This window comes from Cedecea davisae, assembly GCF_044095835.1.
In the GTDB taxonomy this organism is placed as follows: Bacteria; Pseudomonadota; Gammaproteobacteria; order Enterobacterales; family Enterobacteriaceae; genus Cedecea; species Cedecea davisae.
In genome coordinates this window covers 1-54,523 of the sequence record NZ_CP172053.1, presented here as the reverse complement: position 1 = coordinate 54,523, position 54,523 = coordinate 1, and the positions used below count along the sequence as shown (strand labels likewise).

At 52.8% G+C, this 54,523-nt stretch carries 67 protein-coding genes and 1 pseudogene (1 of these 68 cut by a window edge); 19 read left to right on the top strand and 49 right to left on the bottom strand.

Features of this window, described 5'->3' with window-relative positions; genetic code table 11:
- The 16 genes from traW to traM form a co-directional block, all read right to left on the bottom strand.
- Positions 1–70, bottom strand: partial view of a type-F conjugative transfer system protein TraW gene (traW, locus tag ACG1VR_RS00340; protein WP_008324132.1) — the 5' end (the start) only. Its footprint begins 578 nt before the window's first position; 70 of the gene's 648 nt are visible here — the first part of the coding sequence; it begins with the start codon at positions 68–70; its stop codon lies off the left edge, out of view.
- Positions 70–417, bottom strand: a complete 348-nt coding sequence (gene trbI, locus ACG1VR_RS00335; protein ID WP_395488823.1) for a type-F conjugative transfer system protein TrbI — start codon at positions 415–417, stop codon at positions 70–72. The genes traW and trbI overlap by 1 nt, the downstream gene beginning before the upstream one ends.
- A complete protein-coding gene (gene traC / locus ACG1VR_RS00330; protein ID WP_395488822.1) occupies positions 417–3,044 on the bottom strand; it encodes a type IV secretion system protein TraC in 2,628 nt (875 codons plus the stop codon). The genes trbI and traC overlap by 1 nt, the downstream gene beginning before the upstream one ends.
- Positions 3,037–3,603 (bottom strand): conjugal transfer pilus-stabilizing protein TraP, encoded by a 567-nt coding sequence (traP, locus tag ACG1VR_RS00325; protein WP_395488821.1) that lies wholly within the window; start codon positions 3,601–3,603, stop codon positions 3,037–3,039. Before traP ends, traC begins: the two co-directional genes overlap by 8 nt.
- On the bottom strand, positions 3,593–3,997 hold the full coding sequence (locus ACG1VR_RS00320; protein ID WP_395488820.1) for a hypothetical protein: 405 nt from the start codon (positions 3,995–3,997) through the stop codon (positions 3,593–3,595). Before ACG1VR_RS00320 ends, traP begins: the two co-directional genes overlap by 11 nt.
- Positions 3,981–4,166 carry a hypothetical protein gene (locus ACG1VR_RS00315; protein WP_016674194.1) on the bottom strand — a complete coding sequence of 62 codons (186 nt, stop codon included), beginning with the start codon at positions 4,164–4,166 and terminating at the stop codon, positions 3,981–3,983. The genes ACG1VR_RS00320 and ACG1VR_RS00315 overlap by 17 nt, the downstream gene beginning before the upstream one ends.
- 3 nt (positions 4,167–4,169) lie before the next feature.
- On the bottom strand, positions 4,170–4,394 hold the full coding sequence (locus ACG1VR_RS00310) for a TraR/DksA C4-type zinc finger protein (protein WP_016674195.1): 225 nt from the start codon (positions 4,392–4,394) through the stop codon (positions 4,170–4,172).
- 119 nt (positions 4,395–4,513) lie between these two features.
- Positions 4,514–5,053, bottom strand: a complete 540-nt coding sequence (gene traV, locus ACG1VR_RS00305) for a type IV conjugative transfer system lipoprotein TraV (protein WP_395488819.1) — start codon at positions 5,051–5,053, stop codon at positions 4,514–4,516.
- Positions 5,054–5,074: 21 nt separating this feature from the next.
- Positions 5,075–6,469, bottom strand: a complete 1,395-nt coding sequence (gene traB / locus ACG1VR_RS00300; RefSeq protein WP_395488818.1) for an F-type conjugal transfer pilus assembly protein TraB — start codon at positions 6,467–6,469, stop codon at positions 5,075–5,077.
- The gene (gene traK / locus ACG1VR_RS00295; RefSeq protein ID WP_011201807.1) at positions 6,456–7,199 is read right to left on the bottom strand and encodes a type-F conjugative transfer system secretin TraK; all 744 of its coding nucleotides are present in this window, start codon (positions 7,197–7,199) and stop codon (positions 6,456–6,458) included. Before traK ends, traB begins: the two co-directional genes overlap by 14 nt.
- Entirely contained in the window at positions 7,186–7,752 is a 567-nt protein-coding gene (gene traE / locus ACG1VR_RS00290; RefSeq protein WP_025759824.1) for a type IV conjugative transfer system protein TraE, read from the bottom strand. The genes traK and traE overlap by 14 nt, the downstream gene beginning before the upstream one ends.
- Before the next feature lie 14 nt (positions 7,753–7,766).
- Positions 7,767–8,072 (bottom strand): type IV conjugative transfer system protein TraL, encoded by a 306-nt coding sequence (gene traL / locus ACG1VR_RS00285; RefSeq protein WP_395488817.1) that lies wholly within the window; start codon positions 8,070–8,072, stop codon positions 7,767–7,769.
- 150 nt (positions 8,073–8,222) lie between these two features.
- The gene (gene traA / locus ACG1VR_RS00280; RefSeq protein WP_058610053.1) at positions 8,223–8,573 is read right to left on the bottom strand and encodes a type IV conjugative transfer system pilin TraA; all 351 of its coding nucleotides are present in this window, start codon (positions 8,571–8,573) and stop codon (positions 8,223–8,225) included.
- 57 nt (positions 8,574–8,630) lie between these two features.
- On the bottom strand, positions 8,631–8,855 hold the full coding sequence (locus tag ACG1VR_RS00275; RefSeq protein ID WP_008324165.1) for a TraY domain-containing protein: 225 nt from the start codon (positions 8,853–8,855) through the stop codon (positions 8,631–8,633).
- Between the two features lie 77 nt (positions 8,856–8,932).
- A complete protein-coding gene (locus ACG1VR_RS00270) occupies positions 8,933–9,631 on the bottom strand; it encodes a PAS fold family protein (RefSeq protein WP_395488816.1) in 699 nt (232 codons plus the stop codon).
- A 188-nt stretch (positions 9,632–9,819) separates the two neighbouring features.
- On the bottom strand, positions 9,820–10,212 hold the full coding sequence (gene traM / locus ACG1VR_RS00265; RefSeq protein ID WP_395488815.1) for a conjugal transfer relaxosome DNA-binding protein TraM: 393 nt from the start codon (positions 10,210–10,212) through the stop codon (positions 9,820–9,822).
- A 431-nt stretch (positions 10,213–10,643) separates the two neighbouring features.
- On the opposite strand from traM, the gene ACG1VR_RS00260 reads away from it, so the two are divergent.
- Positions 10,644–11,120, top strand: coding sequence for a transglycosylase SLT domain-containing protein (locus tag ACG1VR_RS00260; RefSeq protein ID WP_395488814.1), 477 nt, complete (start codon positions 10,644–10,646; stop codon positions 11,118–11,120).
- Between the two features lie 46 nt (positions 11,121–11,166).
- On the opposite strand, the gene ACG1VR_RS00255 is transcribed toward ACG1VR_RS00260, so the two are convergent.
- From ACG1VR_RS00255 to ACG1VR_RS00200, 12 genes are all read right to left on the bottom strand, one after another.
- Positions 11,167–11,697: an antirestriction protein gene (locus tag ACG1VR_RS00255; RefSeq protein ID WP_395488813.1), complete on the bottom strand. Its 531-nt coding sequence runs from the start codon at positions 11,695–11,697 to the stop codon at positions 11,167–11,169.
- 626 nt (positions 11,698–12,323) lie between these two features.
- Positions 12,324–13,154: an N-6 DNA methylase gene (locus tag ACG1VR_RS00250; RefSeq protein ID WP_395488812.1), complete on the bottom strand. Its 831-nt coding sequence runs from the start codon at positions 13,152–13,154 to the stop codon at positions 12,324–12,326.
- 42 nt (positions 13,155–13,196) lie between these two features.
- Positions 13,197–13,463, bottom strand: coding sequence for a hypothetical protein (locus ACG1VR_RS00245; RefSeq protein WP_395488811.1), 267 nt, complete (start codon positions 13,461–13,463; stop codon positions 13,197–13,199).
- Positions 13,464–13,547: 84 nt separating this feature from the next.
- Positions 13,548–13,892, bottom strand: coding sequence for a hypothetical protein (locus tag ACG1VR_RS00240; RefSeq protein ID WP_395488810.1), 345 nt, complete (start codon positions 13,890–13,892; stop codon positions 13,548–13,550).
- Positions 13,893–13,938: 46 nt separating this feature from the next.
- On the bottom strand, positions 13,939–14,220 hold the full coding sequence (locus ACG1VR_RS00235) for a hypothetical protein (RefSeq protein ID WP_395488809.1): 282 nt from the start codon (positions 14,218–14,220) through the stop codon (positions 13,939–13,941).
- 97 nt (positions 14,221–14,317) lie between these two features.
- The gene (locus tag ACG1VR_RS00230) at positions 14,318–14,674 is read right to left on the bottom strand and encodes a hypothetical protein (protein WP_395488808.1); all 357 of its coding nucleotides are present in this window, start codon (positions 14,672–14,674) and stop codon (positions 14,318–14,320) included.
- Between the two features lie 645 nt (positions 14,675–15,319).
- Complete coding sequence (locus ACG1VR_RS00225) at positions 15,320–15,694, bottom strand: hypothetical protein (RefSeq protein ID WP_395488807.1); 375 nt, start codon at positions 15,692–15,694, stop codon at positions 15,320–15,322.
- A 61-nt stretch (positions 15,695–15,755) separates the two neighbouring features.
- Complete coding sequence (locus tag ACG1VR_RS00220; RefSeq protein ID WP_395488861.1) at positions 15,756–16,079, bottom strand: theronine dehydrogenase; 324 nt, start codon at positions 16,077–16,079, stop codon at positions 15,756–15,758.
- Positions 16,076–16,804 carry a plasmid SOS inhibition protein A gene (locus ACG1VR_RS00215; protein WP_395488860.1) on the bottom strand — a complete coding sequence of 243 codons (729 nt, stop codon included), beginning with the start codon at positions 16,802–16,804 and terminating at the stop codon, positions 16,076–16,078. Before ACG1VR_RS00215 ends, ACG1VR_RS00220 begins: the two co-directional genes overlap by 4 nt.
- Positions 16,801–17,232 carry a conjugation system SOS inhibitor PsiB gene (gene psiB / locus ACG1VR_RS00210; RefSeq protein ID WP_395488859.1) on the bottom strand — a complete coding sequence of 144 codons (432 nt, stop codon included), beginning with the start codon at positions 17,230–17,232 and terminating at the stop codon, positions 16,801–16,803. The genes ACG1VR_RS00215 and psiB overlap by 4 nt, the downstream gene beginning before the upstream one ends.
- A 42-nt stretch (positions 17,233–17,274) precedes the next feature.
- Complete coding sequence (locus tag ACG1VR_RS00205) at positions 17,275–19,284, bottom strand: ParB/RepB/Spo0J family partition protein (RefSeq protein ID WP_395488858.1); 2,010 nt, start codon at positions 19,282–19,284, stop codon at positions 17,275–17,277.
- 66 nt (positions 19,285–19,350) lie between these two features.
- Positions 19,351–19,581, bottom strand: coding sequence for a DUF905 domain-containing protein (locus ACG1VR_RS00200; protein ID WP_336239728.1), 231 nt, complete (start codon positions 19,579–19,581; stop codon positions 19,351–19,353).
- A gap of 70 nt (positions 19,582–19,651) precedes the next feature.
- Between ACG1VR_RS00200 and ACG1VR_RS00195 the strand changes: the two genes are divergently transcribed.
- Both ACG1VR_RS00195 and ACG1VR_RS00190 read left to right on the top strand, forming a co-directional pair.
- Positions 19,652–19,801 (top strand): hypothetical protein, encoded by a 150-nt coding sequence (locus ACG1VR_RS00195; RefSeq protein ID WP_165764090.1) that lies wholly within the window; start codon positions 19,652–19,654, stop codon positions 19,799–19,801.
- 212 nt (positions 19,802–20,013) lie between these two features.
- A complete protein-coding gene (locus ACG1VR_RS00190; protein WP_336239729.1) occupies positions 20,014–20,241 on the top strand; it encodes a hypothetical protein in 228 nt (75 codons plus the stop codon).
- Positions 20,242–20,370: 129 nt separating this feature from the next.
- On the opposite strand, the gene ACG1VR_RS00185 is transcribed toward ACG1VR_RS00190, so the two are convergent.
- From ACG1VR_RS00185 to ACG1VR_RS00170, 4 genes are all read right to left on the bottom strand, one after another.
- On the bottom strand, positions 20,371–20,877 hold the full coding sequence (locus ACG1VR_RS00185; RefSeq protein ID WP_336239730.1) for an antirestriction protein ArdA: 507 nt from the start codon (positions 20,875–20,877) through the stop codon (positions 20,371–20,373).
- Between the two features lie 399 nt (positions 20,878–21,276).
- On the bottom strand, positions 21,277–21,693 hold the full coding sequence (locus tag ACG1VR_RS00180; protein ID WP_395488857.1) for a DUF1380 family protein: 417 nt from the start codon (positions 21,691–21,693) through the stop codon (positions 21,277–21,279).
- A 56-nt stretch (positions 21,694–21,749) separates the two neighbouring features.
- Positions 21,750–21,971: a hypothetical protein gene (locus ACG1VR_RS00175; RefSeq protein WP_102750562.1), complete on the bottom strand. Its 222-nt coding sequence runs from the start codon at positions 21,969–21,971 to the stop codon at positions 21,750–21,752.
- Entirely contained in the window at positions 21,971–22,648 is a 678-nt protein-coding gene (locus ACG1VR_RS00170) for a DNA methylase (RefSeq protein WP_261905633.1), read from the bottom strand. Before ACG1VR_RS00170 ends, ACG1VR_RS00175 begins: the two co-directional genes overlap by 1 nt.
- A 498-nt stretch (positions 22,649–23,146) precedes the next feature.
- Between ACG1VR_RS00170 and ACG1VR_RS00165 the strand changes: the two genes are divergently transcribed.
- Positions 23,147–23,347 (top strand): hypothetical protein, encoded by a 201-nt coding sequence (locus ACG1VR_RS00165; protein ID WP_395488856.1) that lies wholly within the window; start codon positions 23,147–23,149, stop codon positions 23,345–23,347.
- A 161-nt stretch (positions 23,348–23,508) separates the two neighbouring features.
- Here the strand turns inward: ACG1VR_RS00165 and ACG1VR_RS00160 are convergent, their stop codons facing one another.
- Complete coding sequence (locus ACG1VR_RS00160; protein ID WP_395488855.1) at positions 23,509–24,906, bottom strand: ATP-binding protein; 1,398 nt, start codon at positions 24,904–24,906, stop codon at positions 23,509–23,511.
- Positions 24,907–25,019: 113 nt separating this feature from the next.
- On the opposite strand from ACG1VR_RS00160, the gene ACG1VR_RS00155 reads away from it, so the two are divergent.
- A complete protein-coding gene (locus tag ACG1VR_RS00155) occupies positions 25,020–25,172 on the top strand; it encodes a hypothetical protein (RefSeq protein ID WP_395488854.1) in 153 nt (50 codons plus the stop codon).
- Here ACG1VR_RS00155 and ACG1VR_RS00150 read toward each other — a convergent pair.
- Positions 25,161–26,132: a ParB family protein gene (locus ACG1VR_RS00150; RefSeq protein ID WP_125366812.1), complete on the bottom strand. Its 972-nt coding sequence runs from the start codon at positions 26,130–26,132 to the stop codon at positions 25,161–25,163. The genes ACG1VR_RS00155 and ACG1VR_RS00150 overlap by 12 nt on opposite strands.
- Positions 26,129–27,334 (bottom strand): AAA family ATPase, encoded by a 1,206-nt coding sequence (locus tag ACG1VR_RS00145; RefSeq protein ID WP_125366813.1) that lies wholly within the window; start codon positions 27,332–27,334, stop codon positions 26,129–26,131. Before ACG1VR_RS00145 ends, ACG1VR_RS00150 begins: the two co-directional genes overlap by 4 nt.
- Before the next feature lie 360 nt (positions 27,335–27,694).
- On the opposite strand from ACG1VR_RS00145, the gene ACG1VR_RS00140 reads away from it, so the two are divergent.
- Both ACG1VR_RS00140 and ACG1VR_RS00135 read left to right on the top strand, forming a co-directional pair.
- Positions 27,695–28,315 carry a recombinase family protein gene (locus ACG1VR_RS00140; protein ID WP_395488853.1) on the top strand — a complete coding sequence of 207 codons (621 nt, stop codon included), beginning with the start codon at positions 27,695–27,697 and terminating at the stop codon, positions 28,313–28,315.
- A 120-nt stretch (positions 28,316–28,435) separates the two neighbouring features.
- Positions 28,436–29,377 carry an Rpn family recombination-promoting nuclease/putative transposase gene (locus ACG1VR_RS00135; RefSeq protein ID WP_395488852.1) on the top strand — a complete coding sequence of 314 codons (942 nt, stop codon included), beginning with the start codon at positions 28,436–28,438 and terminating at the stop codon, positions 29,375–29,377.
- Here the strand turns inward: ACG1VR_RS00135 and ACG1VR_RS00130 are convergent.
- Positions 29,374–29,747: pseudogene (locus ACG1VR_RS00130) on the bottom strand (hypothetical protein); the annotation flags it as partial. The gene ACG1VR_RS00135 and the pseudogene ACG1VR_RS00130 sit on opposite strands and share 4 nt — an antisense overlap.
- 538 nt (positions 29,748–30,285) lie before the next feature.
- On the opposite strand from ACG1VR_RS00130, the gene ACG1VR_RS00125 reads away from it, so the two are divergent.
- The 4 genes from ACG1VR_RS00125 to ACG1VR_RS00110 are packed head-to-tail and all read left to right on the top strand — an operon-like array spanning position 30,286 to position 33,079.
- Entirely contained in the window at positions 30,286–31,581 is a 1,296-nt protein-coding gene (locus tag ACG1VR_RS00125; protein WP_395488851.1) for a serine dehydratase subunit alpha family protein, read from the top strand.
- 34 nt (positions 31,582–31,615) lie between these two features.
- Positions 31,616–32,365: an AzlC family ABC transporter permease gene (locus tag ACG1VR_RS00120; RefSeq protein WP_395488850.1), complete on the top strand. Its 750-nt coding sequence runs from the start codon at positions 31,616–31,618 to the stop codon at positions 32,363–32,365.
- Complete coding sequence (locus ACG1VR_RS00115) at positions 32,358–32,678, top strand: AzlD domain-containing protein (RefSeq protein ID WP_395488849.1); 321 nt, start codon at positions 32,358–32,360, stop codon at positions 32,676–32,678. The genes ACG1VR_RS00120 and ACG1VR_RS00115 overlap by 8 nt, the downstream gene beginning before the upstream one ends.
- 20 nt (positions 32,679–32,698) lie before the next feature.
- A complete protein-coding gene (locus ACG1VR_RS00110; protein ID WP_395488848.1) occupies positions 32,699–33,079 on the top strand; it encodes a RidA family protein in 381 nt (126 codons plus the stop codon).
- A gap of 189 nt (positions 33,080–33,268) precedes the next feature.
- On the opposite strand, the gene ACG1VR_RS00105 is transcribed toward ACG1VR_RS00110, so the two are convergent.
- Both ACG1VR_RS00105 and ACG1VR_RS00100 read right to left on the bottom strand, forming a co-directional pair.
- Positions 33,269–33,769, bottom strand: a complete 501-nt coding sequence (locus ACG1VR_RS00105; RefSeq protein WP_395488847.1) for a DUF6622 family protein — start codon at positions 33,767–33,769, stop codon at positions 33,269–33,271.
- A 56-nt stretch (positions 33,770–33,825) separates the two neighbouring features.
- A complete protein-coding gene (locus tag ACG1VR_RS00100) occupies positions 33,826–34,329 on the bottom strand; it encodes a helix-turn-helix domain-containing protein (protein ID WP_395488864.1) in 504 nt (167 codons plus the stop codon).
- Positions 34,330–34,654: 325 nt separating this feature from the next.
- Between ACG1VR_RS00100 and ACG1VR_RS00095 the strand changes: the two genes are divergently transcribed.
- From ACG1VR_RS00095 to ACG1VR_RS00085, 3 genes are all read left to right on the top strand, one after another.
- A protein-coding gene (locus ACG1VR_RS00095; protein WP_395488846.1) for an IS3 family transposase occupies positions 34,655–35,883 on the top strand; the annotation gives its coding sequence in 2 pieces (ribosomal slippage) (positions 34,655–34,970 and positions 34,970–35,883; 1,230 coding nt in all).
- Positions 35,884–36,725: 842 nt separating this feature from the next.
- Positions 36,726–38,042, top strand: a complete 1,317-nt coding sequence (locus ACG1VR_RS00090; RefSeq protein ID WP_395488845.1) for an aconitase X — start codon at positions 36,726–36,728, stop codon at positions 38,040–38,042.
- Positions 38,039–38,437 carry an aconitase X swivel domain-containing protein gene (locus ACG1VR_RS00085; protein WP_395488844.1) on the top strand — a complete coding sequence of 133 codons (399 nt, stop codon included), beginning with the start codon at positions 38,039–38,041 and terminating at the stop codon, positions 38,435–38,437. Before ACG1VR_RS00090 ends, ACG1VR_RS00085 begins: the two co-directional genes overlap by 4 nt.
- Before the next feature lie 79 nt (positions 38,438–38,516).
- On the opposite strand, the gene ACG1VR_RS00080 is transcribed toward ACG1VR_RS00085, so the two are convergent.
- Together ACG1VR_RS00080 and ACG1VR_RS00075 are read right to left on the bottom strand one after the other, a co-directional pair.
- Positions 38,517–39,221 carry an IS6 family transposase gene (locus tag ACG1VR_RS00080; RefSeq protein WP_395488843.1) on the bottom strand — a complete coding sequence of 235 codons (705 nt, stop codon included), beginning with the start codon at positions 39,219–39,221 and terminating at the stop codon, positions 38,517–38,519.
- Positions 39,222–39,415: 194 nt separating this feature from the next.
- Positions 39,416–39,859, bottom strand: a complete 444-nt coding sequence (locus tag ACG1VR_RS00075; protein ID WP_395488842.1) for a hypothetical protein — start codon at positions 39,857–39,859, stop codon at positions 39,416–39,418.
- A gap of 83 nt (positions 39,860–39,942) precedes the next feature.
- On the opposite strand from ACG1VR_RS00075, the gene ACG1VR_RS00070 reads away from it, so the two are divergent.
- From ACG1VR_RS00070 to ACG1VR_RS00055, 4 genes are all read left to right on the top strand, one after another.
- A complete protein-coding gene (locus tag ACG1VR_RS00070; RefSeq protein WP_395488841.1) occupies positions 39,943–41,640 on the top strand; it encodes a hypothetical protein in 1,698 nt (565 codons plus the stop codon).
- 2 nt (positions 41,641–41,642) lie between these two features.
- Positions 41,643–42,896, top strand: coding sequence for a phosphopyruvate hydratase (gene eno, locus ACG1VR_RS00065; protein ID WP_395488840.1), 1,254 nt, complete (start codon positions 41,643–41,645; stop codon positions 42,894–42,896).
- 65 nt (positions 42,897–42,961) lie between these two features.
- Positions 42,962–43,672 carry an AzlC family ABC transporter permease gene (locus tag ACG1VR_RS00060; RefSeq protein ID WP_395488839.1) on the top strand — a complete coding sequence of 237 codons (711 nt, stop codon included), beginning with the start codon at positions 42,962–42,964 and terminating at the stop codon, positions 43,670–43,672.
- Entirely contained in the window at positions 43,669–43,989 is a 321-nt protein-coding gene (locus tag ACG1VR_RS00055) for an AzlD domain-containing protein (protein WP_395488838.1), read from the top strand. Before ACG1VR_RS00060 ends, ACG1VR_RS00055 begins: the two co-directional genes overlap by 4 nt.
- Here the strand turns inward: ACG1VR_RS00055 and ACG1VR_RS00050 are convergent, their stop codons facing one another.
- The 5 genes from ACG1VR_RS00050 to ACG1VR_RS00030 all read right to left on the bottom strand — a co-directional run bounded on the left by ACG1VR_RS00050 (position 43,990) and on the right by ACG1VR_RS00030 (position 48,679).
- Positions 43,990–44,835 carry an AraC family transcriptional regulator gene (locus tag ACG1VR_RS00050; protein WP_395488837.1) on the bottom strand — a complete coding sequence of 282 codons (846 nt, stop codon included), beginning with the start codon at positions 44,833–44,835 and terminating at the stop codon, positions 43,990–43,992. It lies immediately after the preceding gene.
- Positions 44,836–44,930: 95 nt separating this feature from the next.
- Positions 44,931–46,334 (bottom strand): ISKra4 family transposase, encoded by a 1,404-nt coding sequence (locus tag ACG1VR_RS00045; RefSeq protein WP_395488863.1) that lies wholly within the window; start codon positions 46,332–46,334, stop codon positions 44,931–44,933.
- Between the two features lie 36 nt (positions 46,335–46,370).
- The gene (locus ACG1VR_RS00040) at positions 46,371–46,943 is read right to left on the bottom strand and encodes a recombinase family protein (protein ID WP_395488836.1); all 573 of its coding nucleotides are present in this window, start codon (positions 46,941–46,943) and stop codon (positions 46,371–46,373) included.
- Between the two features lie 136 nt (positions 46,944–47,079).
- Positions 47,080–47,625, bottom strand: coding sequence for a plasmid pRiA4b ORF-3 family protein (locus tag ACG1VR_RS00035; protein ID WP_395488835.1), 546 nt, complete (start codon positions 47,623–47,625; stop codon positions 47,080–47,082).
- A 478-nt stretch (positions 47,626–48,103) separates the two neighbouring features.
- Positions 48,104–48,679 (bottom strand): hypothetical protein, encoded by a 576-nt coding sequence (locus ACG1VR_RS00030; protein ID WP_348872846.1) that lies wholly within the window; start codon positions 48,677–48,679, stop codon positions 48,104–48,106.
- A gap of 366 nt (positions 48,680–49,045) precedes the next feature.
- On the opposite strand from ACG1VR_RS00030, the gene ACG1VR_RS00025 reads away from it, so the two are divergent.
- Positions 49,046–50,062, top strand: a complete 1,017-nt coding sequence (locus tag ACG1VR_RS00025) for an Abi family protein (RefSeq protein ID WP_125366663.1) — start codon at positions 49,046–49,048, stop codon at positions 50,060–50,062.
- Positions 50,063–50,096: 34 nt separating this feature from the next.
- Here the strand turns inward: ACG1VR_RS00025 and ACG1VR_RS00020 are convergent, their stop codons facing one another.
- The 4 genes from ACG1VR_RS00020 to repA all read right to left on the bottom strand — a co-directional run bounded on the left by ACG1VR_RS00020 (position 50,097) and on the right by repA (position 54,523).
- Positions 50,097–50,708 carry a DUF2913 family protein gene (locus ACG1VR_RS00020; protein WP_395488862.1) on the bottom strand — a complete coding sequence of 204 codons (612 nt, stop codon included), beginning with the start codon at positions 50,706–50,708 and terminating at the stop codon, positions 50,097–50,099.
- 126 nt (positions 50,709–50,834) lie between these two features.
- The gene (locus tag ACG1VR_RS00015) at positions 50,835–51,656 is read right to left on the bottom strand and encodes a hypothetical protein (RefSeq protein ID WP_208286224.1); all 822 of its coding nucleotides are present in this window, start codon (positions 51,654–51,656) and stop codon (positions 50,835–50,837) included.
- 97 nt (positions 51,657–51,753) lie between these two features.
- The gene (locus ACG1VR_RS00010) at positions 51,754–52,671 is read right to left on the bottom strand and encodes a hypothetical protein (protein WP_395488834.1); all 918 of its coding nucleotides are present in this window, start codon (positions 52,669–52,671) and stop codon (positions 51,754–51,756) included.
- A 976-nt stretch (positions 52,672–53,647) separates the two neighbouring features.
- Positions 53,648–54,523: an incFII family plasmid replication initiator RepA gene (gene repA, locus ACG1VR_RS00005; RefSeq protein WP_395488833.1), complete on the bottom strand. Its 876-nt coding sequence runs from the start codon at positions 54,521–54,523 to the stop codon at positions 53,648–53,650.

Here is a 54,523-nt window from a genome sequence, read left to right as displayed (position 1 = left end):
CCCACGTCCCGAGGTCAGCGGCCGTCACGCTGCCGGTCAGCAGCGTCAGGCCCAGGGCAAGGGCGCGCATCACGCCCCCTCCTTCATCCGGCGGGCCACGTCAGTCTGGATTTCACGCGTGATATCCGGCGCCCCCTGCACCACGGCAGGTGCGACAAGGATGAGGGCACGATGGCGGATCTGCCAGTCCCGGAGGCTGGCCTCCAGTGACGCGTTAAAGCGGTCTGAGAGTGCTTTTGTCTGCGCCTCGTCCAGCGAACGGCGACCGGCGCTGTCAAAGAAGGCATCCACCGTGGATTTCATGTTGAAGGCCACAACCACAGGACGGTTAAGCTGGCAGACCAGCCAGCTGACGCCTGCGTTCGCTGCCAGCGTGCCGGCAATCAGCGCGGCGTTAATGAGTACGTGTTTTTTCATTAGATGGTCTTCCCTTCATGCTCGTGAAGCCAGCGCTCCAGCGCGGCCATTTCCGGCCCGGATTTTTTCCACGCCAGCTCCCAGACGGCTTCGTGAATACTCAGCCCCTCCCGGCGTCGCTGCTGCAGAAACTCAAAGTCCGGACCGTCCGAGGAGTACATTGCCCGGCTGAGCGGATCGACGAACAGGCGATGCCAGGACGTCAGGTGCTCAACCGACAGCATAAAGCTGCTGAACCAGTTGTCCTTCGCGCTGCCGAAACCTTTAATCATGTCGCGCTGCAGCTGCGAATACTGGTCCGGGTACAGCTGGTTGTACTTGGCGAACTCTTTGGCGGACTGCTTGAGGATAATTTTGTAGGACGAGTTACCCCATGCCGCGCGGGCGGCGCTGGAGGCCGTTTCCGAGTCAAAATCGACGATGTTCTGCGTAATGGTGATGTACGAACCGGTATGGCGGCGGGCGGTTCGGTAGCCCTTCTCGATAAACGCCCCGACCTTATTATTTTTGAAGTCCAGCAGGCGCCAGCCTTCGTCTATCACGTTGAGCTTCTTCAGGCTGCGCGGCGTACGGTACATGCGGTTCTCAATGTAGAGAATGAGCGAGAACATCACCGCCACCAGAAGGGACGGCCTGTCCTCCAGCCCGCCGAGTTCAAGCACCACCATCCGGGCCTCGTCCTTCAGGGACGGCTCGTCGGAGTTGAAGTAGCTGCCGTACACCCCGTCACGGGTGTACTGGGTCAGCAGCACCACCATCTCATCGAGGCGGCTGCGGATGGTCGGCGATCCGCTGTATTCTTCGCTGTCGCGGGCCATCATCAGGTAGTCCACCACGTCGTCAATGCGCGCCTGGTTTTTCTTCGTAAGCCAGGTGGCCTTCACCGCCTTGAGCAGCAGACCTTCGTGCACCTCGTCCAGGTTGCCGTTGGGGCTGGCCATCACGGACAGCTGGTCCCGCAGGCGTTCGGCCATCTCATCGATGGTATCGTCGGTGACGTTAGCGAACGGGTTAAACTTCAGCGTCTCGCCGTCGAGGTAGACACCGCCCATGTTCTCACAAAGTGACTTGTAGCCGTCGCCCATGTCGAACACCACGGCGAAGCCGCCGGAGTCGATGACGCTGCGTATCAGGGGCTGGATAAGCCCGGTTTTCCCCGCGCCGGAGGTGCCACAGACCGCCATATTGAAGTTGGTGTTGCCCATGCCGCGGCTGAACAGGTCGATAAATGCCAGCTGGTTGCGGTAGGTCGGTGCCAGCAGGCCGGAAGTGGCAAGCGGGCTGTCCGCCACCACCGGCATCAGATTGGCGACATTAAAGCTCTCGGCGCGCTGCACCACGCCGGACTCGCGCAGCTGCTTAAAGAGGCCGCCGCCCGCCATAAACGGCAGGTTCACGAGAAAATTGCGCATATGGTTAAAGCGCGGGGAAATCAGCTCGAAGCCATTTTTACGGAAGCTGTTCAGCACGTCCTGCTCGACCTTCAGCGCGGTTTCCTGGTCATCGCGGCAGAAGAGGGTCACGTTCAGAAAATAGCTCACCAGCGAGGACTGCCCGGACGACAGGCGCTGGCGCAGATCGCCCCACTCTTTCGCCTCCTGCGCCACGCCCGGGAAGAACTTGGCGTAGCTGGTCTTGGACTTCTTCTCAAGATCCATGAACTTCAGGTTGGCCTCGTTCTGCGCCTTTACCTGGTCTTCCACGCTGAGAACCAGCGTCAGGATAAACGGGCACGAAACGGACAGTTCCGGGTTTAGAAGGTTGCTGTAGTTGTCGGCCATATTCCAGAGGAAGGCCAGCTCCGGATTTTTAGTCAGCTGGAAGTTCATGATGCGCGCGGTGCTGTTGCAACCGTTACCGCGCAGCCCCAGCGTCATGTAGTCGGCCTTCACCTTCAGGTCAAAGGTATCGTCCACGCACTGGTAGTTCAGATCCTTGAGCGGGTCCAGTTCCCGTTCGGTGGGATACAGCGCATCCGGGTTATGGTTAATCATTTCGCCCGCAATGCGGATAAAGGCATCCGCGTCCACGCTGCGGGTGGCTATCTGCGCCCCCTGCAGCGAAGCGCGGATGATTTTCACCTGGTTCTCCATCTCCATTACGCTGGCCTTGCTCCCGCGCTTGCGGGGGACGCAGCAGGAGATGTACACCCGGTAGTTACGCAGGGTCAGCGGCAGGTTGAGGTGATCGGGTAGCGGGAACCCTTCTTCTGCGGCCCTGAGATAGTAGGCGCGGGTGATGGCGTTGAACGTATCGGCCTTTTCCCCCGTCCATGAGAGCTCGCGCAGGCCATACTCGATATCCTGACCCACCAGATGGCTGGACACCAGGTGAACGGCCACCGGCACCTCGCGGGGCAGCTTGGTGCGCATCAGGTTTTCCAGCGACGACACGATAGTTTCGTTGGCGCCGTTGATGGGCTGCGCCTCGAGCATAAAGCCCATCGTCTTCTCGTTCATGAAGAGGCCGGTTTCCGCATCGTAGTCGCGGTACGGCAGCACGCGGCTGAACTGCGGGAAGCGCATCTGCCCGAGGACATCGTTCGCCTCAGAGGACGCATCGGGCATCTTCAGGGCCGTCAACAGCGAGTTGACCGTGCGGGTGACGGTATCCAGTGGATTACTCACGGTTATCCTCCTTTTTATTGTCGGCCGTTTTTACCGTTTCCGTCGCAGGGGCCGGGCGGCTGGCAGGGATACCGTAGCGAAAACGCGCTGAGCGCATCTGACCGTACAGGCAGAAATACGGACGGCATCCCATAAGCAGCGCCGCCCCTGAAAACACAATGGCCATCACAATCCACAGCAACTTAAACGCACTCAGCGCTCCGTCAACATGACCGGCATATCCTTTAGCATCGGTGACGACGCTGCCCCGGTCATGGCAGACGGCTGAGGGAGCGTCATGCAGAGTGAGGCCGGAGGACTTGCCCTGCGGGGCTGGAGGTATAAAGGGGTCTAAAGGTTCATCGCGGCAGGCCGCAATACGAAACTCGCCACTGCTGACGTTATGCGTGACGGCCATAATTTCCTGCGCCATCGCCTCTCCGGGCGTGGTGTTCTCCATCCACAAAAGCATGGCAACCAGCAGCATCAGCGTGGCGGCAGGCCAGATAATCAGATAGTGAAAAGCCCAAGCAAGCCATCGAAGGCAATACAGCAGGACGGACAGAAGCTTAAGCATCATTCCCGTTACCTCCGGGATTCAGCGGAAACCAGACGCTGCAGTTGTGTCTGATAGCCTCCGCCAGCCTCTCCCCGTCCTCTCCGCTGTACAGCGCTTTAATCCGGCTGACGTCAGACTTCGCCAGGAAAAACCGGGTCATCTGCTGTTTTGTTACGCTCATACCTGAGCCTGCTCTACCCAGGAACAGACAGTGCCCACGCTGGCGTTGCATTATGTGTTGAGAAATCCCAGCCTTCCCGTCGAGGGCGGGAGCGCTCTGCTGAGACGCTGAAAGCCAGAAGTCACGCTCTACAGCATTAACACAGATGACACGCATCCCCTGCGCCTCGCAGCAGGCCGTAATATCGTTAAGGTGACGGGTTTTCCCCTGACCACCGTTATCCCTGGTTGTCATGATGTTCGTCTCCTGGTTTTTTGCCATCGTTCTGAATGTCTTTGCGTAATTCACGCCAGTCGCGGAGTTGTCGTTCTGATAAAAAGGTCCGCATAACATCAACGCTGATGGCTGTCTTACCGCTACCGGTTTTCCCCACGACCATCACATTGGTTTTTCTTCTTCCCATCGGTCACCTCAGATACTGTTTTTGTCGTATTTCCAGAACCCGCTGGCATTCCGTACAGGTACGTACGCCCGGGATGGCCTGCTGCCGCCTGAGGGGGATGCGATTGCCACAGCATTCGCACCGTTTACGGCTTTTGCCCTCCAGGCAGGACCGCTGCCTCGCGGCCTGTATATGAAGCTGGTTCAGCAATTCGTCCTGCTCCTGCAGGAGATCGAGTTCGTCTGCCATCAACGCTCCCTGCTCACACTGTCCGGGCACGCTACCGCCCATCCCTTTTCACGTTTCAGGGCACGCGTGATAACGACAGATTGTTAAAATGGGTGCCACACGCGGTGGCGGTTCAGGTTTCAGTTAACGCGCGGGGTTCCCCACGCTGAGGGTTTCACAACAAAAAACACCCGCGTCGGCTGGTGATAAACGTCCTGCGTATCGATATAGGGCGCGATCCACAGCCCGGCCGTCTTTTCACCGACGCGAAGCGGCCTCGGGTCCACGATGGACTCGCGCCCTGGCGGCGGCGCAATAACCGGCGTGATCGTGGAGAGCGGCGCCCGTGAGGCTGAGTACGGCTGCGGGCGGGGGAGAGTCGGCGTACCCGTCAGCGGTGTATTTCTGGATGCGACGGCATGCACCGGTTCAGCCGGCAGCGTCAGGGGCTGCACGGACCGGGTCCGGAAATTTCCCTCAGCCAGGCGTGGCAGCGATGTCGCACCCGGCTTTACCGTGCTGGCCTCCTCCAGTCGTTTAGCTTTCTCATTGGCCTGCTCGATGGTCATGCAGGTATCGGATGTCGTCGCGTTACACTCAAAATCGCTCGTTGTACCGGCACATCCCGACAGCGTCAGGAGACTGGCCAGCGTGAGCGCAACAGGCACTGTCTTGTTCATTTGCGGTTCCTTTACGTGGGGTTACTGTGAGTCGGCCTTCGGCATAAACTGGCTCTGGTTAAGCCTGCCCAGCTGGTTGAGCATCTGGTCGGTACTGAACCCGTTCATGCCGCCCTGCGGGACTGACGGCGGCGGAACCGGACTGCGTTCATCGCTCTCCGCTTTGCGTCTGTCATTATCGAGCGCCAGCTCTTCAATGGTTTTCAGCTGAAAACCGTCCTGAAAGACAACGGTCACTTCGTTACCCGCCCCAATCGGGATGACGGGGTGGTACTGCTCTGCGCGTTTGATGTAGTAGTCGCTGAGGGTCTGAGCGGCTTTGGAGACACCTCCGCCAATCCCCATCTTCATCACGTCACCCGCGCCGAGGGATGCCGTGGCGCCGAGTCCGACCGAAGGCTGGGACGCGGTCTGCACGCCCTGACCGATGCCGTCAACAAAACCCGCGCCCCATGCCCAGCCGAGGATTTTGCCGTTTCGCATCACCACCTCACCCTTGATGCCGTTTTTACCCCGGAAGCTCACGTGTCCGGCAATGGGCTGGTCGATAGTGACGCCGTGCTTCAGGCAGCTGATGTTGCGGGTGCGTACGATGGCGCGCTCGCTGGACACGTCGCCCCAGGCCTCAAGACCGATAAAGCAGCCGGTGAGGTCGTAGCTTTTGCTGTTGGGCATTTCCACGCTGCCGGTAATGCGCAGCTGCATCGGCACCGTGGACTCGTTACCGGTTACGGAGGCGTTGGCGTCAGCCCCCTCAATCAGCATTGATTTGGCGAAGCTGCCCGACGGGATGTACGGCAGGGACGGACCTTTGCTCTCGTCGCTGCGGGCAAAAGACTGACGGCGCAGCTGGTTGGGCACGGGGATGGGCTGGTACTGTACCTGTGACGGCGGCGTTACGCCGTTACCAGGATAGAACGCGGTCGGCGGCGGGACGGCCCCCGTCTGCGGCGGGAAACCGGTCGGCTGCGGCTCACCTTCAGGCCCCGGCGCAGGCACTGGCGGCTGCGGGGCCGGCTCACCCGATGCGGTGACGGGTTTCACCCCCAGCGCGCTGACCTGAGCGGAAAGCGCCGCATTATCCTGGCTGAGTTTGTCAATCTGGTGCTGGTAGCCTGCCTGCCCCTTGCTGAGCAGCTCAAGCTCGCGGCGCATTTCGGCATACTGCTTCTGCATTTCGGAGGCGGTAGCCTGCATCTCGGTCGTGGCATGCTGCTGCACCTTCTGATCAAAGGTACTGTCCACCACCCCGGTCATATCGGGTGCAGGCTCGCCGGCGGCTGCCGCATCGCTGCTGCCCTCGTAGCGTGCATCCGCCAGATACCAGCCGCCGCCACCCACCACGCCCACGGTCGCCAGCACGATACCCAGCCAGATAAACTGCTTGCGCTTCACCACTGAATTAATGCTGGCCATCAGCCGCACCTCCGCTGCTGATAATGAAGACCTGCAGGGCACCACCCGCCATCAGCTGACGCGAGGCTTCACCGAACAGCACGCCGCGAATGCCGCTCTGCCAGAAGTCGCTTTCCGCGATATTGCGGGCCATCCCGGTATTGTTGGTGACGCGATAGCGCACCACCTTAAGGTGATTACCCACCCAGACGCGCTCGGGGACTGCTGATAGTCCGGCGGGCGCGTTGAGGGCTTCATGCGTGACGGGAATGGCCTGCCAGCCGGATGGAAGCTGCCCGCCCAGCAGATGCTGGCTCAGGGAAACCAGCGTGGCCTCGTAAGGGGAGGACTCTTCCCAGGTGCGCGCCGCTTCGCCCGTGCCGGACAGCTCGCTGACCAGCTGGATGGTTCGCCCAGCGCCCGCTCGCGGCACAGCCTGTACCGAGAAGTTGAGGCCGCGTTCGGTTTCCAGAATGAACGTAAAGGGCTTTTTGTTGAGGGTGCTGACAATCACACCGCCGCTTGCCGTCTGTTCCTGACGCGTCAGCTCACCGTCGAGGCTGGTCAGGGCCGTCACGCGGTCACCTGCGACCGTAAAAAGGTTCGGGTCGGTGTTGCTGACCGCGATGCTGGCCTGTCCGCCGTTCGTCAGCGGAACAATCGTGGCAGAGAGCGCAGCGGGTGCGGCGACCGTCTGACCGGAAGCGAGCATCAGCAACGCCAGCAGCGCACGGCGACTATTTTTGTTCATCGGTGATTTCTCCGAAGTGACTGAGCCAGCTGATGCCGTCCTCGCGCTCGAACTTGAGAACGTACTGTTTCAGCTCGGGATACGGTTTCGAGTCGCCTATCCAGGTCTTCAGCTGACCGCGCACGTCCACGCGGCTGCTTGCCGGATATACCTTCACGCTGGTCATATAGAAAGACGAGTTGACGTTGTTGTCCTTAATGCGCTTCGCATCCTCGGCAAGCCTGATTTTCAGCTCGTTCTGCGCTGCGGGTTTGACATAGGCCAGCAGCTGCTCATGAGAGGCATCAACGGTCTCCGGGGTGACATTCAGGCGAAGGGCGATAAGCGACAGGGCCATCTGCTGCAGGTAGGAGGCATCCGCCTGGTTCTGCGACACGGCAAACGGCGCGTTGAAAAGCATTGGCGTGACGATAGACTTCTGCTCATTCTGAAGGCGGTAGTTGTTGACGGCCTGAATAACATTGGTGGTGATGCTTCCCAGAATAACCACCCCCATGGCAATAAAGCCGATGGCAATAACCCGCTGTGTACTTAATCGTGCTCCGTGTTCCATCTGATTATTCCTGTCTATTTAATCCACTGGCGGTAGCATGAGTCGGGTACATCATGAAAAATCCCCCTCAGCATTGAGGTCGGCATATACCAGTAGACCAGGTCCCGCAGCCATGAACTGCCCCGCCCTTTCTTGAGCTTTTTAATTCCGAGATAGGCCAGTACGGCAGCGATAATTCCGGGAATATAATGCTGGGTCCAGAATCCCCACCCCAGGCAGACAATGGCCGGAATAAGCTCATCCACAGGAAGGCCAAACCAGCGACTCTGATTCGTCAGGGTTTCGGGAAAGCGATATTTTTTGAGAGATTCATCTGCCATATATGTTCCGTCTCCGGTACAGCTGGCAGTATGGAAATACCTGCCAGCCGGATTACAGGCAAAGCCATCCCGTGAATGCTCGTGAAGGGCATTCAGAATTAAACCGGAATTTAATAGTCGGAAGTGGCTCTGAACGGCTGTCGCTGGATATCAGTATCCTGCGACAGACATACCTACCGTGACGAATACGGACAGGATCGCAAAGCCCGCCAGGAACTTGAGGTTCTTGGTCGTCATATACATCACGGCGCCCACCAGAACTTCAGCAAGAATAACCCACTTAACCACGCTGGAATCTTTACCAAATGTTCCTTTAACGGTTGCATCGCCGCTGGACATCAGATCTTTACCCGCAGTCGAGGCAAGAACCGTTTCAGGGAAAAACGCAGCAAGGGCTGCGACAGGCAGGGCAAACTTCAGCGCTTTGAGTAACGCGACTTTGCTGAATTTTTTCTTGGCAGGGGTCGCGGGTACAGCGTTAATAACAGACACATCAGTCATATTCATTAATCCTTTAATTACACCGGATAGATTTGTTGAAATAAAAATCCTAAAAAACTAGTTTTGTGACTTGGGTTCAAGATTGTTTGGGATCACCTCCGCCATTTCAGAGTTATAGAAATCAGGGAATTTTTCCAGGTGGTCACGTAACCGAATCAGTGCTTCAGCTGATTTAGAACGACCACTTCTGTCCTTCGCCTTTAAAATAAGAAGATCGGTTTGTGGGTCAAGGTAGATCGACATAGTTACCGTTGGGCCACGAAGCCTGTGACGTCTAATCATGTTTTCCCTCTCAACATATTCCTGCGTCAGGATAGTGACACGTGGAATACAATTTATTCAATACCGAGATTTCTACACTATTTTATTAACGAAGATTTAACATTAAGTACCTTGAGTACTACTGACGTCATTCTTATATAAACACCATTCTTCAGGCAAAAGAATCTGAAGTCATCATAATCAGGGAAATGCTTTCTAATTTCTTTTTTAACACTAGCAAGCCTATTAGTAATCGCAGATTCAGAAACCCCAAGGCACCTCGACATAGTATGAAGCTGAAACCCGAGAACAGAAAAACATAACGTAATCATTTTTTTCGTTGTCATTTCAGAAAGAAATATGTCCACATCAAAGCCGTCATTCAGTACCTTAGTGTTTACCTTGAATAAAGCCTGGTAATCTGGAAAATAATTTATAAGCCATACAGCATAAAGATCCCCATCAATTAAACGTATTTCGACTCTCAATTGATAAAACTCACCGTTAAAGTTAAATGTACGACATAGTGCTGTTTCAGGTCCCATAACAAATGCCTCTAATTCAATAGAGGATAGTTCGAGTTCAATCTCGTCAGAATCGAAGCTTATACCTGAAAATGATTTCGAAAGTGGATGGAAGAGATCGGAAAAAGCATCATTTTTATAAATTACTTTTCTGGATTGATCACGAATACAAAAAGGTAGTGATGAGGAATTATAAAGGCCATCAAAATGACTTAGAACATCATCTAATGATTGACTTGATTGGGAGAGATCTCTAGGATCGCGCGGGTGCATTGAAGCCTCCTCTGAAGGTTTCTGTGTATAGTCGGTACACTCGGGGTAGTAGCCCGGTGTACCGGCGACCCGCCAAATTGAATGGCGGGCATCAAATTTTACTTATGTCTGCATAAAATATATCAATTACTGACGACAAAGTCACTCAAAAACAGCAGATCTAAATCTTATTTATCAAACATTTTCAGCTAATTACCTTGAGACTCTTCCTCCTGTGGGAAGAATTTTTCAACAATCTGTTGCACATCTTCACGTATACACGTAACCATATCCCTGAAATCAAATTTTTCATTTCCTGCGAGATGCGGACTCAGCGACTCCATCGCCAGGAGCTTGCTGACAATAAATTGAGTTTTCATTACATTTTCAAGGATAGTTTTATTATAGAGCGCCTGATTAAAGGAAGACTCTTTTCTTTCCATTTGCGCTTCATAGACCCGAAGACCAAGTTCGACCAGCATTGATGCAATGCTCGAAAAACTTACATCTTTATCTCTCGCTCCTTCAGCGCGACGTTTTTCAGCGATTACTCTTATTTTCTCTGACACTTCATCGCTTACATAGACCTGAACTCTGGCCATAATTTTCTCCTTATTTATATTTCCAAAACTTCTGTACATCAGAATATTTTGAAAAGCTAAAAATGCACGACTCGGCACAGACTCTCAGCCAGAAGACAGACGACTTGCATGCCGACACACACTGTAAAAATTCACGACTCGAATATAGATTCGCCGTAGTCATAACTCAATGGATTTATTAAAAATAGTCACAAATAACTCTGAGTAGAGTTTTTACCGAGTCGAATAGAACTCACTACCGAGTCGTTTACACACATTAAAATAAATTATTTCACATTACTTTTTCTCTAACTGCATGATTTAAATAGCCAATCAGCAAAATTTTAATTTTGCGTGGGGTGTGGTGCTTTTGGTGGCGAGGAGTGCATATTAGTTGAGTCTGGGCATGGGATGGGTTAACGTATTTCCGGCATGGTGCCCGGAGGGAAGAAATGAAACGGATTGCTCTTACGTTTTTAACGTTGGCTTTTTCTGGAATGTTGAACGCTGCTGATTGTTTTGATCTGGCAGGAAGGGATTATCATATAGATCCAGATCTGCTTCGGGCAATATCCTGGAATGAATCGAACTTCCGCACAGACGTTAAAGGCTACAATCCTGTTTCGGGTTTTGGCTCCGGACTTATGCAGGTGGACTCCCAGCACTTTAACGAACTGGCTCGTTATGGAATAAAACCTGAGCACCTTACTTCCGATCCGTGTATGAATATCTACACCGGGGCTTACTATCTTGCAATTGCATTCAAAAAGTGGGGAGTCAGCTGGCAGGCCGTAGGGGCATATAATGCAGGTTTCCGGAAAACAGAAGAACAGGCGCAGAGAAGATATGTCTATGCCAGAAAAATCGAGGCAACATATCGGGCGATAAAGAAGAATAAAAATGCAGCGCAGACTTTTCCAAAACAGTAAAAAGACCTCAACAGGAGGTCTTTTTATTCATCCAGTATTTATGTCGTCAATCAATAGCCCGATAAATTAAATATTCTTCAGGGTGTTTTATGATACTGATATAGTCTTTCAGTGCATTCTGACGAGCGACGAGGTGTTTACAGACTTTCGAATATTCAGGCCCCATATCTGCAACCTGCCAGGACAACCAGTTCATGATCATCAGGGTCGCAATAATTCCGGCAGCATCGGCACTGACCTCTGCTTCAAAGTAATTACCGGGAATAACCATGTTATAGCGCTGTTCACCTTCCGGTGCGATATATCCGGTTTGCGTCGTGGTGAATCTGACACAGTTCGGAGCAACGTTTCCTCCGGTGCCCTGCGGAATAATCCAGTAATTCCAGAAACCGCCATCATAATCTGAATGCTGACGTAACCAGCTGGCAATCATATTATCAGCAGAAGGCGTAAAAAAGAGCGCAGGAATAAAATCAAGACGTTCATCGCCATCTGTAACACAATAGCGCTGGCGTTCATCGATTTTAAATTGTTCGGCTGATTCACGAGTGGCGGTTTTGACGTTTAATGTGTGCATTCTAATTTTCTCCTCATTGGGTTATTACATCGTTCGACTTCATCACTGAGCGGCGAAGGGCAATGAGCAGCTGACAGAAAGGAAATAAAGGGGCGCGCAGCGTTTATATACCCCTTTATTTCCTTTCTGTCTGATGCTAAAAACAGCCCTCCGCGAACTGATGAAATCGGGCGATAGTCACACCAGGAGAATGCACACATCCCGTAACGGAAAATCGGCGTAAGACGAATTACCGTTACGGGCTTCAGAGTGGAGGTAATTTATTACCGCCACGGTGAAAGCGGCGCATCCATTCTGGATGCAGCAAGCGTGAATTTGAATTTGCGTCAGGATGGACGCCCGAAGGGCGGAGACGGTTTACCGGCTCCGTTCACGACAGCCGTGTCCCTTCAGGGACGACGCCCGGAAAAGAAAGGATAATATCCATATCAGCGGCAGAATAATAAAGACCATCGCCAGCAGGAGAATGAAGAATAGTAATCAGCTAACCAAAAGACAGGAACTTCAGACAACCTCGCGCCGGAATAACGCAGGCAGCGCGTCAGCGCAGCCTGCTTATTCTGCGCCGCAGGCGCGCGGCCTTTGATGCCACCAAAGGCAGGACACTCCCCTGCCCTTCTGGATAGCTATGCAGCGTCATTTATACAGCGCAAAAATTCGCGCATGGCACTGATACGGCGCTGATCGTCCAGCCGCTTACCAAAGTTGTTGATGTAGTACACAGGCGTATACCGCACCCTGTTTAACTGCATCGTCAGCGTATTGCCCGTGACCACCTCGGCAGGAATACCCAGCAGGGAAAGCTGAATAAACGCCATATCGGCCGCAACAGGATCAATATCGATGCAGCTTCCGAACATATGTTCAGACGGGTTATAGCCCGCCTCCAGCAGATACTCCGCATACGCCACAATCATTCCCGCCGCACCGCTTGCCGGATCGCTGACGGTAACGAATCCCTCACGGCGTATCGTTTCGTCGACGTCCGGCATCAGCAGCCTCGCCAGCAGTGACTGGACGTGATACGGCGTGAAATACTGTCCGTTGCGGTCGTCGCCAAGCTCAAGCTCCATGAAGATCGCGCCGAGGAAGTCGTGGAATTTGGCCTCCAGTGCGCAGACCATCAGGCAGAAGAGCGTATGCAGGTTGCTGATATCGCTCTCGCTGTACTTCGCGCAGATTTTGCGGCTCTGCTCAATATTCTCCGGCGTTCTTATCCGCGCCATATCCAGCTCGCTGGCGGCCAGCGTGATAAAGTCGCTGAACACCTCCCAGCGGCGCAGGCTGCGGGCGGTATCCCTGAACACGCTGATAAACTGGCGGCGGGCCTGGTCGATTGTCATCATCCGGTGCGGTATCGGCTGCGCATTCACGGTGGGCAATACGGGTTTAGCGGGTGTTACTGGTGCGGCTTCTCTCGCCTGATCAAAGAAGCTGGCAAAACTGAGTTGAGACATATTTCCTCCTTAAATGCCGCCCCTTGCGGGGCGGCACCTCCGTCAGTTAAATGCGCGCTTCAGTTCGAGCGTGCGTAACACCTGCCCCCACTCGCTTCCGCGCATGGCTGGAATGCGAACGGAGCGCCCCTTTCTGCGGCACTTTGCGATATGTCTCCCCAGCGCCCGCATTTCGGTGCTGAGTGCCTCCGGTGCGATTTCGCCGCGCTTAATCCGCACCTGCTTTTTAGGCGGCTGATTTTCCGCCTCGCAGATCTGGACATACAGGGTGGTCGGTGTAACAATTGACGCTCTACCGAAATGATTCATAGATATTTCCTTTTGGTTGAGGCCGGATTAATCGTTCCAAGGCGTCTAATCCGGCGGGTTAAGGCAGGCGAAAGCCTGCTTTTCTCATTTCTGGCGCTGCACTCCCTCCTTAACGCGTGCCAGAATCTCCGCGTGGTCAAGGTTGCTGTAGTCACGCATCCGGTAATAACGGATACCGATCCGCGCGTAGATTTCGGTCACATTGCCGCAGACCATTTCCGCCAGCATGAAGGTTTCATACTCGCCGTTCTGACTGCTGCGCCAGTTCATCGGGTACATCAGCCCCAGCGCATCATGGAAGGCGTGCACGTCGATTTCGACGGGCGCGGTCAGATATGACTTTTCGCGGCTCAGCCAGTACGCACGTTCGGCCTCACTGGTCGCATAAATACCCGCTTCGGCGCAGGATTCGGTCAGATTTAAGTGCATGGTTTATCTCCTTCTGGTTAATGGCGTTGATATTTCGCCGTGGTGGTTATTCGTCGAACGTGATGCCGGAAAAATGCGCCATCAGGTGCAGCATGTCGGCAATCTCGTCGACTTTCTGCTGAATGGCTGGCGTGGCTTTCAGGATGCGCGTGACAGAGGTTCTGAGTTCACCCATATAGCGGGTTGCAGACTCGCCCAACGCCGTTTTATCTGTATTGCTCTGGTATTTCATAAAGTCTTTGCAGACGTGGTTTTGCAGGCTATCAAGCTCGCATAACGCGCTTTTCTCCCATGCATCGAAGCTGAATGTGCCCTTTGGACTGGTCACGGCGGTTCTCCGTTGTCGCTGGCGGCATCCCCTGCCGCCGTGGGTCATACTGATTAACAGGTTTCCAATTCAGCCTGAAATAAGGGGGACGAACCTTTCAGGTATTGTGAGAGTGGAAGCCTTCTTCCCAGGCTGCCAGTAATTCCGGCTCATCCGCAAATATGAGGGGCGGAGTTTGTTTCGCGGCGCAGCTATCCAGAAAACCCAAGAAATACGCCCCCTCCAGGACATCCTCTATTTCCCGTTCAGCTTTGATACTGTCAATAACCCGCATTACTTTTGCTTTTGCAAACAGGATACGGATATCCAGACCACGCAACGGAGGCAATGTGCCACTCTTAATTAGAACTGGCTCCATCCATATCAACCCATCAGTTCGCCGGTACATTTTTTTCTCCCATCTTTCGGAAGATTCTTTGGTGGCGGTTTTGACGTTGACGTTGTGTGTGTTCATCCTGCTTTTCCTCCTGTCTGGTGGTTAATCCATCTCTCGGTGAGTTCCCTGGCGGCAAAGGGCAAAGGAGCAACGGCGGGGCGACAGGAGAAGGGCGGAGACAAAAGTTTTTGCGGTCCTTCGCAAAAAGTTTTGGCGGAGTTCATTTCACCCTTCGGATGACGACGCGACGGTGCTACGACCAGCCCTCCGCCCGGGAACGGACGCGAGATGGCTCACCAGAGGTATGAGAAGAGGATGAACACACCCGACACGGCGGAACGACGTGGCGTCACCTGAGTGCCGGCGGCTTTATCGCCGGCATGGTGAAAGCGGCGTGACCGGAACGGTCACTGCGAGCCGGTGTTGACGTTGCGACAGTGGGATGGAAGCCCGTCAGGGCGGAGACGGTTTACCGGCTCCGTTTACGACAGCCCCGGTTCCCGTCAGGGAAGTCGCCCGCAGTCATGGCCAGTGACCCCGTCCGACAACAGGCAAATTTGAAAAGATGATACAGACAACTGCCACCATAATTCGCAGCGTCCGTTCTTCCGAGGAGATTCACAGCAGGGTATTACAAAGCGTAAGGGGCATAAAAAAGAGCTGCTATACCGCAGGCATAACCGCTCTTTTTACTTTCCTGCCCTCACGCAGGCGTATTCTTTGTTACCTTCGCCTCCAGAACACCCAGCCACTGACCAGAATCAAAGCACCGCACAGCACCGCCAGATTCGGCAAGATGGTGTCGAACGGGCTGCTGAAAATTTCATCGGGGTTATGATCTCCCCAGAATTCCAGCTTGTATCCGATACCCCAGATAAAAAACGCCAGACCTGAAGCCACAATTCCCCACTTAAGGAGAAACAAGAGCACGTTGTCCAGCATACCAGGCGGATCGCGCCAGGTGATAACCAGCGCAATCAGGGCACAGATTGCCACCCCGGCATAATACGCCGTGCTTCCGAACATCTCCGGCGCCGCGTAATGTATGACCAGCGTAAACAGGCCATTTAACAGCGCGACCAGTATCCAGTATCTCATCTCTAAATTATCCCTTTTAAGCACCCTGCCGACCGTATTCTGGCAGGATATGATATCAGACTCAGTGAGGCGACTTTCCCCGAAAATAATCCGGTCGCGCCGTCAGTTCCCGCCCGATGAGTTCATCAGCAAACAGGGGCGCGATCCTGTTAACACGACGCGCCAGATTCCGTCGACGGGTTGCCGCCTTTCGCTCATCGCTCCAGCGCCTGATCGGCCGTTCATACAGAAAATCAACGCAGACAGCATATCCGGCTCCTGCCACCCACAGTGACATCACGGACTCAGGGGCTGGCTTCCCTGCCTCCACCACTTCTGACGCCAGCTCAGGCTCACCGGGACAGGGACCGGGACGCTTCAAGCGCAGTGAGTAACGCCACTTCATACCCGGCTCCGTGCTGTCAGCTTGTTAGGTACCATCCAGCGCTCCAGCTGCCTGACAGATCCCGGACTTTCCCGCGCCAGCGCACCCGTTTCAGCCATCACCGTCCAGAAAGGCTGGCTCTCCATCATCCAGCGTTCCATCGACGCCAGTGACGGGAAACGCTCGCTCCAGCGCCAGAACATCTCCTCAAGGTCGTACTGGCGCAGTTCAGTCCCCGACCAGCGCGCGCTCCAGCTGCCGACCGTTTCAGGCGTATGGAATGCCAGCTCAATCTCCGCCTGCCCCACCAGCGCCTGGTACGCCCGCTCACGCTGACACCGTTCTTTGTGCCGCTGGCGGGTGTATTTTTCATCCCGCAGGGCGTCCTGACAGCGAACCCGCTCGGTCTGCTGAAAGACCACCTCCGGAAAGAGGTGCTGTCCGGCACCGACAGGAAGTGGAAGCCAGCAACGCGTCCCGCGACTTTCAATCAGGGCATCGATGGCACTGAGCCAGCTGTCCCTGCTTCCCCGCAGCTCCCGCGCCGTCAGCACCGGCGCAAAATGATGAATTTCCCTGATAGTGATGCGCGTGCTGCCCGTGAGTCGCCGGAAAAAGGCGCTGGCATACGGATACATCGTGGACACCGCGCCGCGCGACCGCCGGCGTTCAACCTCAGCGATAGCCTCCATCGCGGCGCGTCGCTCAGGGCTGAAGGGAACCAGTGACAGGTTTGCAGGTATCATGCCGCGCCCTCCGCTGCCAGAATACTGATGATGCTGGCCTGACTGTATCCGTCCGCATCGAGACGCGCCGTCAGGCTGACGGTGTGGCTGACAAGCTCCGGCTGGTAGCCGCTCAGGGTACGAATGACGGAGAACGGGCGGCCGCTGGCGGGAACGAACACCACCATCCACGCCGGACTGATGGCACCTGGACTGCACACGGCAATATGGTAGTTGCCGTGCGGGGGCGTAAAGCGCACCTGCACGGGGAAGAACCCGCCGAACTCGCTGCGGTACTCGCCGTTCACATCCCAGTTTTCAGGGCAGGACAGGTCACGCATGACGGCGTGGGTCAGTTCACGGCGGAAGTCTTCGCCGCTGTCCCGCCAGTCCTCAAACTCATCACAGGACATCATTTTCAGTACATCGGGGGTCAGAATAGTGCGCATGGATATCTCCTTATTGCCGCCCCGTAGGGCGGCTCTCCGTTATCAGGCGGCGTGTGCCGTGTTGGTGGTGTCGTTGCCAGTGCTGTCGGTATCTGAAGCCGCGTCGTCAGCACCGGATTCAGCCGCTGGCTCTGGTCCTTTGAGCCATGCCGGAACCCAGCGGGTGTGCTGCATAAAGTGCTCCGCATGCGCTGCTGCATCGCCCTTCTTCATCTTCTCCGCGTCACCCGCCGCGCCCGTCAGCCCCGCCTCTTTCAGGGAGGCCACAATCTGCGGATGTTTCAGGCTACCGAAGTAGTTGTCCTTCGTCGGCTGCCACCAGTCGCGCAGGTGGAAGCCGATTGCCGCCTCGACAGTATCGAGGGTACTGCGGGAGGTGTGCCCCATATCGCGGGTCTGTACCCCGTCAACGGAACAGGCCGTGCAGAAGGCCATCAGCGACATCAACACCCCGCCGTCAAGGGCAAAGAAGGTGGTGAAGTCCTTCTCCCACCCTTCCGGCAGCAGGGCTTTCAGCCTTGCCTGTTCGGTCATCAGGATGTTAAACGCTGCGCCATCCTTACCGGACGGGGCGTTCTCCGTCAGGCTGCCGTGGGACACGGTCAGGCTGATACGGAACGGATGCGTCGTGGTCAGACAGCCCGAGAAGACGCAGGTACACATGCGCCAGACCATCAGCGCCACCGCCTTTTCGGGCTGCTGCATCAGCGCCGCCTGGACTGCCAGCGTACGCTCGGAGGTCATTTTAGTGAGCAGCGGAACGCTGATCCCCTCTGCGGCGTCAGGCTGGCGCGAGGTGAACGGCACCGTTACGCTGCTGGTTTCGGTTTCTTCCGGCATATCCGCTTTCAGGCGCACACCGCGCTGGACGTACACCTGCCCTTCGTACAGGCTGACCATCACCCCCGCGCCTGACTTCATGTCGTCAGTCCACGCGCTGACTTCTGCCGCCTCCTGAATGGCGAGGATGTCCGCTTCGATCGCATCCGACTCGTCGCAAACGCTGTCATATGTGTCGTACTGCTCCCGCAGCGCATCAAGACGCTGCTGTTGTTCAGGGGTGTACACCGGATCGGGTTCAACAGGCTGAACGAACGCCTTACCGTCTTCGCCGTGGTACCAGATGCGGGCTGCGCGTCCGCGACTCCATGCCCAGCCCTCACGCTGCTGAATGTCCAGAGCGATACGCTCCAGCTTCTCCTGCACCAGACGCTCAACCAGCACGCTGTCTGCCGTGCCGTCGCCCTCGTCCTGGCTGAACAGATCTTCACGAACGTAACCCCCTGCCGCCTCATACGCTTCGCGCCCGATAAACCGGAATTTGGTGTTGTCGGTGCGCATCTCGGTTTCGGTAATGGCGCGTTTAATCAGGTGTGCGGGCGCGTTCGACCAGCTGGCCTTCACGCTTTCAAATACCTCAACCTGACGGGCAGGATCGTCCTCGAGACAGAGCGCCTGACACTGCTCAACGGTCAGTTCGTCCTGTGCGAGCTTATCCATCAGGGAGGGGGCGAGGTTTGCCAGCTTCAGCATGCGCTGCACGTGGCGGGAGCCGAAGCCGAGGGCGTCGCCAATCTGTGCGGGAGTTTTGCCCTGCCCTGCCAGCGTACGGAAACCTGCGATTTGCTCGGCGGGATGCATGGCGGCGCGCTGCTCGTTCTCAGCAACCGAGGCGAGGGCCGCAATGTCGTCTGAGACGCGCTTCACCATGACGGTATGATCAGCCGCAAGACGGTCTTCCTGCGCCAGCAGATTCAGGGCAGTCAGTCGGCGGCCACCTGCGGCCACGCCGGATTGTCCGTCCGCGAGGGTGTGAACAATCAGGTTCTGCAGCAGTCCGAGTGCCTCAATGGAGTCGGCCAGACCGCGCACGCTGTCCACGGAATACGGAATGGTGCGCACGTTCAGCGGGGATTTAACGAGAGCAGACAGCGGAACATACTCGATGACGGCGGCCTCAAGGGCGGCTTTCAGGGCATCTTCCTGCGCCTTCTTGATTTTTTTAGTGCTGGTTTTTTTGGGTGCTTTTGCTTTAACATCGGTTACTGACATAGTTGATACCTCACTGATTAATGATTGTCCGGCCCTGCGGAGTGGCTGCTCCGGCAGGGCACCTTCTTACTGCGGCTTACGGATGCCGTAGTCTGCGATATAACGGTTGAGCCAGTACGTGCCGCCCGGCTCGAAGTTCCATGTGCGCCAGACCATTTCACCGTCCTTACGGACAACCAGACGAAAATGCGAACCCTGATCGTCCTCAATTGCCACGTTGGTGTACTGCGCCGCAACGACCTCAGCCTGTTCGCGGGTAAAGGTGTCGTCGGGTAAAACCGCCAGCGCCTCGCTCATGTTTCTCCTCCTTCTGAACCTGTTTTGCTTTTAAAAAACCCTCACCCGTTGAGTTGCCGGGGCCGCGGTTTTGACGTTTTGCGGGGACCTGCTGAACGCCCCCGCTGGTTGTTACCTTCACCCGTTTGAGAGCCGTTCGCCGCAGGGGCGTAAACCAGCGCGGGCGATGGCGGATGTCCGGGGCGCGGTTTACCGCGTGCCATTTACCCTGGACAGCTGACAGCGGCTGTGCTTGTCTCAGCCCCGGCGAAAGGACTCAAAAGGGTGAAAAAACCAGGCAGGGAATGAGCAGGAACCCGCCGCAACGACGGAACGCGCGGGCGCGAAACGGCGTTGCCCCGAAGAGGCCCGGCAGCATTACCGCCGGGCTGGTGAGAGCGGCGCATCCGTAGACGGATGCCGCAAGCGTGATGTAAAACCTGCGACAGTGCGATGGAAGCCCGACAGGGCGGAGACGGTTTACCGGCTCCGTTTACGACAGCGCCGGTTCCCGTCAGGGAAGTCGCCCACAGGCAGACACAACAGGAAGAAAACCGACAGGACAGCGATATCAGCCAGTACGCCATCGGTATGGCCACTATTGGCAACGACAACGCAGAGATTATCAACAGAACAGGAATATCGCCGACCGGCTACAACACATCGATACTCATACTCTGACACCACCGGGACATCAGGCACTGGCGGAGATACGCGGCGCCGCAGGCGCGGCGTACTTCGCCGGCAGGCAGAGCCTGCCAGGGTTTTGCGCGCGGGCTGACAGGCGGCTAAACCGCCTGCCGGGGAAAATCAGTTACTGAAGACATAACCGTCATGGAACACATAGCCGCTGCTGAACAAATCCCGGGCATACGCCTCAAAATCGAAGTAGCTGCGCAGCGGCTCCGGCACCTCATTCAGCAGGCCGTTATCGTCTGCCATCTCCTGCGCATAGTCTTCCTCACTTTCCGCCTCGCCGCGGTATGCATCATCAAACGCGTCATAGTCACACTCGCCGGTATACTCCGCCCAGGCGATAAAAGCGGCCTCCCTGCCCTCGTCTTCGGCGCGTTTGTAAGCGGCGATAAAATCCCAGTCAATGGAGCTTTCAGAGACGAACTGCGACGGGATACCTTCCTGGTCCTGGAACATAAATTCGGCGTCCCATTCATCGGCATGCAGCGCCTGACAGGCCTCGTAAAAATCCTCCCTGCCGTCAAACTCCGTCAGATCAAACCATTTGCCGAAAATGCTGCCGCAGTTGTATTTGTGATACGTACCCACATAAACAGCCGGTGTGGTCGTCGTAGTGCGCATAAAAAAATCCTCCATAGTCGATGTTGTCTGAGTTCCGGCTTACGCCGTGCCGACACGACAGCCCGACAGGGAGCGAAAAATGCAGGGGCGATGCATGAAGCCGCAGCGCCGGTAAACAGCGGAGAGGGTCTGGACGGTTAGCGAGCGAATATTGAGCGAGATAACGACGGGAAGAACCGCGACAGGCAATTAAATATACGGCGACCGGGTGAAAGCATCGACGTCAGTGAACCCTTGCATTTGCAGCGTTCGGGCTAGAGTAGAGGCACGGCGTAAGCCGCAGACCGCTCTGGACGTTACTCACCGCGAAGCCGGAACAGCGTGGAGGATGAGCCAGAAAAGCGGAGCGGCCGCGCGACATCCGAAAATGAAAAAAGCCGGGACTCACCCGGCTTTCCCTCACGCGGCCAGCAGCGCTTTGAGTACATCCACATCCGCTATGCCCTGGCGGATACGCGCCGGTGTCGGCCCGCCCGCCTCCCATGCCAGCCCCTCCTGGTGAACCAGCTCGCGTTCTGCGTCATGCACCAGGCGCGAAAGCACCTGCGCCGGGACCATCACCTGCCGGTTAACCACTTCACGATGGCGGGTCAGCAGATCGCACACCGACGCATCCGTGACGCCTTCCCGGCGATACACCTTCATGTCGCTGTTGCCGACCGTTTCCAGCAGGGCCGTAATCTCGTCGTCTGTTGGTCGCAGTTCCCGGCACGCGGAGTGAATCCCCTCCTCCGTCCAGACCAGCAGAGCCAGGGGTTCATCGTGGGTAAACATCCGCGCCAGTTCCTCACAAAGCGCTTCCCGGGTTCCATACATGGGTAATCTCCTCAAAATCGGGTAAGAAGGCCGGGCGGAACACCGCCCGGTCGCAGTCAGTCGTGAAAACAGTCGCTGAACGCCAGCACGCGCAGGTAAACGGTCAGATACTCCGCGTTGAGATTACGCAGGAAATCAGCGGCCAGCGCATCAACCAGCCCGGGGCATCCGTCGTGATACTTTACTTCCAGCGCCCGGATATGCAGGCGCAGGTCGCTCATGGTGCTGGAAAGCGCGGCCAGGTCGTCACGCAGTTGTTCATGTCCCTGATAATTCATTACGCGGCCTCCGGCAGGTCGTCGTTAGCGGCCGGGTACTGCATGGCGCGCCGGACGGCGGCCAGACGCTGCTGCCCGGCCCGGTGGTACTGCTCCAGCAGTTCGATACCGATGTAGCGACGGCCAGACTGGAGGGCAGCCACGCAGGTGGAGCCACTGCCGGCAAACGGATCGAGCACAATCGCGCCGGGATGTGTGAAGGACTCAATCAGCGGTTGCAGGCTGGTTACGGGTTTTTCGGTCGGGTGGTGCCGGTTGCCGCTGTATTTCCAGCCCAGTACGTCCGGAAGCGGGTTTTGCGGCAGACGTGGACGGCCTTTTGCCAGGATATAGGCGCATTCATGGCGGTAGCCGACATAAGCCGATTTGGACGAGTACGTTTTGGTAAACACCAGGTGGCCGACAACGCTGAATCCCGCATTTTTCCAGGCAGCCATAAAACGATCGACACGGTTCCAGCCGTAGAAACTCACCATCAGCGCGTCTTTTTTCAGCACGCGGTACATCTCATGACAGGCAGGTTGCAGCCATTCATCCGTTTTATCACCGGCAATGGTGCGGCCCTGACGGTCACGAAAACCAACGAGGTATGGCGGGTCAGTCAGTATGAAATCGACAGCCTTCTCAGGAATGCCAGTCATTACCTGCACACAGTCACCCAAAATCAGACGGGACATAATCATTCTCCTTATTCAAATGCGGCACCAGTTACGCCGTGCCGATACGACAGCCGGGCGAAAAGCGGAGCAGACAAGGGCACCACCGCAAGCCGCAGCGCAGATAAAAGCAGACGCTGACTGGACGGTTTGACGGCGAAAATTGAGCCGGAGAACGACGGGAAGACAGCGGAAAATGCATTTTGAAATCACTGCGACCGGGTGAGGATGGTGGCGAAGCCTCCCTTTTCTGCACAGCGGCCCGGCTACAGTAGCGGCACGGCGTTCACAGCAGAGCGGTATGAATGAGGAGCGCAGCGACATCGTATTTTCATCGTTGCTGTCCACAATTTCGGTGGGCAATCCTGTGTATAAAATGAGGGTATTCCGCGCAGGTCGCTACCAGCACCGATGACAGCACGCCTGACAAGGATGGTTATCTTTTAACCATCCACGAAGACTTCACTTTTCCTGGTGTGGTATGTTGATGCTGACTGTAAAAAACCGGAGCGGAGAAAGATGGACAGAGAAATGCTGGCAGAGTGGCTGCGGGATATTGCCCAACATATAGAAGAGGAAAGTCCACTGATTCGTGATGTCAGTGTGGATGATGCCCTTTCAGAGGAGGGGCTGGCCAGAAAGATCATCACTATCACGTTCAATGCGCCTGGTCATGCCCCACAGCCTGAAGAAGATGTCAGCAGCATCCCCCGACATTAAAACAGCATTAAGATGTTAGCCTCGGAAATTGAGTAATTGCCTGATCAAGAAACAAGAGAAGAGCAAGACTCCGCTATACGGGTAACTCGACATGATGCAAACGCTGAATACCCGAGTATTGCATATATAATTCGCGGGTATTCCATTCATTTACAGATACGTTATCCGTTTTCTTCAGCTTCCTTTTCATCATCACGTCTGAGGCGAGCTACGCTGCGTTCCACCGTGCTGAGAGGATTGTATACCCCTCTAACTGCAGCTGTTCTGGTACTTGCTGTATGGGCGCTATATTGCCGATCAAAATCCAAAACTATTCCGCACTTCTCTGCCTGCATTCTGACAAAGCCTCTGATCATGTTTTCCCTGAACCGAAACCATCCAGGCCGGACACCATCCTTCCCGACAAGCGCATGGCACAGAATTGATCCGTGATTTTCTTTACGAAGCCGAGCAAAACGACTGTCGAAGTTCTTCTGCGTCAGAGGTTCAATGTCGAGATACTTCATCACCTGGATATAGGAGGTAATGATGTGGTCTTTCATTCTGTTGAGGTCTGCACCTTCAGCCATCGCCCAAAGAATGTGATGCATGTGCTCATCTCGGCAGGTAGCTGCCTCATAACATGATCTGAGCGTTTCCTCAGCAGACAATACAGCCGCATCGAGCGAAGCTAGAAATAGATCACGTGTAACTGTGCTAACGACTTCATCCGCCATGTAACACTCATGAAGGAGCTTGCTGCACATGAGATGGACATAATAGGGAAATCCATCACTCAACGCGCATATACGGTCTGCGATATCATCAGGGATATTAATATCAAAATATCTAAATGCACTTTCAACGATACGCTGACGACCTGTCCAGTGTAGACGTTCAAGATCAACCTGTTCAATCTGTCTCTGACTGGACAGATGTCCACCAATCAAATCGGATACCGACTGCCCAATCCCGGTGAAGATGATACGAACGGGTACATCCCCATCGCTTAACTGCTTGAGCAAAACACCAAAGCGGGCACGCTGCTCCTCGCTACGGATCAGGTCAAATTCATCAATAACAATAACCGTGTTCTCCGAATAGCGTTCCGTCAGATAGTTCAGGGCTTCAACAGCACTGGCCATATTAACGACTGAACGAACGCGAGAAGTTTCACGCTCTTCAACTCGGGCTTCGGCTTTTAAAACAGGAATATTGAGACCAAAAGTTGCAGACGTTTTGTACCGATCTACCGGCATGCGCATCATTCCTTGGCTAATAACCGATTCGATGACTGTTTCCAGGGTCGAGTCATGGTCACAACTGACGGTAATAGGACGGTTATCCGAAGACTGGATAAGCGAAGCGGCTGTGTGGGCGAGGGAGGTCTTACCTACTCCGCGATCGCCATAAATGAACACATGTCGGCCCGGTGAATGAAGTGCCAGTTGTATCGTCTCCAACTGCTTATCCCGCCCAAAAAGTTTTTCAGGTGTACGCACTGGCACACTGAGAGTAAGCACTTCATTGAGCCGGGTGGCAAAAGTTGGTAAATCGCAACCTGCAATAGCCATGTCCATTCACTCCGAGAAGATAATTTAGGGGCTATTATACTGATTTCCTGAAAGCGAGTGCATGGCAACGCAGTGTAAATGCAGAAAGTAAATTACATAAGCAGGAACAGATGAGATACATGGATATTCATGTCTGGGAAAAGCGTGGTGATTTCAGTGTGAAAGAATTTCAAATTTCCCTTTACAATCAAATCAATAAGCATGAAATTGGCGTGGTGAAAAACATACAAAAAAAGGATGCTTTTCGGCATCCTTGTCCCTTACTCACCTGACTCTGGAAGTCTTTCCAGAATACGTTTTATTGCCTCATCAATCTCCGACTGTGCCTCAGCGGAAATACGGGAAAACTCATAAACAACAAGTCGCTTCTTTGGATCAGTTTTCTTTCTGGCAAACTGATTACGATCTGCAAATTCTCTCAGCTTCTCTGTTTGAATCGTTCTAGTTGGGAGGGCTGTCAGCAATTTGCTCTCCGACCGGATAACCGCAAGAATTTTGCTTTTATCAATTGCCGGATAATCTGGCATGGTCTTCAACCGATACTGAACTTTTTCCATCAGTTCTGTTACCGATGTTTGCTTGTTGTTTGCTTCTTCAGCCAGTTTCAGTAGAAATTGATAATCCGACAACGAAATATCATTTATCACCGGGAATACTGCAATCATTTCATCAGGCACTGCTGCGGCCTGGAACGCACGTGTCACTTTCGCCGGAGAGAGATTTTCTTTCAACGCAATCTCTTCTTTCGTCATGCTAGCTCCATAGGTGACTTCTAGCCGTTTTCCCAGCTCGCGAAGACTATGTTCTCTTGCTGTCTGGATATCTTTCGCCAGCTGCCGTGCATCAGTGAGTGATATATCATCTTTGGTTACCAGAATTTCGAATTTAACGTTATTAAAGATGCAGGCGGCACGACGTCGGGTCCCATCTAATATCTCAATTCTTCCATTTACTTCGCGTCCAATAGCCGGGAAGAATTGCTGCAGCCTTATCGTCCGGGAAATATCACTTACAGACTCGCGCGTAAGCATCGCCTGATCCCGTCCATTGACTGATGTATCAACGAACGTCTTTGATTCAATCTCACCGCTTAATACAACCGTTTTGACAAATTTGGCCTGCTTGCCAGATTTGAGTGTGAACGTTTTGACATCTCCGTCACCTTCAAGCATACGGGCGAACTCTGAATTGCTATTACCGAGAACTCGGCCACGAGCTAAAACCTTTTTCACTTAGATGCTCCCCGGATGTATTCAATGCGGTCAAAAACAGCTTTCGTAAACCGTTCTGCTTCAGTACGTGCCTTTTTCAGCGCTTCAGTACTACCTGGGTATGAAACAGGGTTAGCACTAATGATCGTGTCAAAAGATTCACCACATCGTTCGAATCCATCCAAACGTGGCAGCGACGAGTCCAGAATATTACTTGCATACACTTCGCGGGCCAGGCTATGCGAAGTTTCGTGATCGCGTTTATTAGTCATTTTGGACATGAAACCGATACTCGCACTCAGGCGTGGTTCTACACCTTCTTCTTCAAGACGCTCCAGCATTTCAGGCAAACGCGTCAGGTATTTAAGGGTTGAATGGAAATCAACCTGCGCCGGTGGGGTAGGGGTCAGAAGCAAATCACTCGCCGCCAGGCCATTCAAAAGGAACGGATCAAGATGGGGGCCGGTATCAATGAATACAAAATCATAGTCCCCTGCGATACGGTCGATGATTGTTTTCCTGAGCACTTCTGAAGGTTTAAGACCCGGCAAATGTTCTGCAACCAGAGACTCCCACTGACTCGCCACGAAGCCGTCATCAATAGAAGCAGGGATGACATCAACGCCAGGAATAATGGTGGGGCGAATAACAGCTTCTCGCAATGTTTCGGTATCGAGGTCATTCAGCATTGCCTGAGCAGCTGTTTCAAGGACCGTACCAATGCTATGGGTGTGATCCAGGAACATGGTACTGGAGGCCTGTGGGTCGAGGTCTATTACAAGGATGCGAAGATCATGCCGCAGCAGGTCCTGATGTACACGCAACGCATGTGCAAGCGTAACTGTACTGACTGTTTTTGATACACCACCTTTAAGGTTTACAACAAAAATCACGTAGGGTTCTTTATGGATATCGCGATATTTAGGTATGTGTCGGTGGGCGTAGATATCGATAACATTCTTTATCGTCAGAGCATATTGTTCGACGTTACCAATCTGCTTTTTATTAAATATATAGCCGTTTTCTTCCATTTCTTTCATGGCCAGCTCTACGATACGCCGGCTCAGCTTTGGCAGTTTTGCGACAGCGTTACGAGTATATGTCTGATGATACTCTGTAAGATTAAATTCTTTCCTTTGTTCCTCAATATCCCTACTCATAGCCTGAAGTAAAGCGCTTGCTCTGAGAGCTATAGTACCCACACTACCGTAATCGCGTTTCATTATTGTCCCCTCAAGATGGAATCCTTGCACATTGATGGCGTAAAAGCTCACGCTATTGTACACAACAAATAAGAACGTACAAAATAAAATGATACGACACTAAATTATTGTACATTCAAATCTAGCTATAACGTAGATCAAAAAGACGACTGAGACTGTACTAAAGAACAACCGTGACTCTGTTCAGAACTCGTTTCTGAATAGGGGAGGGGTTGGACAAGCCCGCAGGGCACGTCAGCCTGTCACATTGGGGTATGCTTTATATATACCACCAGTAAAGATACCGACGGATATTATTGTGACCACATAAGTGATACCATATTACGCAAGACCACTTAAATGTTACCAGAAGGACAAATAATGTTCGTTTTTGGTTACCTCCGGGCATCCACTTCAGAGCAGGATGCCAGCCGGGCAAAAAATGCACTGAAGTCTTTTGCAAACCAGCATGGCCACCGTATCGCGGGCTGGTATATCGATAATGTTTCCGGTACGACAATGAACCGTCCTGAACTGATCAGGCTTCTTGGGGATGCGGAACCTGGTGATGTCATTCTCATTGAGCAGGTCGACAGGCTTACCCGCCTGGATGATGCAGGCTGGGAGACGCTCAGAAAGCAAATCACTGACAAGCAGCTGGCCATCGTCAGTCTTGATCTACCGACCAGCCACCTGGCTCTATCCAGCACAATAAATGATGACTTTACCCGAAGTATGCTTAAGGCCGTAAATGGCATGATGCTGGATATGCTTGCCGCTATTGCCCGAAAAGACTACGAGGACCGGCGACGCCGCCAGGCTGAAGGTATTAGCAAGGCAAAAGCGGAGGGCAGATACCGGGGCAGGGTGGCCGATGTGCATAAACATGAACTGATACGCACTCTGCGCCTGGTTCATGGAAAATCACTTCGCGAAACTGCCCGACTGGCGGGGGTATCTAAAATGACAGTAATTCGCGTCTGCAACAAAGAAGAAGGGTAAAGAAGGGGACCGAACCACCCGGCACAGTCCCCTGAAGGAATGGCAATTCCGTTCACCGCCAATATTAGCTTTTTCCGGGCTGTGATAACATCTCCGGGTCATTTTTCAGAGCCAGGGCCGATGAAGAAGAAAAACAGCACCCCCACTCCTCACGATGCCACGTTCAGGCAGTTCCTGACGCAACCGGATATTGCCCGGGATTTTATGGAGCTGCATCTGCCGGCAGAACTGCGTGCCATCTGCGATCTCAGCACGCTGAAGCTGGAATCCGGCTCGTTCGTTGAGGATGATCTCCGCCAGTATTTCAGCGACATCCTCTACAGCCTGAAAACCACAGCCGGCGACGGATATATTCATGTTCTGGTCGAGCACCAGTCTACGCCAGACAAACATATGGCTTTCCGCCTGATACGCTATGCGGTGGCCGCCATGCAACGCCATCTGGAGGCAGGACATAAAAAACTGCCCCTGGTGATACCGGTGCTGTTCTATACGGGTAAGCGTAGCCCGTATCCGTACTCTACTCGTTGGCTGGATGAATTTGACGCTCCCGAGCTGGCAGGCAAACTCTACAGCAGCGCTTTCCCACTGGTAGACGTTACGATCATTCCGGATGATGAAATCGCTGGCCATCGCAGTATGGCCGCACTAACTTTACTGCAAAAGCATATTCACCAGCGGGACCTGGCAGAACTCGTTGACCAGCTGGCGCCCATCCTGCTGGCCGGATATCTGTCTTCATCACAGGTAATATCGCTGGTACACTACATAGTGCAGGCAGGCGAAACATCGGACGCCGAAGCCTTTGTACGCGAACTGGCACAGCGTGTGCCGCAACACGGAGACGCACTCATGACCATCGCACAACAGCTCGAACAAAAGGGCATTGAGAAGGGGATTCAGCTCGGTGAGCAACGCGGTATTGAAAAAGGCCGCAATGAAGGCAAACAGGAAGGTAAACTCGAAGTTGCCCGTACCATGCTGGAAAACGGTATCGCCCGCAATACCGTCATGAAAATGACCGGACTGTCTGAGGACGACCTGGCGCAGATCCGCCACTAATCCTTTCCTGTTACTCCCTGTCTGGCCATCAGAATAAACTGGTGGGGCAGGGAGGCACCAGAATCAAGCTCCGCCAGCCAGCCACAGCGATTAAACAGCTTAATAACTCCTGCTACGTTTCCCGTCAGACGCGCTGTTAGCGGATTTATCTGTCGACCGCTGCCGTCAAAACGACATCGAAATTGGCCCGTGAGAGATAAATGCTATTGACGCCCGCACTGATCGCCACGGCGTTCCGGTCGGACCATTCCCGATCACTCAGGATACGGTAGTTCCAGTGCATATCTTTTGCTGTTTCCAGCGCATAGGTCAGCCGGAACAGATCGTTCTGTTCAGACAACTCGCCGATGCAGGAACGCCAGACGTAATTGGGGTTTGGGGAGTAGTGTAACCAAAAAGACGGTTAAGCGGTTAAATTGAATGGTCAATAACAGGTAAATCAAGGTGTTGGGATCAACTGCGCCAGTTTTCTCCGCAAACAGACAAAATGAGTATAGTTAATTTGGCTATCGTGAAAGAGGTAGCTAAAAATGGCAATCTGCGATGTAACTTGGCCTGATACTTTTTGGCTACTTAAAATGACCGTTTATGCGCTTTTTTTCCAAAATTGCATATCCCGATAGTACGGGAATGAGAATCACTCTCAGCGTAAAGAGAAATTATTTCTATTTAAGGGAGTGTGATCCTTATCACTTCCTATCAATCAACTCATCATATTTAATGATTAACTTTCTGTTTTTTAGACAAAAAAATAACATATGAAATAATTTATTACATTTAAACATCTATGTTTAAAGAGAATTATTTTCTAAACCCACAACTTCTTTATGTGTTTTTTGGAAAAAGATTCTCTTACTTTTCCATCATAATAACTCCAGTGAATTAATTGAAATACTGGAGTGAGTAATATGTCAGAATTAAAAGATGATGTTTTTCTACAGTGGCTTAAAAAAGAAGTCAGGCCTGCGCTGGGATGTACAGAACCGGTTGCAATAGCATTTGCTGCCGCCACAGCCTGCAAATACCTGAATGAACCCTGCATCAGCATTAAAGGTTTTATTTCTGAAAATCTTTATAAAAACGCAATGGGGGTCACTATTCCTGGCACCAGTTGTACTGGCGTTGCAATAGCAGCTGCGGTGGGTGTGTACGGAGGTGATCCGGATAAAGGACTCGAAACCCTCAGGGGGCTCACGGACGTACAAACGAAACAGGCACAGGAAATGGTCAGCAATGCGCGGGTTAATATTTCCGCTCAGGATACCCCCGACTTTATCCATGTCGACCTTACCGCAACAGGGGCCGTTAACAACTGTCGGGTGGTTATAAAAAAAAGCCATACCCGTATTGAAGAACTTTATATTAATGAAAAGCCAGTGACTCTGGTATCACAAACGGAAGATAAGGACGCTGAAGCTTCTCCGCAAAGTTTTTCTATTGAGGATGCATATAATTTTATAACAACAGTTTCTCTGGAAAAGATTGAGTTTATTCTGGAAGCGGCTCGCCTTAATGCTGCGTTGTCTCAGGAAGGCCAGCAAAGACCTTATGGGCTGAATATCGCAGGTACACTGGCTACCACCGTCAGGCAGGGCCTGATGAGCGATGACCTTCTGTCACGTATACTGATCAACACGGTAGCCGCATCAGATGCCAGGATGGGAGGAGCTGCGGTGACGGCCATGTCTAACTTTGGCTCAGGTAACCAGGGGATCGCGGCAACAATGCCGGTAGTCGTTCTTGCTGATGAGCTGAAAAGCAGTCGGGAAGAACTTATCCGGGCGCTGGCATTATCTCACCTGGTTGCTATTTCTGTTCATGCACGCTACACGCGGCTTTCCGCTCTGTGTGCTGCCTCAACTGCGGCAATGGGGGCCGCTGCAGGAATGGCCTGGCTGTTCACCCGCGATCTGGGTGTGATCCAGGCAACGATCATTAATATGGTCAGCGATGTCAGTGGGATCATCTGCGACGGAGCATCCAATAGTTGTGCCATGAAGGTTTCCACCGCCACGATGAGTGCATTCAGGTCCGTACTTATGGCCCGGCAGGGAATACAGGTCAGCCCTCATGACGGGATTGTGAGTCAGAATGCGGAACAAACGATAGATAATCTGAGCCGGCTGGTTGTTAAAGCCATGCCCGCCACTGACAGGGAAATCATCCACATTATGACGGAAAAGGCCGCACTGACACACAGTTGAGTCCAGGCCCGCAAACCCGTTCAGGAGAAAGATAATGAATAAAAAGGCGATAATTTTAAGAGGGGTGAGCACAGTCATGCCCCTGTGTATTGGCGATTTCCCGTTTTCGTTTATCGTTGGCGCACTCAGCGTAAGCCTGGGAATGAGTGTCTGGCAGAGTACCGCATGGTCATGTATTGTGATTGCCGGTTCAGCACAAATGCTGGCGTTAAATATGCTAAAAACTGGCGCCAGCCTTGGCGTAATTATTTTCACCACCTTTGTGATAAACCTTCGCCATGTTTTATACAGTGCGTCTATGGCCGGAAAAATAAGGGAAGCCCCTTTTTTTAAAAAATGTTTTATGTCCTGGGCCCTTACAGATGAAGTATACGCTACCACTGTCAAAGAAATGGATGAAAACAAAAGCGATAAGTATATTTTCTATTTTTCAGTCATGCTGACTTTCTGGGGATTTTGGGTACTGGCGAATTTCCTGGGAGCAATCATCGGTTCTTCTTTCCCGGATATCCAGAAATATGGCCTCGATTTTGCGATGGTCGCCGCATTTATCGCTATTGTGGTGCCACAGATTAAAAGTCAGGCCTGTACGGTTGCCGCTCTGGTAGCCTCAGTATCCGGAGTATTACTGGTTGTATTGCCCTGGTCCCTGGGGATCGTCGTAGCTTCATTATTGGGCGTACTGGCTGGATTAGCTGTGGATCTGGCAGAGGAAAGAAAGCTTAACGCTGAGAATACAAGTACGGAGCTTATGCTCGCAAATAAGGAGGCCGGACATGAGTAACAGCTATTTTTTAGCACTGACGTTGGGAATGGCAGCAGTAACATTTCTGATCCGGTTTTCCTTTATCGGAATAGCCGGAAAGCTGGATATGAGTGAACGCGTGAAAAAGACGCTTCGCTTTGTTCCCGTAGCAGTTCTACCCGCAATAATTACCGTTCAGATACTGGGTGTTAATTCACATATGGAGTTTGATCTTCACAACCCCAAGGTAATTGCAGCGATTATCTGCACGTTGATTAGCTTCAGGTTTGGGCTGGTGTGGGTTGTTATCAGCGGGGTCGGCTCGCTGGTTCTGTTAAACACCTTTATGTAACTGCAGAGAGATATAGTGTAATGACTGTTATCAATACAAAAAATGCCCCTGCGGCGATTGGCCCTTACGTTCAGGGCGTGAACACGGGAAAAATGGTTATGACCTCCGGGCAGCTACCGATTGATCCTCTTACCGGCATGATGTCAGCCGCGATAGAAGTTCAGACATTTCAGTCCCTGGAGAATGTCAGAGCCATAGTGGAAGCTGCCGGACTCACTGTTGCGAACATCATTAAAACCACGGTATTTGTGAAAGACCTGAATGATTTTTCCGCTGTGAACGTTGTTTATGAAGCTTTCTTTACGAAGTACGGAGCACCTTTTCCGGCACGCTCCTGTATCGAAGTCGCGCGGTTGCCCAGGGATGCAAAGATAGAAATTGAGGCGATCGCTGTAGCGTAATCACCGGCTGACAGCAGTCCTGTGGGCTGCTGTATTTATAACTCTTTGATTAACAGATAAATGACCATTTAAATTGACTGCTTAACGGCGTTTACTGTTCCGTTACTCCCCAAACCCCTTTAATCTGGCGTAAGCCAACAACAATTGATAGCGGGTCGGAGGGCTTCAATTACAGGCAGTTACGGTTAATCACTTTTTGCTGTACCAGGGTATGAAAAGTCTCAGGGTCCCCCCCCAGAATACGCCATCAACAAGTCCCGTCACACCGCCAAACAACATACAAAAACTTGCGGATGACCGTAATCCCGGCTGCAGATAAATGGCTGAGGTAAGTATAAACTTCATGCAAAAAGTAATCACAATCAGCCCCAGGGTCAGCGGCGTCCCGGCCCTGATAATCATGCCCGGATTATCTGAATTTCTCAGCGGTGGCTGTGAGCGCCACAACCTGTATCCAAGAGCGGTACCTGCGAGCAGTCCAACTGCCATCATTGTAAGGCTTGCGCCAGCAAGTGCTGTTTCAGTGATAACACCATATGTCCCCCAGACAAGAAAAATCACCGGGAGAAAAAACAACCGCCCGGTTGTCATCTCCCGGTCATAAAGAGCAGCAAAGCCGCGTCGCAGTAAAAAAGCCAGCAGGATCCATACCCAGACGGGTGTGTTTCGTAAAAAGTCTGCAATATCCATAATTTTTCCCAGTTTCGAAAGTTAATCTTTTTCAGTACAGGTGAATCGGCACAGGATTACTTTTCGGTGGTATTGTTATTCGATCTTTTATTTCCTGACCGAAGAATTTTCTGCAACCTGCGTTGTTGCCATAAGGCGATTTTTCCTCGCATGATAAACACGCGTATCCCCCTGAATATAACAAGTCCTCCCCATATAACAGCTACCACAATGGACCAGTAACTTTCCGGGGTAAACAGATAGTTAATTATCGTTAATGCTGTACATACCAGAACAGCAGTAGCCAGAACTCGATAAAACCGGGTTTCCTGCGCTACCTGAATTCTGGCTTCGCTGATGTGTTCATCAAGAGCCTGACTGGCAACGTAAGTTTCTTCCGTGAGATCAGAAACATTTACACCAAAGGCTGAAGCAATCGCACTGATTGTTTCCAGACTCGGCTTCTGGTCTTTTTCAGTTCGCTGCACGGTCCTTACAGAAAGAGAGGCGACTTCAGCCAGTTGTTCCTGTGACCATGCCTTTCTCAGACGATATGCTTTCACCTTTTCAGCGACAGTCATCATTGTTCCCGTTATCTGCAATACCTGCGATGATACTTGCATATCAGTCCGGCACCGTATACGACACCACCATGACAGCAAGGCGACACGCCAGTGACATCAGGTCGGAACGCGGCATATGCCGGGCCTGGTTAAGGACCAGCGGATAGAGTTATACCTGACGCTGGCAATGGAAACAGGATACCAGACACCGATAACCGCCACACCGTCAGAGTCGGAGCTTTCATCCAACCTTAGACTGGCCCCATGAATCTCCAAACAGTTGGTATCACTTAAATTAGTGATAGTCTTAATACTAGTTTTTAGACTAGTCGTTGGAGTCCGGATGATTGATGTTCTAGGTCCAGAGAAGCGCAGACGGCGCAGCGTTCAGGAAAAAATCGCCATTGTTCAGCAGAGCTTTGAGCCCGGAATGACCGTGTCGCTGGTCGCCCGTCAGCATGGCGTTGCTGCCAGTCAGCTGTTCCTGTGGCGTAAGCAATATCAGGAAGGCAGTCTCACTGCTGTTGCCGCTGGTGAACAGGTTGTACCCGCGTCGGAGCTGGCATCTGCAATGAAGCAAATTAAAGAGTTACAGCGCCTGCTGGGCAAAAAAACCATGGAAAACGAGCTGCTGAAAGAAGCCGTTGAATATGGCCGACAAAAAAAGTGGATAGCGCACGTGCCCTTGTTGCCGGAGGATGGCGAATAAGCCTTGTCAGTCGTTGCCTCCGGGTCTCACGTGCGCAACTGCATGCCATGGCCCGTCGGTCGAAGGGTTGGCAGGATCGTCGGTGCAAGCGCAAGCCTGATGATACTGAAGCGCTGGCTCGTATCCATACAGTTATCGGCGATCTGCCCACCTATGGTTATCGTCGGGTATGGGCACTGCTGCGCAGACAATCAGAAACTGACGACATGGCGGTGATCAATGCCAAACGCGTATACCGCATCATGCGTCAGAATGCGCTGCTGCTTGAGCGTAAACCGGCAATACCGCCCTCGAAGCGGGCGCATACAGGGAAAGTGGCCGTTGGAGAAAGTAACCAGCGGTGGTGCTCTGACGGCTTCGAGTTCAGCTGTGATAACGGTGAAAAACTACGGGTCACGTTCGCGCTGGACTGTTGCGATCGCGAGGCACTTCACTGGGCGGCCAGTACCGGTGGGTATGGCAGTGAAACCGTGCAGGACGTCATGCTGGGTGCAGTAGAGCATCGCTTCGGTAACAGGCTGCCGACATCCCCCGTTGAGTGGCTGACAGACAACGGTTCAGCCTACCGTTCTCATCAGACGCGTCAGTTCGCCAGAATGGTAGGACTGGAGCCAAAACATACGGCGGTACGTAGCCCGGAAAGCAACGGAATGGCGGAGAGCTTCGTGAAAACGATGAAGCGCGACTACATCAGCATCATGCCAAAACCTGACGGGTTAACAGCGGCAAAGAACCTTGCGGAGGCCTTCGAACATTACAACGAATGGCATCCGCACAGTGCACTGGGATATCGTTCGCCACGGGAATATCTGCGGCGGCGAACCAGTAATGGGTTAAGCGATAAAAAGTGTCTGGAAATATAGGGGCCAATCCAAACCTGCGCGGCTGAGCTGCATGACAGAATGCTGACGGTTGGTTTGCAAATATGACGATGTCTGTTTGCAGTTATTGTGGGTCCGGCGAAATGGATTGCGAGCCGGGCAGGATAAATGCGAGCCCATTGTCACTTAATGTGAGTCGGCGGTGTTTTTCATTTGCAGTTAATGTGAGCCGAAATATGCGCTGATTGCGAGTCGGAGGGATTTCGATTGCGAGCCGCTACACATAGTAATTATGACGCCCAGCATAACTGTCTGTGCACAACCCTGCGTCTGTCACCCGAATGATTTCCCCTGACGTTATCATTTACAGACTTATAATACGCAAGCATATAGCCACTCCATTAAATTACCGGAGAGCCGTTTCCGGTAGATCCGACTTTCTGTCTTATAACAACTTTCCGGAAGTGTACCACGGTCATGGAATAAGCAAAGCGACAATATCAGCCGCTGGGCAGCAGGTCACGCTCAGGGTGGGAAATACAACATATAGTGTCAAAAGCAGCCAACTAAGACACTACATGTTGTGTGGAGGGGCCGGTGACGATCGGGAGATCCGGAACTGACAAAACTGCCCCGCATACCGGATGATCAGGCCTGGGTTACCCTGTTAAAGCAGGCCGCTGCCGGTTCATTACGCGATCGCCTGATGCTGACACTGGCTTATTATGGCGCACTGCGGCGGGCTGAAGTGAGACAAGTTGGCCGCTTATTGCTATTAATATTCTGATTATTGATATTTCCATTCCGTTCGTAGTGTTAATTTTTCGTCAAGCTAAACATTGAAAAGGCCTCCTTGATACGGCTTTAAAAGGAATCAATGACTTATGCAATTAACCGAATCGGATCGGGCATACCTTGCCGGCGCGGCCGGGCCCGGTGTGCAAAAGTGCATGCAGGTGCTCGTCAACTTCTCGAAAGCCTTTGGTGCGCCGAAGCTGGTCAACATCGGCAGCGCGCACGTTATTCCCAATATACCCTTGGGGCTACTGGAAACCCTGACGGAGGGGGTGAAGACGCTGCCGGTGATGACAACTTTGCATCCCCATATGTCCGCACTTTGCCCTAATGCTTGGCCGGAGATGGGCATCGATACGCAGTATGCGCAGGCGAAACTGCCCGATGTGAAACGCCGCGCGGCCCTGTTTGCGGAGAAAGGATTTAACCAAACCTACACCTGTTACCCGGCAATGGTGGGCAGCCTGCCGAAAAAAGGGGACTACGTTTCTTGGATCGGTTCCGGGGGCCAAGTGTTGGTGAATTCGACGATTGGTGCGCGCTGCAATCGAGACGGGGCGCTGCTTACCCTGGCGGCGGCTATCACGGGGCGTTCGCCTTATTATGGGCTGTTCCTGGACTGCAACCGGCTAGCGGAGATTTTGGTCTCGTTTGACGGTCTTGATGCTAATCGGCTCTCAAAAACCGAGCTCAGCGCGATAGGTTATTATCTGGGAGCGCAAGCCAAATCGCACAATATTGCGATCGACGGCATCGATCCTGAGCTCGGCATGGACTATCTGAGGCAGATTATGATCCCGCTGACGGTCACGGGGGCGGTGGGGGTTTGTCATGTTCTCGGAGTCACGCCGGAAGCAGGCACGCTGAAAGAAGCGTTTGGCGGGCGCCGTCCGGTGAAAAAGATCTCGGTCGATCGCGAGATCCTGCGCCGTTCGCTGGCGCTGTATGCGCCGCAAAGCGGGGCGGGGGAGGGCTTGTTGTCGCCGCTGGCTGACGTGACGGCGCAACGGGATGTCGCTCCGACCGATATGGTGGTGCTGGGTTGCCCGCACCTTAGCATTCAGGAGATTCGTTTACTCGCCGGTTTGCTGACGGGGCGGAAGATCCCGAAGCACAAGCATTTATGGATTGGATTGGCGCATCAGCAATACTCGCTCGCCAGGGAAATGGGCTACGTTGCGACCATCGAACGCGCGGGCGGCGTTATGGCCAGCGTCTGTATGTCTACCATTCCCGACTCTCCCATTCCGGCGCAGGTGAACTCCGTAATGACGTCTTCGATGAAAGCTGCTCACTACATCTCGCAATTGAACCAGAAACGCCTCTCCGTGGGTGTCGCAGATATAGAATGCTGCATTCGGTCATTGCTCGACTCAACCGCCGATACACTGCAGGTGACTACATGAAATTACTGGCCAGATCACTGAACCCAGGGGACGTAGTCGCCGAGGTGTTTCTCGTCGAACAGGCGTTTTCGTTTATCGGCGACTTTGACCCTCAAACCGGGGCGCTGCTGATCCCGCATCATCCGCGCTATGGCGAGTCGCTGGCGGGAAAGGCGCTAGTGTGTCCGGGGGGCAAGGGGGGAACCATGGCGCCGTTTTTAATTTACGAGGCGTTTCAACTGGGTAATGCCCCGGCGGCGATTATATGCAATCACGCAGATCCGATTCTATTTGAGTCGGCGATGGCGATAGATATCCCCATTTTTGACTGCTTCGACGGGGACGTATTGGCGCTTTTCAAGCACGGCCAACAGGTGGTGATTAACGGCGAGGACATTGCCATCGAGACGTATTAGATAGCTATAGCGGCTCGCAATCGAAATGGCACTGTTGCAAAGTTCGCGATGAGGTAAACTTTTATCTGATTGAAAGGCCTTAGATGTCAAAGACTCTGCTCACCAGACGCATCTCGCCCAGGGGATTGCCATAATAAAATGCTGAGGCCTGACCTTTGCGTAGTGCACGCATCACCTCAATACCTTTAATTGTGGCGTAAGCCGTCTTCATGGATTTAAATCCCAGTGTGGCGCCGATTATCCTTTTCAGCTTGCCGTGGTCGCATTCAATTACGTTATTCCTGTACTTAATCTGTCGGTGTTCAACGTCAGGCGGGCACCGGCCTTCACGTTTAAGCAGAGCGAGGGCACGGCCATAGGTGGGTGCTTTATCCGTGTTGATGAATCGCGGGATCTGCCACTTATTCACGTTGTTGAGGATTTTACCCAGGAACCGGTAGGCGGCTTTGCTGTTACGCCGTGGTGAAAGATAAAAATCGATGGTGAGTCCCCTGCTGTCGACGGCCCGGTAAAGATAAGCCCAGCGGCCACTGACCTTTACATACGTTTCGTCAATGTGCCACGGGTTGAGATCGGAAGGGTTACGCCAGTACCAGCGCAGTCGTTTTTCCATTTCAGGCGCATAACGCTGAACCCAGCGATAAATCGTGGAGTGATCGACATTCACACCACGTTCGGCCAGCATCTCCTGCAGCTCACGGTAGCTGATGCCGTATTTGCAGTACCAGCGTACCGCCCACAGTATGATGTCACGCTGAAAATGCCGGCCTTTAAATGGGTTCATGTGCTGCTCCGTCAGCAAAAGGTGGCGATAAGTTTACCATCTCCGGATTTTTGCAACAGTGCCTTTCATTTGCAGTTAATGTGAGCCGAAATATGCGCTGATTGCGAGTCGGAGGGATTTCGATTGCGAGCCGCTACAGATAGCGGATATATAAACACCGGTGCACAAGACAAGGGGCCGGTGTTTATAGGTTATCAATCGGTCTCAGCCTGCATTTTCAGCCAAAAACGTTCCTGGCAACGATTATAGAACTGCTTTTTTTGTGGTGAAATGGCGTATCCGCCGTCGTGCTGTACTTCATAACTGATCCAGCACTCACGGCAAACATCATCCGCCTGGAAGGTATCGGATTCCATTCTATATAAGACCTGAACGCCATTATTAAACACGTAAAGGATCTCTCGCTCTTCAATCATGTTTTCTCCCTCGGAAAAGCGCTCAAAGGTTTTCGTCTCATTGATCGTTTTCACCGGTGACGGCAGCATGTGGATAGCGCAAAGGTAGGTGTAAAGCCGATGCATGGCAATCTGTCCAAAACTCGCGGCGGGCGGAAATACGCAGTACAAGAGTAAAGCAAATGCCTGCCGATGAAAAGGTGAGGCATCGGCGTACGGCCTTAGCTTGGCGGACTTTGGCAATTAACTGGCGTATTTCATATATTTCGATATTCAGGCGGGTTGCTACTATTTTCATCCCGAAAACATCAGGGTAAACAATGATAATGATGAGCAACGAGTTGACTGATACTGTTTTTGATCCGCGCGGCGAGAATCGCTTTTACGAATTAGAGTTGGCACCCCGCCCCAGCCTGCAGGCATTACGGGATGGCAAGGTCCTTTTTTTTGACAATACCAAGCTGGACTTCTGTCATTACCACGAAATATTCACCCGTCTAGAAACGGTATTGAATGAACACGGCATTCATCACATCGAACATGTTCGCCAGTCCGTGCGCGGCACCATGACGGAACAGATCCGCACGCTGGCTGACCAATTGGCGCAAAAAGGGGTTCAGGCCGCGGTAGTGGCGTTAGCCGACATGGGAACTTCGGTGATGACCACCATCCTCGCCATTGAGCTGGAGAAAAGGGGCATCGCCACATTATTGATCGCCTCGCCCCCTGGGGACAACCTAGCCGAACACGTGGCGCATTATCGGGCGGGGCAACTGTGTATTTGCCGTCTCGACATCTATCAGGCAAGCTCCGTTAGCGATATCCGACGTCAGGTTGACTCTCAGCGCGCTTACGTGCTGGAGGCGCTCACTTGTACCGACAATATCCAGGCCGCTGCTGCGCTTCATCCGAAAATGGATCTTGACCGAAGTCATTCCGGGGTAGAAATGATGTCTTACTCCGACCTGGACGCGTTAATGGCGGAGTATGAACGCCAGTCTATCGGTGATGGTTTACCTGTGATCCCGCCGACGCCGGCGCGTTTTGCCGCCATGCTGGCATACTGCCCTGAGCCGTTGGATACCGTGCTGATCCCGGAAGCGGGCCCCTCGGGTAAAGACATTCGGGTGCGGGATGTGGTCATCAACAGCATCTTGGCCGGCTGCAAACCCGAATTTTTGCCTATTGTGACGGCGACAATCCGCGCTATGGCCGATCCCGCGTTCAACTTTCAGCAATCCATCACCACCTCGTACAACGGTGGCAATCTGGTGCTGGTTAGCGGCCCGATCGCCGGCGAACTGGGGATCAGCTCCGGTCAAGGCTGCATGGGGCCGGGATTTCGCGCCAACGCCACCATTGGCCGCGCGGTTAACCTAACAATCCTCAATGTGTGCCGCGCTTATCCGGGCAAGGCGGACCTGGGCTGCCTCGGCTCACCGGTTGAATTTACTTACTGTTTCGCAGAAAGCCTGAGCCATAGTCTGTGGCCAACATTGAACGAAGAGCGATTCGGGCCTGAGACCACCTGCGTGTACCTGATGAAGGCGGAACCTCCGACCGACGTGGTCGATTTTCTAAGTCAAACGGCGGACAGCCTGCTTGGCGTAATTGTTGACAGCGCCACCCATCTGGGGCGTATGAATGCGTACATTCCGGGGCGGATTTTGATTGTTCTTACGCCCGATCACGCCCATATGCTGAATAACGCGGGCTGGAGTAAGAGTGCGCTGAGGGAATACTTGCACGAACATATCCATAACCCGCTTAGCGCCGTGCAGGACAGAGGACTGGTTCCCGTGAGGCCGGCCCAATTTGTCGGCCGTGATCCGATGCCTGCCACGCGAAACGCCCAAGATATCGATCTGGTTGTCGCCGGAGGGCGGGGGGGGCACTCCGCCATTTTAGCGAGCTGGGGCCTCTACTGCGATGCGGTGCTGACACCGCTGACGCTGACCAACGGGCAACTCGCACGCACCATTGAAGACTTCCAGACCACGCCGTTAACCTCAAGGAATCATTAAAAATGCCGAACATTATAGATATACGCGCTCGCGAAGTGTTTGACTCTCGGGCGGACATTACGCTTGAGGTTGAAGTGGTACTGGACAGCGGAAAACGCGGTCGCTGCATCATCCCGACTGGCTGCTCCAAAGGCAAACATGAGGCGATCGAAGTGCGCGACAACGATCCCCGGCGCTTCAACGGTCAGGGGGTTCTTCGGGCGATGGAGATCGTGCATGGGGTGATTAAACCGCGGCTGTGCGGCATGTCTTCTTATGCGCAAGAAGAGATCGACCGCATGTTGATTGAGCTGGACGGCACCGCCAACAAAAGCCGACTGGGAGCCAATGCTATCCTGGGCGTGTCGCTGGCGGTGGCAAGCGCTGCGGCAATGCACAGCAACCTGTCGCTGTGCGATTACGTCAGCCACGGTAGGGAAAAATTTATGCCGCAGCCCATTTTTTCCATGCTGTCGGGCGGTATGCATGGCGACGGCAACTGTGATTTCCAAGATTATCAAGTGATCGCGCTCAAGGCTCCCGACCTTGCAGCGGCGTTGCAGGTCGGCAAAAACGTGCACATGACTTTGAAATCCATACTGACGGAGCGCGGGATAAGTACCGGCGTTTCGGGGACAGGTGGGTTCCTGCCACCGCTGAGTTCCAATGAGCAGGGGTTGGCACTGCTGCTGGAAGCCATTGGCAAAGCGGGTTATGAAGCAGGTGTGGAAGTTGGGTTAAGCATGGATATAGCAGCTGAGATGTTTTTTAGCGACGGCCGTTATCACTTGGCGGCGGAAGGGCGAACGCTGACGACAGCGGCCTTTATCGATCATCTGGTATCGCTTTGCGAACGCTATCCGATCGTACTGATGGAAGATCCGTTGGGAGAAGATGACTTCGAAGGCTGGATCGAGCTGACTCAGCGGCTGGGCGACAAAATAGAGCTGGTGGGTGACGATCTGTTCACGACCAATCTAGCGCGCTTTGAACAGGGCATCGCCATGAAGATGGCCAATTCCATTTTGGTGAAGCCGAATCAAGTCGGCACGCTGAGTGAAACCGTGAGCCTGGTGGCCTCGGCCAGGGCAGCTGGATATGGCATCGTGTTCTCACGACGTTCCGGTGAAACCGAGGACACCAGCATCGCCGATTTGGCGATAGCGCTGAATGGCACCAAGGTGAAGTTCGGCTCTCTGGCGCGTACCGAGGCGATGGCCAAGTACAACCAGCTGCTGCGGTTGCAGGATGCGCTCGCCAATGCGCAACCAGACTGACTTCGTCTATCATCCTTATGGCCTCCCACGTCATCGGGGGCAGGCTTATTCTCGAGAACCGTACCATGAAGCCGCTCTCTCCCTTCGTTCAGGGCAACAAAGACGCCTTGCCCCTGTTGCTTGGCTTACTGCCCTTCGCCGTGCTCACCGGCGTCAGCGCTATTCAGACGGGTATGACGCCCTGGGTTGCCCAGCTGTCGTCTTTGTTGCTGATGTCCGGGGCTTCGCAAATTGCCGCGGCCACGCTGATGACGGTTGGCGCCGCGCCTTTAGTGGTGATCGTCACGCACATTGCGATCAATTTTCGCTATGCCATCTACAGCGCCGGGCTGTCTCAGCTAAAGCTCCAGTTCAGCCCGCTGACCAAGCTAGCAGCGGCGCAAGTGTTGATCGATCAGACTTACGTGCTGACTTTTTTGCGCTGCCAGGTCCAGCCGCTGAATGCGAAAGAAAGAACGCAGTATTACTTCGGCACTGCGCTGCCGATGTGGCTGGTGTGGCAAACGGGGACGGCTGCGGGGATACTCGCTGGCCCGCTTATTCCCGCTGATTGGCATTTGGAATTCGCCATTACCCTGTGCTTTATTTCCCTGCTGGTGCCTATGCTGAAAAACGGCCCGATAGTGGTGGCGGCCACGGTTGCCGGGGTGCTTTCCGGCCTTACCTGCGGATGGCCCTATAATCTGGGATTCTTATTTTCGATGGTTACGGGCGTATTGGTCGGCGGTCTGTATCACAAGGTCAGAGGGCCTCAACGCAGCGGGGAGCTGTCATGAGCGAGACGACTATTTTATGGGTATTGGTCATCAGTACACTGGCCACGTTTTTTCTGCGTTATTCCTTTCTTTGGCTCCACGACCGTTTGCCGTTTCCCGAGCGGGTGGGCGAATGGCTGAAGCTGATCCCGGCCACTGCCATCGTGTCTCTGATCGTGCCGACCCTGATCGATTCACCCTCGGCGTTGACTGCCGTAGGCGCGCCGAAACTGTGCGCGGCGATCGTGGCGACGCTGGTGATGTGGAAAACGCGCAACGCCACCTTAATGCTGTTGCTCGGTATGGCGACGTTTTGGCTGATTCGCGTAATTGGTTGACTACGACCTGCGCACGCTGGGCTTGTACAATTGGTCGCGGTATTTTTTCGGCGTGACGTTCAGGTGGTGTTTGAAAAAGGAGATGAAAGCGCTGGTGGTGGAGAACTCGAGATAGTGAGCGATCTCTGTGATCGGTTTATCGGTGGTCAGTAACTCCAGGGCCAGCTTCAAACGCACCTGTTGGCGCCACTGCTGATAACACATGCCTGTTCCCTGAACAAAAAGGCGATGGATGGTGCGCTCGGAAGCGCCGCAACGGGACGCCAGCTCATTCAATCGCGGCACCATTTCACCATTCAAATGGTAACACTGCAGGTAATTACGCACCCGGGAATCGTCCGGCAATGCCGGCCAGTCGGGGGAATGGGCAGCGCCCCGGATTTTGTCTATGAGCAGAGATTGCAGGTGGAACTCGGTTCCCATCATCCAGTTGGTTTGGAAAGGGGAACGGCACATAGTTTCGATAACCTCTTCTACCAAGGGGGGGATGGTATAGACCTCGACGCTTTTCGACAACGAAGCGAAGCGCTGTTGGTCGAGATAGACGGCGCGAAAATCAACGTTGTCGCGGAGTATCACATTGTGGGCAACTCCCCCTGGTATCCAGAGCAACTGATGTGGTAACACAGAGCAAATGCGCGTTTCCAGCATGACGATAGCGGCGCCCGATTTGACGTAGACCAGTTGGCCTTTGGCATGCGAATGCATTCTTGAGCGTAACGAGTGTTCTTTATCATGTGAGAAAGATGCATAAATCGACACGATGGGCGTATCAATAGCATCGGGGTCAAAATATTCATTGAGCAGATCTGAATTGACGAAAATGGATTCGGTGATTTCTGGCATGGCATCATGACTCATAAAATATGTGGTTATAGAATTTCAATCCTCCCGGCCCAAACCAAATAGGAGAGCATGAAAAAGCGGGGGGCAGTCGTAATCTATGCTGCCATCGCTGATACCTTTCCGTCACTTTGTTCGTCCATCGAGAACCCCGGATACCAGCAGGCAAATTTATCCTGCAGCTCGTTATTCAGAACAGCGGTTCGGGTCTGTAACAAATAATGCGCACCTTTTCTGCTCCACTGCATCTGCTGTTTTTTCGCCATTCTTCTGGCGATCACTTCATTAATCGTTGATTCAACAAACGCCGTTGAAACCGGCTCCCCGTACCGGTACATTTCACCGTAGTTTGGGATCATCATCTGATTGTTCCGGATGTAGGTATACATTTCATCCAGATGTTTTTGCAGGGATTTCAGGCCCGCATAGCTGAGCTCAGGGTCATCGCAGTACATGCCGCAGTCATCAATATATTCCAGTGCTGCGGCAACATTACCATGCCAGAGGTATCGTTTACTGCTTTCCAGAAGTGCCGAAATCTTACTGCCCGTCTCTGGATCTGATGCCTGCACCCCCTTTGCATATTGCATGAGCACCGTCAGCCGCATCGTAATATGAAACCAGTCAAGCACATGAATTGACTCAGGATACATACCGAACTGCAGTTCCCTCAGGTTATCCGCGCCGTCGGACAGAAAGAATATCTGCTGGTTGGCCTGCATTCCCTGGGCAGACAGGTGCGCCATGAGCCTGCGTTCCGGGTGACAGTCATCTTTCTGGACAAAACCGAAACGGCGCGTGTCTATTGGCGCCCCGATTGAAAAAGATTTACCGGCAATAATTTCAAAATTACGCTTTTTGTCATCCCGGTCGCGAACATAACCACCATCAATACCCACCACAAGCGGTTTCCCCGGTCTGGGCAGGTTACCCCAGTCGCGGGGGCAGCCGGAAAGAAAACCAGAATGCGATTCCGCCTCAGCATCAAGACGCTGTGCCACCTGGCATAAATGATTCCTCACCGTTGAGGCATTCAGGCTGTTCCCCACCGGCAGAACATCCTTCAGCAGGCGGGTCGTCATTTCATACGAGATCATGGACGCCCAGCGAGTTTCTATATATTTCAGTGAAGGATGGGTGTGATCACCAGCCCAGTCACTGACCAGACTGACGGTTTTTGACGCACTCTCCTCGCAACAGCATCGATACACCCGAAGCCCCGATACAGGAATAACGCCAAACAGTGTCCGGTACTGCATTTTCTGCCGACCTTTGATCCGACGCGCAGCGAGGCAGCGAGGGCACTGGATATGGTTGTGAGTATATTCGTCGGCCTGCAACTGAACCACCGACTGCTGGACTGTGTTCAGCAACTGCTTCGATTCTGAAACCGATAATCCGATGTCGTTCCTGGCATCCCCTGACTTCTGTAATGTCATCAGTTCTTCCGTTCGACTCAAGCCTGATTCATCGGTTATAACTATCTGGATCGTTAGTTGCATCATTGCCTCCTGCGGTGGTGGGTGATTATCTCCTGGCTACTGGTTGTTCATCTGGTTGCGAAGCTTATAGTATGTGGAGACGCCAAGACCCGCATGGTCGCAGGCGATCCTGAGTCTGACGCCCCTACTTCTGAGCGAATCAATTTCCTGGACCTTTTTGATATCGGCACAGGGCCGCCCGGTTTTTTCTCCCCGCGCTTTCTTCGCAGCAATGCCGTCGGCCTGCCTTTCCTTCAGTAAGGCACGTTCAAACTGGCTGAATGCTGACATCATGTGCAGCTGCAGTTCCTGCATCGGATTGTTTGTACCGGCACTGAATGTGAGTTGCTCCTTCAGAAAAATAAGAGTAACGCCCTGATCACGAAGCCGGGTTGTGACAGCGCACATATCCGACATATTCCGGCAAAGGCGATCGATGGAATGGACAAGAAGCGTATCGCCGGAGCGTAATTGCCCAAGGAGTTCCTGTAATCCTGGCCGGTTTGTATCTTTCGCGCTGGCATGTTCAACACAAATTTTATCTGGCTGAAAGCCGGCTTTTGACAACGCCTCTTCCTGACGTGCCGTATTTTGATCGGCCGAGCTCACCCTGATGTAGGCATATTGCACGTAAAACCTCCGGAAGGTCTTTAAATGTTAAAGAGATTTGAAGAATAATCCATAAACACCGATTTAGGGAGGTTTATAGACAAATTACCGGGGATCTGCGATACATGTTAAAAACGTATACCTTTATAGACATCCGTCAGCGACGACGACCCAGCCAAATCACTTCAGGCTCCAGCACCGGAGATGCAAGGTTGAGCCTACTCAGTTGCCGGTTGATTTTGTGGCGGTTGAACCGGACAGCATCCAGGTCGTCAGCAAAAGGGCGGATCTCGCCGACCGTTGTTTCATCATCCGCATTAACGATAGCTTCAAGAAACGCTAGGGTTTTATCGAACTCATCTGCAGCTGTGGCTCCGGGCATCCCATGACCGCTGATGCAAAATGGCGTTTTCAGTGCTGAATTTTCATAAATGGCCTCAACACGAATGTCATGAAGCCAGTGCTCAAAGAAATTGTATTCATAGGTAAAGCGATCGCCAGCATCAAAAGCAAAATCATCAATCACGACCCGGAACGGATTATCGACAAAACCGATGCCTCCTTCGTAGGAGATACCGTAATCTTTGCCATAAATGTGAAATTGATGGAGATGGTCGCTCCCCCAACCCTGCACGATCTGGAAAATGAAGTGAAGGGCGGCCAGTGACGTGTCGGCAGCAATTCTCAGCCGACGCCAAACCATCGGACTGACTCCACGAACTGCTATTTTGATGACGTAGATCTTCATAGTCAGCAGGTATTGTTATGAAGTGGTGGTGGGTATTTTAACCCCTGAAGAGACCCCATTCGATGACTGCCCCAAGGTTTTTCATGCTCTCCAGTTGGGCAGGTTTTACACGGGACGGCCTGGAAGCCTGGGGGAAGGGAAAGCGGGTTATCTGCGTTAGTGGCTATGACCTTGTTCTAATGCTGAAAAATAACATAAGCTTCAGGATACTAATGGAAGAAAAAATTCGCCGAGCGGCTGAAACCGGAAATTTATACGTTAAGATCGACGAAATTTATCCGGATATCATTAAATAAGGGGTTTGATGCTCAGCGTAACGATTTCACACTATTGGACACTTATCGTGAGTTTTCGCTCGACTAACATCAGCCCCCTAAGGTATGAAGCAATTGATAAGGTAAGCCTGTGCCGTAAACAAGCTTACCACTTACTTTTATATATCTTCAGCGTCGTAGTATTCAGCCTGTTCAGTATCAGATACTACATTGGTAATTTCAAAATCATCATCAATGAAGATCCATTTTTCATCACGCCATAACAAACTTATGTTGGCATCGACTTCAAATTCAGAACCTGAGTAGGCATGGTCTGGCAACTGATCCCCTTGATAGAGGAAAGAAACCTTCAAGTTTAAAATTCCTTTATTTTCATCATAATGTGTTTCTGTCACAGTCAGGTCTTCCACAGTGAAGTCATTTGCATTTGTGGAGGCGATCTCGCCTGAAAGTTCGTGCTCTACTGCCATTTCAAATGCAGTATAGGGACCATCAGTATAAGTATCGTAGTAGTTATGGATTACATCCGCGAAATCAGAATCACCAAATGCAGCCATCAACAAACGAGGTTCCAGCGGTGCGTATTTTGCTACCCTGGTAAGTTCATGATAGTTTGAAAAACTTGACTGCTTGGCGATGATCTCTAACGCCTGACTGTGCGTGAGTACAGAACTGGCACGCGCCATCTTTTTGGCTTTAGTGCTGATGATTTTGAGACAAGAATAATGTGACATGGCCGTTCTCCAAATTTTAGACGCTTTTGGAAACCGATAGCCTGCTAACCGGACTCCGCGCGTCACAAATGTGGGCGAGCCAAGTATTGTGTGGGTAGAACCTAAAACTGATGGGCTATTGCTTTGCGAGACAGGCGCCAGGTGACCATCACCACCTCCCGCTATGATGGCAAAATCGTCTTGTTAAGTCAAACCAGACAATATTTTGCAGAATGCAGAAAGAGAAAAGCCACCCATAGGGTGGCTTTTCCGGTACTAACTTTGGCGCTCAGGTCCGAAGAAATCTGAGCCTTGATGGAAAAATAGTATGCTATTTTGACGTATACGTCAACCGTAATAAGATGGAGCAAAATAGCGGAGCCGTGTATGAATCTGGAAGACTACATCTCAGAAGAGCGTCTGAAAATCTATGAAAGCATTCTGAAGCTTAAAAAAGAAGAAACAATAGACGCGTATAACTGGAACAAAGCATTAAGCAGCGCCATGCACCCCCTCATGCACTGCCTTGAGGTCACACTAAGGAACAGTATTGACTATAGCATACGTCATACCCCACCTCCTGGAGCTGCTCCGGCAGGTGCTCCGGCACTGTATCGGACAGACAAAAACTGGATTTTTGACCTGTTTCGTTACCTGGGCGATAAACAATTCATCAGGCAGAATAAGCGCTATAAATTCGATTCGAACGGGCAAATACAGTATCTGGCAAATGGTTTTCCGGCGTATAAAACGACAACCTGGGAAGAGAAGACTATCAGGAAGGTATCCAAACGTATAACAGATGCTGGTAAGCAGGTAACAGCTGAGCGTGTTATATCAGGGCTCGATTTTGGCTTTTGGACAAACTTACTGACAAGCTCGTATGAAGACCCACGCACTAGAACATTACTATGGCCAAATCTTTTGACCGAGGTGTTTCCCGGTGCTCCCGCTGGCACTAAGCGGCATACACTTGAGAATAAATTCAACCAGATAAGGGAGCTACGGAACAGACTCTCACATCACGAGGCTATCTGGAAGTTCCAATATGAAGATCCTCGTACTGGAAAACCAGATTACAACAATCCCGTGTTTGGTCTAAATGCATCGCTCATTTTGCTGTCAAAAAACTATGACAACATGCTGGAGTTACTTAAATGGTTAAGCCCGGACAGGTATGAGTCATTTTTGGATAATGGACATGATTCCCGCTTTAGAATTCTATGTACAAAAGAAGGGTTATACAGCTTTGTCCGCCCAACAAAAATATTAGACTCGTTAGATATTGGCCAGAACCGACAGTTGCTCAAGCTACTTAAAAACCTGAAAAAGAACAAAGCGTATAGACTGATGGACAGGAAAAAACTGGTAGCCATAATCGGGCAGGATTATATACACCGCTAACTCAAAATCAGACAGCTCTGGATACAGAGGTCGTCTAAACCTCCCTTCCAGGCTCTCCCTGTCTGGCTATAAAAGTAAACAGGTGGGACAGGGAGGCATCCCCTTCGGGCTCTGCCAGCCAGCCACAGCGCTCAAACAGCTTCATCACCCCCGCCACGTTTCCCGTCAGACGCGCTGTCAGCGGATTTATCTGTCGGCCGCTGTCGTCAAAAGCAACATCGAGGTTGGACCGTGAGAGATAAATGCCGTTGACGCCGGTATTCAAAGCCACGGCATACCGACCGGACCATTCCCGATCGCCCAACAGGCGGTAGTTCCAGTGCATGTCCTTCGCTGTCTCCAGGGCATACGTCAGCCGGAACAGGTCGTTCTGCTCAGACAGTTCGCCGGTGCAAGATCGCCAGAGGTAGTTCAGTTTGCTGGCCAGCTTCGCGTTGACACCCAGCTGGCGCCCTTGTTTCAGAAGCCACTCGATATCGGGAGTAACATCTCGCGAAAAACGCCGTTGCTTCAGTGCGGTAGCCAGCCAGCGTGTGAGAAAAAGGTTTTCCTGCGCCGGTGATAACACATCACCTTTTTGTCTGGCCAGCGCAAGCGCCACCAGGGCACACCAAGCCAGGTGGCCCGATTTTTCTGTCAGCGTCACTGCGTGTCCTTCTCCTTTCTGTTCCTGGTTGTTCATGCATCACTCTGGCATATTTTAACCGTAAAGGAGGCAGCCAGTCATATGAAACTAAGCGATTACTATAAATTTATTCAATGCCTTCCATAGTTAATCAGCTAAAGAAATGAATATACGTTCACTGTCATATATATTTATTATCCTTTTAGTTTTATCTTTATTCCAGTGACAACGACCTGCAAAAATAATTGCAGCCCCTTCGAGACTTTCAGAATCTGAAATATTAAATTTTTCGATTATTGCATCACGCAGATCGCCTAAGGGTATTCCAACATCCCTGCATTCAGCAGGATTAAGCCATTCAATATCATTGTTCGAGTTATATAGCGTCCCCCAGTAAAACCTGAGTGCATTTTTAGTCATGGGTTCAGCATCAGGAAATTTCACAAATAAATTTTTGGCTTTATACTTGAAGTCGCCGAACGGGATGATCGTATCCGACGTCGCCAGTCCTGTCCCCCTGATTAAGCTGTGCAGTATTTTTTGAAGTGAAACTGTCGGAACTCGCTTTTGTTCTGACTTTATGGTGTGGACTTTATTGTGCCCCGTCCCGGTTATCTCCGTTTTCCCGCTGAAACCAGACGGTTCGCTGCCTGCTGAAGAAGCACTGTCAAAATTGAAGCTTATTTTAATTGTATCTGACTCTGCGATTATCTGCTGAACTTCAGAAGCATTTCTGACTTCCCTTTGCCGTTGCGGTGAGAGTGTATTTTCCCTGCAGGTGCAGTACCGGGATCCAAAACAGGCCTGTTTACCATCAACACTTTTTTTCCTGTAGAATGCCTGTTCACGGCAACCCGGGCATACCAGTGAATGCCTTAATTTCTCTATTTCTTTCTCAGGTAATTTTTGGAAATCGATAACTGAGTAGCACTTATCGACACCACCAAAAGTACAAATACTATTAAACATAGTAAAGTCACCCCCCTGTTATTTTGTTATTTAAAAGATAATTAAAACCCGCTCAATATAACACATTACTTTTTCTCTCTTACCAGTTGAGCTCTTCTCAGCGCATAGCCCAGGCGTAATGTTTTTCAGCATAGTTGTACAGTCGGTAAGAGTTCTGCTCGTCGCCACCGATAAAAATACCATTATCCATTATCCCCTCCGCCAGCCGCTGCGTGTACCGGTGCGCAGCCTCATCCAGCTCTGCCCGGCTTCCCCATGCCCCCTGTTGCTTACGCCAGTTCAGCCTAACGGCTTTCAGCAGGCGGCACATCTGCTGGCAGATGAAGTAGCAGGCGACGACGTTGCGCGCATCCCCCACAAAGACCACATCGCTGTCCGGGCGCATCATTTCGTTCCACAGGTAGATATCGTAGCAGCCCAGCATCATGGCCACGCGTTTTGCCACGAAACCGCCGTACCAGTAATACGCGGTGCGGGGGATGTTCAGGCGGCGGCTCTCGGCAATATTACCGGTATGGAATGACAGCAGGCCAGATTCCGTCAGTTCCCGGACCAGCACCTCCAGCGCCCTGTGCCAGGCCCCGGTTTCACTGCGCTCAGACAGTGCTGAAAAGTACCGGCTGACAATGCCGGCAATCTGCTGTTCCGGTACGGCGTCACCATTATCCGTCTGAAGGGACAGTTTACGACACAGTTCCTCACGCTCCACCAGTGCATTCAGCATGGCATCCGTTGTCACGTTCTGTGCGGTGGCCAGTGACGCGACACGTTCACGCAGGTCATCAGAGAGAAAGACGCCAGCCCCGACGGCGACCGCCGACGGTATCCTGACGCGGCGTGTTACGGGCTTGTAGATTTCGCCGGTCTCCGGCCTGATTTTCAGGCCAGCCTTAAGCCAGCGGCTCAGCTCCTGGGGAAGGATATCCGGATTGTCCTTCAGAAAAAGCGCCCGGTTTCCGCGCGCCGTTCCGTACACGCTGTCAATGTAGTCGGTCAGCAGCATAACGATATCCACAGAAGTGTTTATAAACACAATCGTTTATATCACATGCATACCGGACAGGCGAGCAGTGCGCAGCCTGTCCACTGAATGCCGCTTTAGCGGCATGGAGGCGCCTGCTGGTATTGAATATGGCACTGTGAGTGAGTGGCGCCGTAGCCCGGCGCAGCCGGTTACATTGTTGACAGGTTTCACCAATCCATCCTTTCGCCCTGCTAGACCAAAACCCGCTAAAAGCGATACAGAAGCTTTTGTGCGCCGTCGGAGTGGTCACGACAAGGCGAAGCCGTAGTCGGGGCGTATCTCCGCGTTAGCGGGCCGTCAGGGCCGCTTACGAGCGTGTTACATCAGACCTGCAGCAACATCCCTTACAGCGACTCAGAATCCTAGTTACAACATCCATCATTAAAAGCGACGGTGTTCCGGGCCTATGGCCCGGAGCGGCCTCGCTTTTCAGTGGTGGGGAGGGGCTGTGAGGGTTCAGGCAGGCACTGTTCCTGCTTTTGTGTGAGCTTTTTGAATGTTGTAACTATATGCGCTGCGCCGGGGCCCGTCGCGTAGCGCCGGGAGCTACTTAAGGTAGTTGCCGAACCGGCGCGGACATAGTCCGCTGCAAGGGCGGGCATTCTCAGGAGCCTGTCCACAGGTCAGGCGACGAACAGGTTATATATTTATATGAATGAAATAAAAGATATTTAAAAGAAGTACAGAGCAGGTTTTTAAAGGAAACCACGCACTTTGAAATCAGGTCGGCTGGCGCTCTGTAAGCATAACGGTTGTAACCTTATGGAAAAGTCCCTTGCAGTTATTTGTGGGTAACTGAATCTGGCGATGAGATGTGGCCACTCTGATGCAATTTCTGGCCATTCTGATGGCGGAATGGGGTGAATGTCAGGAAGGACGGCCGTCATTTCGTGCAGAAAACCGTCAACGATGGACTGCAGACGTGCGAAACCCTCCGGCGCCAGCCGGATTTTTCACACAGGAAGGGTTATATGGGGACGGTGGCCAGCCGCGTGTAGTTGTTGCCACGCGACATCAGCATGCGCTCTTTCACGCGGCGCTCCAGCTCCCGCTTCATGGCATCAAGACCGCCGGTGAATCGCCCGCTGGCGTATTCCCGCGTCAGCTGTTGCTTCACCAGGGTCACAATGTCCTTACGGGTTCTGTCCGCGTCACGTCGCGCACGGGCGCGTTTCAGGCCATGCTGTTTACGTTCGGACTGGTAGCTGCGGAACCGTTCGCGCACAAAACGCCAGGCCTTCGCTATCAGCTCGTCCATCTCCAGTGGCTTCAGGTTCTGCTTCTTACGCTGCTGATTTTCCCATTCGACGCGGCTGCGGCGTGCGGCCACAACAGCAACGTCAGAGACGTCGAGCGCGGAGAACAGTGCCGGCGTGAAGGTGATATCGGTCGGGATGTTGCAGCCAATCTGCGGGTCATACTCGGTCTGGTAGGTAATCAGCCCCAGCTCCGCTATGAACTTCAGCGCCCGCGTGGCACGGGTGATGGACAGATTGCCACTTTTTGACTCGGTGGCCAGACCGCACTCGATGGCCAGATTGGTGATGGAGCGCTGTACACGATTGGCCAGCGGGTCATAGTGGAAGCACAACCCCTGGAGCAGTGCATCAATGGCACGACGACGCAGCAGAGGCGGCATCCGGTGACGTTTACCCAGCGAGCGTACAAACGCCACATGGACGGAAAAGTCAAAACGGGACGTGAAGCCCTCAGCTTTCGCCATCAGCTTACGACAGAACGGCAGGGTCTTTTTCCCTTCTCGCGGCGTGAATACCGGATTCGGGTTTTTGACCTGACGGTAATGAGAGAACAGGGCCTGAGCGTCAGTCACACCTTCCCGCAC

Bases quoted from the DNA above. Each gene is read 5' to 3' on its own strand.
- trbI (WP_395488823.1), bottom strand. From the start codon at position 417: ATGAAAAAACACGTACTCATTAACGCCGCGCTGATTGCCGGCACGCTG.
- traP (WP_395488821.1), bottom strand. From the start codon at position 3,603: ATGATGCTTAAGCTTCTGTCCGTCCTGCTGTATTGCCTTCGATGGCTT.
- ACG1VR_RS00320 (WP_395488820.1), bottom strand. From the start codon at position 3,997: ATGACAACCAGGGATAACGGTGGTCAGGGGAAAACCCGTCACCTTAAC.
- ACG1VR_RS00315 (WP_016674194.1), bottom strand. From the start codon at position 4,166: ATGGGAAGAAGAAAAACCAATGTGATGGTCGTGGGGAAAACCGGTAGC.
- ACG1VR_RS00310 (WP_016674195.1), bottom strand. From the start codon at position 4,394: ATGGCAGACGAACTCGATCTCCTGCAGGAGCAGGACGAATTGCTGAAC.
- traV (WP_395488819.1), bottom strand. From the start codon at position 5,053: ATGAACAAGACAGTGCCTGTTGCGCTCACGCTGGCCAGTCTCCTGACG.
- traB (WP_395488818.1), bottom strand. From the start codon at position 6,469: ATGGCCAGCATTAATTCAGTGGTGAAGCGCAAGCAGTTTATCTGGCTG.
- traK (WP_011201807.1), bottom strand. From the start codon at position 7,199: ATGAACAAAAATAGTCGCCGTGCGCTGCTGGCGTTGCTGATGCTCGCT.
- traE (WP_025759824.1), bottom strand. From the start codon at position 7,752: ATGGAACACGGAGCACGATTAAGTACACAGCGGGTTATTGCCATCGGC.
- traL (WP_395488817.1), bottom strand. From the start codon at position 8,072: ATGGCAGATGAATCTCTCAAAAAATATCGCTTTCCCGAAACCCTGACG.
- traA (WP_058610053.1), bottom strand. From the start codon at position 8,573: ATGACTGATGTGTCTGTTATTAACGCTGTACCCGCGACCCCTGCCAAG.
- ACG1VR_RS00275 (WP_008324165.1), bottom strand. From the start codon at position 8,855: ATGATTAGACGTCACAGGCTTCGTGGCCCAACGGTAACTATGTCGATC.
- ACG1VR_RS00270 (WP_395488816.1), bottom strand. From the start codon at position 9,631: ATGCACCCGCGCGATCCTAGAGATCTCTCCCAATCAAGTCAATCATTA.
- traM (WP_395488815.1), bottom strand. From the start codon at position 10,212: ATGGCCAGAGTTCAGGTCTATGTAAGCGATGAAGTGTCAGAGAAAATA.
- ACG1VR_RS00260 (WP_395488814.1), top strand. From the start codon at position 10,644: ATGAAACGGATTGCTCTTACGTTTTTAACGTTGGCTTTTTCTGGAATG.
- ACG1VR_RS00255 (WP_395488813.1), bottom strand. From the start codon at position 11,697: ATGCACACATTAAACGTCAAAACCGCCACTCGTGAATCAGCCGAACAA.
- ACG1VR_RS00250 (WP_395488812.1), bottom strand. From the start codon at position 13,154: ATGTCTCAACTCAGTTTTGCCAGCTTCTTTGATCAGGCGAGAGAAGCC.
- ACG1VR_RS00245 (WP_395488811.1), bottom strand. From the start codon at position 13,463: ATGAATCATTTCGGTAGAGCGTCAATTGTTACACCGACCACCCTGTAT.
- ACG1VR_RS00240 (WP_395488810.1), bottom strand. From the start codon at position 13,892: ATGCACTTAAATCTGACCGAATCCTGCGCCGAAGCGGGTATTTATGCG.
- ACG1VR_RS00230 (WP_395488808.1), bottom strand. From the start codon at position 14,674: ATGAACACACACAACGTCAACGTCAAAACCGCCACCAAAGAATCTTCC.
- ACG1VR_RS00225 (WP_395488807.1), bottom strand. From the start codon at position 15,694: ATGAGATACTGGATACTGGTCGCGCTGTTAAATGGCCTGTTTACGCTG.
- ACG1VR_RS00220 (WP_395488861.1), bottom strand. From the start codon at position 16,079: ATGAAGTGGCGTTACTCACTGCGCTTGAAGCGTCCCGGTCCCTGTCCC.
- ACG1VR_RS00215 (WP_395488860.1), bottom strand. From the start codon at position 16,804: ATGATACCTGCAAACCTGTCACTGGTTCCCTTCAGCCCTGAGCGACGC.
- psiB (WP_395488859.1), bottom strand. From the start codon at position 17,232: ATGCGCACTATTCTGACCCCCGATGTACTGAAAATGATGTCCTGTGAT.
- ACG1VR_RS00205 (WP_395488858.1), bottom strand. From the start codon at position 19,284: ATGTCAGTAACCGATGTTAAAGCAAAAGCACCCAAAAAAACCAGCACT.
- ACG1VR_RS00200 (WP_336239728.1), bottom strand. From the start codon at position 19,581: ATGAGCGAGGCGCTGGCGGTTTTACCCGACGACACCTTTACCCGCGAA.
- ACG1VR_RS00190 (WP_336239729.1), top strand. From the start codon at position 20,014: ATGGAAGCCCGACAGGGCGGAGACGGTTTACCGGCTCCGTTTACGACA.
- ACG1VR_RS00185 (WP_336239730.1), bottom strand. From the start codon at position 20,877: ATGCGCACTACGACGACCACACCGGCTGTTTATGTGGGTACGTATCAC.
- ACG1VR_RS00180 (WP_395488857.1), bottom strand. From the start codon at position 21,693: ATGTATGGAACCCGGGAAGCGCTTTGTGAGGAACTGGCGCGGATGTTT.
- ACG1VR_RS00175 (WP_102750562.1), bottom strand. From the start codon at position 21,971: ATGAATTATCAGGGACATGAACAACTGCGTGACGACCTGGCCGCGCTT.
- ACG1VR_RS00170 (WP_261905633.1), bottom strand. From the start codon at position 22,648: ATGTCCCGTCTGATTTTGGGTGACTGTGTGCAGGTAATGACTGGCATT.
- ACG1VR_RS00165 (WP_395488856.1), top strand. From the start codon at position 23,147: ATGGACAGAGAAATGCTGGCAGAGTGGCTGCGGGATATTGCCCAACAT.
- ACG1VR_RS00160 (WP_395488855.1), bottom strand. From the start codon at position 24,906: ATGGACATGGCTATTGCAGGTTGCGATTTACCAACTTTTGCCACCCGG.
- ACG1VR_RS00155 (WP_395488854.1), top strand. From the start codon at position 25,020: ATGGATATTCATGTCTGGGAAAAGCGTGGTGATTTCAGTGTGAAAGAA.
- ACG1VR_RS00145 (WP_125366813.1), bottom strand. From the start codon at position 27,334: ATGAAACGCGATTACGGTAGTGTGGGTACTATAGCTCTCAGAGCAAGC.
- ACG1VR_RS00140 (WP_395488853.1), top strand. From the start codon at position 27,695: ATGTTCGTTTTTGGTTACCTCCGGGCATCCACTTCAGAGCAGGATGCC.
- ACG1VR_RS00135 (WP_395488852.1), top strand. From the start codon at position 28,436: ATGAAGAAGAAAAACAGCACCCCCACTCCTCACGATGCCACGTTCAGG.
- ACG1VR_RS00125 (WP_395488851.1), top strand. From the start codon at position 30,286: ATGTCAGAATTAAAAGATGATGTTTTTCTACAGTGGCTTAAAAAAGAA.
- ACG1VR_RS00120 (WP_395488850.1), top strand. From the start codon at position 31,616: ATGAATAAAAAGGCGATAATTTTAAGAGGGGTGAGCACAGTCATGCCC.
- ACG1VR_RS00115 (WP_395488849.1), top strand. From the start codon at position 32,358: ATGAGTAACAGCTATTTTTTAGCACTGACGTTGGGAATGGCAGCAGTA.
- ACG1VR_RS00110 (WP_395488848.1), top strand. From the start codon at position 32,699: ATGACTGTTATCAATACAAAAAATGCCCCTGCGGCGATTGGCCCTTAC.
- ACG1VR_RS00105 (WP_395488847.1), bottom strand. From the start codon at position 33,769: ATGGATATTGCAGACTTTTTACGAAACACACCCGTCTGGGTATGGATC.
- ACG1VR_RS00100 (WP_395488864.1), bottom strand. From the start codon at position 34,329: ATGACTGTCGCTGAAAAGGTGAAAGCATATCGTCTGAGAAAGGCATGG.
- ACG1VR_RS00090 (WP_395488845.1), top strand. From the start codon at position 36,726: ATGCAATTAACCGAATCGGATCGGGCATACCTTGCCGGCGCGGCCGGG.
- ACG1VR_RS00085 (WP_395488844.1), top strand. From the start codon at position 38,039: ATGAAATTACTGGCCAGATCACTGAACCCAGGGGACGTAGTCGCCGAG.
- ACG1VR_RS00080 (WP_395488843.1), bottom strand. From the start codon at position 39,221: ATGAACCCATTTAAAGGCCGGCATTTTCAGCGTGACATCATACTGTGG.
- ACG1VR_RS00070 (WP_395488841.1), top strand. From the start codon at position 39,943: ATGATGAGCAACGAGTTGACTGATACTGTTTTTGATCCGCGCGGCGAG.
- eno (WP_395488840.1), top strand. From the start codon at position 41,643: ATGCCGAACATTATAGATATACGCGCTCGCGAAGTGTTTGACTCTCGG.
- ACG1VR_RS00060 (WP_395488839.1), top strand. From the start codon at position 42,962: ATGAAGCCGCTCTCTCCCTTCGTTCAGGGCAACAAAGACGCCTTGCCC.
- ACG1VR_RS00055 (WP_395488838.1), top strand. From the start codon at position 43,669: ATGAGCGAGACGACTATTTTATGGGTATTGGTCATCAGTACACTGGCC.
- ACG1VR_RS00050 (WP_395488837.1), bottom strand. From the start codon at position 44,835: ATGCCAGAAATCACCGAATCCATTTTCGTCAATTCAGATCTGCTCAAT.
- ACG1VR_RS00045 (WP_395488863.1), bottom strand. From the start codon at position 46,334: ATGCAACTAACGATCCAGATAGTTATAACCGATGAATCAGGCTTGAGT.
- ACG1VR_RS00035 (WP_395488835.1), bottom strand. From the start codon at position 47,625: ATGGTTTGGCGTCGGCTGAGAATTGCTGCCGACACGTCACTGGCCGCC.
- ACG1VR_RS00030 (WP_348872846.1), bottom strand. From the start codon at position 48,679: ATGTCACATTATTCTTGTCTCAAAATCATCAGCACTAAAGCCAAAAAG.
- ACG1VR_RS00025 (WP_125366663.1), top strand. From the start codon at position 49,046: ATGAATCTGGAAGACTACATCTCAGAAGAGCGTCTGAAAATCTATGAA.
- ACG1VR_RS00015 (WP_208286224.1), bottom strand. From the start codon at position 51,656: ATGTTTAATAGTATTTGTACTTTTGGTGGTGTCGATAAGTGCTACTCA.